This window comes from Variovorax sp. 05T418, assembly GCF_056396385.1.
Genome location: NZ_JBFTLJ010000024.1, coordinates 1 through 54447 on the forward strand (window position 1 = coordinate 1; position 54447 = coordinate 54447).

General features: G+C 68.6%; 54 protein-coding genes, 1 tRNA gene and 1 riboswitch (1 of these 56 only partly in view). Of the genes, 17 read left to right on the forward strand and 38 right to left on the reverse strand.

Annotated features, from left to right (window positions below; genetic code table 11):
• Window positions 1-179 precede the first annotated feature (179 nt).
• Window positions 180-476, forward strand: coding sequence for a hypothetical protein (locus AC1DMS_RS29680; protein WP_012747701.1), 297 nt, complete (start codon window positions 180-182; stop codon window positions 474-476).
• A gap of 269 nt (window positions 477-745) precedes the next feature.
• On the opposite strand, the gene AC1DMS_RS29685 is transcribed toward AC1DMS_RS29680, so the two are convergent.
• From AC1DMS_RS29685 to AC1DMS_RS29715, 7 genes are all read right to left on the reverse strand, one after another.
• On the reverse strand, window positions 746-1027 hold the full coding sequence (locus AC1DMS_RS29685) for a hypothetical protein (RefSeq protein WP_012747700.1): 282 nt from the start codon (window positions 1025-1027) through the stop codon (window positions 746-748).
• Between the two features lie 152 nt (window positions 1028-1179).
• Complete coding sequence (gene rimO / locus AC1DMS_RS29690; RefSeq protein WP_012747699.1) at window positions 1180-2586, reverse strand: 30S ribosomal protein S12 methylthiotransferase RimO; 1407 nt, start codon at window positions 2584-2586, stop codon at window positions 1180-1182.
• A 41-nt stretch (window positions 2587-2627) separates the two neighbouring features.
• Entirely contained in the window at window positions 2628-3188 is a 561-nt protein-coding gene (gene phaR / locus AC1DMS_RS29695) for a polyhydroxyalkanoate synthesis repressor PhaR (protein ID WP_018905029.1), read from the reverse strand.
• A gap of 72 nt (window positions 3189-3260) precedes the next feature.
• A complete protein-coding gene (locus AC1DMS_RS29700; protein WP_244883808.1) occupies window positions 3261-3629 on the reverse strand; it encodes a hypothetical protein in 369 nt (122 codons plus the stop codon).
• 170 nt (window positions 3630-3799) lie between these two features.
• Window positions 3800-3876, reverse strand: a tRNA-Val gene (locus AC1DMS_RS29705).
• 49 nt (window positions 3877-3925) lie between these two features.
• Window positions 3926-6070, reverse strand: coding sequence for a RelA/SpoT family protein (locus AC1DMS_RS29710; RefSeq protein ID WP_230537838.1), 2145 nt, complete (start codon window positions 6068-6070; stop codon window positions 3926-3928).
• A gap of 106 nt (window positions 6071-6176) precedes the next feature.
• Entirely contained in the window at window positions 6177-7136 is a 960-nt protein-coding gene (locus AC1DMS_RS29715; protein ID WP_012747695.1) for an alpha/beta fold hydrolase, read from the reverse strand.
• A gap of 68 nt (window positions 7137-7204) precedes the next feature.
• On the opposite strand from AC1DMS_RS29715, the gene AC1DMS_RS29720 reads away from it, so the two are divergent.
• Window positions 7205-7975: a 3-hydroxybutyrate dehydrogenase gene (locus AC1DMS_RS29720; protein ID WP_012747694.1), complete on the forward strand. Its 771-nt coding sequence runs from the start codon at window positions 7205-7207 to the stop codon at window positions 7973-7975.
• 9 nt (window positions 7976-7984) lie between these two features.
• Here the strand turns inward: AC1DMS_RS29720 and AC1DMS_RS29725 are convergent, their stop codons facing one another.
• Together AC1DMS_RS29725 and AC1DMS_RS29730 are read right to left on the reverse strand one after the other, a co-directional pair.
• Window positions 7985-8695, reverse strand: coding sequence for an SIMPL domain-containing protein (locus tag AC1DMS_RS29725; protein ID WP_012747693.1), 711 nt, complete (start codon window positions 8693-8695; stop codon window positions 7985-7987).
• A gap of 60 nt (window positions 8696-8755) precedes the next feature.
• A complete protein-coding gene (locus AC1DMS_RS29730) occupies window positions 8756-9055 on the reverse strand; it encodes a hypothetical protein (RefSeq protein WP_369664464.1) in 300 nt (99 codons plus the stop codon).
• Window positions 9056-9285: 230 nt separating this feature from the next.
• Between AC1DMS_RS29730 and ompR the strand changes: the two genes are divergently transcribed.
• Together ompR and AC1DMS_RS29740 are read left to right on the forward strand one after the other, a co-directional pair.
• Entirely contained in the window at window positions 9286-10017 is a 732-nt protein-coding gene (gene ompR / locus AC1DMS_RS29735; RefSeq protein ID WP_012747691.1) for an osmolarity response regulator transcription factor OmpR, read from the forward strand.
• A gap of 76 nt (window positions 10018-10093) precedes the next feature.
• Entirely contained in the window at window positions 10094-11509 is a 1416-nt protein-coding gene (locus tag AC1DMS_RS29740; RefSeq protein ID WP_012747690.1) for a sensor histidine kinase, read from the forward strand.
• 5 nt (window positions 11510-11514) lie between these two features.
• On the opposite strand, the gene ispF is transcribed toward AC1DMS_RS29740, so the two are convergent.
• Together ispF and ispD are read right to left on the reverse strand one after the other, a co-directional pair.
• Window positions 11515-12009, reverse strand: a complete 495-nt coding sequence (gene ispF, locus AC1DMS_RS29745; RefSeq protein ID WP_012747689.1) for a 2-C-methyl-D-erythritol 2,4-cyclodiphosphate synthase — start codon at window positions 12007-12009, stop codon at window positions 11515-11517.
• Complete coding sequence (gene ispD / locus AC1DMS_RS29750) at window positions 12006-12719, reverse strand: 2-C-methyl-D-erythritol 4-phosphate cytidylyltransferase (RefSeq protein ID WP_026284068.1); 714 nt, start codon at window positions 12717-12719, stop codon at window positions 12006-12008. The genes ispF and ispD overlap by 4 nt, the downstream gene beginning before the upstream one ends.
• Before the next feature lie 115 nt (window positions 12720-12834).
• Between ispD and mfd the strand changes: the two genes are divergently transcribed.
• The 3 genes from mfd (at window position 12835) to AC1DMS_RS29765 (ending at window position 18393) form a co-directional block, all read left to right on the forward strand.
• Complete coding sequence (mfd, locus tag AC1DMS_RS29755) at window positions 12835-16332, forward strand: transcription-repair coupling factor (RefSeq protein WP_012747687.1); 3498 nt, start codon at window positions 12835-12837, stop codon at window positions 16330-16332.
• Window positions 16329-17042, forward strand: coding sequence for a phosphoserine phosphatase SerB (serB, locus tag AC1DMS_RS29760; protein WP_012747686.1), 714 nt, complete (start codon window positions 16329-16331; stop codon window positions 17040-17042). The genes mfd and serB overlap by 4 nt, the downstream gene beginning before the upstream one ends.
• Window positions 17043-17325: 283 nt before the next feature.
• The gene (locus AC1DMS_RS29765; RefSeq protein ID WP_012747684.1) at window positions 17326-18393 is read left to right on the forward strand and encodes an Ldh family oxidoreductase; all 1068 of its coding nucleotides are present in this window, start codon (window positions 17326-17328) and stop codon (window positions 18391-18393) included.
• A 9-nt stretch (window positions 18394-18402) separates the two neighbouring features.
• Here the strand turns inward: AC1DMS_RS29765 and AC1DMS_RS29770 are convergent, their stop codons facing one another.
• Entirely contained in the window at window positions 18403-18729 is a 327-nt protein-coding gene (locus AC1DMS_RS29770; protein ID WP_012747683.1) for a DUF6172 family protein, read from the reverse strand.
• Between the two features lie 63 nt (window positions 18730-18792).
• Here AC1DMS_RS29770 and AC1DMS_RS29775 point away from each other — a divergent pair, with 63 nt between their 5' ends.
• The gene (locus AC1DMS_RS29775; protein WP_012747682.1) at window positions 18793-19020 is read left to right on the forward strand and encodes a hypothetical protein; all 228 of its coding nucleotides are present in this window, start codon (window positions 18793-18795) and stop codon (window positions 19018-19020) included.
• A 10-nt stretch (window positions 19021-19030) separates the two neighbouring features.
• Here the strand turns inward: AC1DMS_RS29775 and AC1DMS_RS29780 are convergent, their stop codons facing one another.
• Window positions 19031-20218: an aminotransferase-like domain-containing protein gene (locus AC1DMS_RS29780; protein WP_012747681.1), complete on the reverse strand. Its 1188-nt coding sequence runs from the start codon at window positions 20216-20218 to the stop codon at window positions 19031-19033.
• Between the two features lie 106 nt (window positions 20219-20324).
• On the opposite strand from AC1DMS_RS29780, the gene nth reads away from it, so the two are divergent.
• Window positions 20325-20972 carry an endonuclease III gene (gene nth / locus AC1DMS_RS29785; protein ID WP_012747680.1) on the forward strand — a complete coding sequence of 216 codons (648 nt, stop codon included), beginning with the start codon at window positions 20325-20327 and terminating at the stop codon, window positions 20970-20972.
• 29 nt (window positions 20973-21001) lie between these two features.
• Here the strand turns inward: nth and AC1DMS_RS29790 are convergent, their stop codons facing one another.
• The 10 genes from AC1DMS_RS29790 to AC1DMS_RS29835 all read right to left on the reverse strand — a co-directional run bounded on the left by AC1DMS_RS29790 (window position 21002) and on the right by AC1DMS_RS29835 (window position 33917).
• A complete protein-coding gene (locus tag AC1DMS_RS29790; protein ID WP_012747679.1) occupies window positions 21002-21898 on the reverse strand; it encodes an SDR family NAD(P)-dependent oxidoreductase in 897 nt (298 codons plus the stop codon).
• A 48-nt stretch (window positions 21899-21946) separates the two neighbouring features.
• Window positions 21947-22831 carry a helix-turn-helix domain-containing protein gene (locus AC1DMS_RS29795; protein ID WP_307595357.1) on the reverse strand — a complete coding sequence of 295 codons (885 nt, stop codon included), beginning with the start codon at window positions 22829-22831 and terminating at the stop codon, window positions 21947-21949.
• Window positions 22832-22875: 44 nt separating this feature from the next.
• Window positions 22876-23427: a histidine phosphatase family protein gene (locus tag AC1DMS_RS29800; protein ID WP_012747677.1), complete on the reverse strand. Its 552-nt coding sequence runs from the start codon at window positions 23425-23427 to the stop codon at window positions 22876-22878.
• The gene (locus AC1DMS_RS29805) at window positions 23424-24218 is read right to left on the reverse strand and encodes an adenosylcobinamide-GDP ribazoletransferase (protein WP_012747676.1); all 795 of its coding nucleotides are present in this window, start codon (window positions 24216-24218) and stop codon (window positions 23424-23426) included. The genes AC1DMS_RS29800 and AC1DMS_RS29805 overlap by 4 nt, the downstream gene beginning before the upstream one ends.
• Window positions 24219-24222: 4 nt before the next feature.
• Complete coding sequence (cobT, locus tag AC1DMS_RS29810) at window positions 24223-25272, reverse strand: nicotinate-nucleotide--dimethylbenzimidazole phosphoribosyltransferase (RefSeq protein WP_369664462.1); 1050 nt, start codon at window positions 25270-25272, stop codon at window positions 24223-24225.
• Window positions 25269-26708 carry a cobyric acid synthase gene (locus tag AC1DMS_RS29815; RefSeq protein WP_012747674.1) on the reverse strand — a complete coding sequence of 480 codons (1440 nt, stop codon included), beginning with the start codon at window positions 26706-26708 and terminating at the stop codon, window positions 25269-25271. The genes cobT and AC1DMS_RS29815 overlap by 4 nt, the downstream gene beginning before the upstream one ends.
• A gap of 87 nt (window positions 26709-26795) precedes the next feature.
• Complete coding sequence (locus AC1DMS_RS29820) at window positions 26796-28283, reverse strand: efflux transporter outer membrane subunit (protein ID WP_012747673.1); 1488 nt, start codon at window positions 28281-28283, stop codon at window positions 26796-26798.
• Window positions 28284-28316: 33 nt separating this feature from the next.
• Window positions 28317-31592, reverse strand: coding sequence for an efflux RND transporter permease subunit (locus AC1DMS_RS29825; RefSeq protein ID WP_012747672.1), 3276 nt, complete (start codon window positions 31590-31592; stop codon window positions 28317-28319).
• Window positions 31593-31632: 40 nt separating this feature from the next.
• The gene (locus AC1DMS_RS29830) at window positions 31633-32883 is read right to left on the reverse strand and encodes an efflux RND transporter periplasmic adaptor subunit (RefSeq protein ID WP_012747671.1); all 1251 of its coding nucleotides are present in this window, start codon (window positions 32881-32883) and stop codon (window positions 31633-31635) included.
• A gap of 152 nt (window positions 32884-33035) precedes the next feature.
• Window positions 33036-33917, reverse strand: coding sequence for an alpha/beta hydrolase (locus AC1DMS_RS29835; protein ID WP_012747670.1), 882 nt, complete (start codon window positions 33915-33917; stop codon window positions 33036-33038).
• A gap of 183 nt (window positions 33918-34100) precedes the next feature.
• Here AC1DMS_RS29835 and AC1DMS_RS29840 point away from each other — a divergent pair, with 183 nt between their 5' ends.
• Entirely contained in the window at window positions 34101-35015 is a 915-nt protein-coding gene (locus AC1DMS_RS29840) for a LysR family transcriptional regulator (RefSeq protein WP_012747669.1), read from the forward strand.
• A 17-nt stretch (window positions 35016-35032) separates the two neighbouring features.
• Here AC1DMS_RS29840 and AC1DMS_RS29845 read toward each other — a convergent pair whose 3' ends face one another.
• The 13 genes from AC1DMS_RS29845 to AC1DMS_RS29905 are packed head-to-tail and all read right to left on the reverse strand — an operon-like array spanning window position 35033 to window position 46503.
• Window positions 35033-35509 carry an OsmC family protein gene (locus tag AC1DMS_RS29845; RefSeq protein ID WP_012747668.1) on the reverse strand — a complete coding sequence of 159 codons (477 nt, stop codon included), beginning with the start codon at window positions 35507-35509 and terminating at the stop codon, window positions 35033-35035.
• Between the two features lie 41 nt (window positions 35510-35550).
• Window positions 35551-36282, reverse strand: a complete 732-nt coding sequence (locus AC1DMS_RS29850; RefSeq protein WP_012747667.1) for an LrgB family protein — start codon at window positions 36280-36282, stop codon at window positions 35551-35553.
• Window positions 36279-36632 carry a CidA/LrgA family protein gene (locus AC1DMS_RS29855; RefSeq protein WP_012747666.1) on the reverse strand — a complete coding sequence of 118 codons (354 nt, stop codon included), beginning with the start codon at window positions 36630-36632 and terminating at the stop codon, window positions 36279-36281. The genes AC1DMS_RS29850 and AC1DMS_RS29855 overlap by 4 nt, the downstream gene beginning before the upstream one ends.
• A gap of 16 nt (window positions 36633-36648) precedes the next feature.
• On the reverse strand, window positions 36649-37674 hold the full coding sequence (locus AC1DMS_RS29860) for an aminotransferase class I/II-fold pyridoxal phosphate-dependent enzyme (RefSeq protein ID WP_012747665.1): 1026 nt from the start codon (window positions 37672-37674) through the stop codon (window positions 36649-36651).
• The gene (gene cbiB / locus AC1DMS_RS29865; protein WP_436287696.1) at window positions 37671-38642 is read right to left on the reverse strand and encodes an adenosylcobinamide-phosphate synthase CbiB; all 972 of its coding nucleotides are present in this window, start codon (window positions 38640-38642) and stop codon (window positions 37671-37673) included. Before cbiB ends, AC1DMS_RS29860 begins: the two co-directional genes overlap by 4 nt.
• 8 nt (window positions 38643-38650) lie before the next feature.
• Window positions 38651-39328: a 5,6-dimethylbenzimidazole synthase gene (bluB, locus tag AC1DMS_RS29870; RefSeq protein ID WP_012747663.1), complete on the reverse strand. Its 678-nt coding sequence runs from the start codon at window positions 39326-39328 to the stop codon at window positions 38651-38653.
• Window positions 39329-39333: 5 nt separating this feature from the next.
• The gene (cobO, locus tag AC1DMS_RS29875; RefSeq protein WP_012747662.1) at window positions 39334-39903 is read right to left on the reverse strand and encodes a cob(I)yrinic acid a,c-diamide adenosyltransferase; all 570 of its coding nucleotides are present in this window, start codon (window positions 39901-39903) and stop codon (window positions 39334-39336) included.
• Between the two features lie 29 nt (window positions 39904-39932).
• On the reverse strand, window positions 39933-40715 hold the full coding sequence (locus AC1DMS_RS29880) for an ABC transporter ATP-binding protein (RefSeq protein ID WP_012747661.1): 783 nt from the start codon (window positions 40713-40715) through the stop codon (window positions 39933-39935).
• Entirely contained in the window at window positions 40712-41722 is a 1011-nt protein-coding gene (locus tag AC1DMS_RS29885) for a FecCD family ABC transporter permease (protein WP_012747660.1), read from the reverse strand. The genes AC1DMS_RS29880 and AC1DMS_RS29885 overlap by 4 nt, the downstream gene beginning before the upstream one ends.
• A gap of 15 nt (window positions 41723-41737) precedes the next feature.
• Window positions 41738-42607: an ABC transporter substrate-binding protein gene (locus tag AC1DMS_RS29890; RefSeq protein ID WP_012747659.1), complete on the reverse strand. Its 870-nt coding sequence runs from the start codon at window positions 42605-42607 to the stop codon at window positions 41738-41740.
• On the reverse strand, window positions 42604-43179 hold the full coding sequence (locus AC1DMS_RS29895) for a bifunctional adenosylcobinamide kinase/adenosylcobinamide-phosphate guanylyltransferase (RefSeq protein WP_012747658.1): 576 nt from the start codon (window positions 43177-43179) through the stop codon (window positions 42604-42606). Before AC1DMS_RS29895 ends, AC1DMS_RS29890 begins: the two co-directional genes overlap by 4 nt.
• A complete protein-coding gene (locus AC1DMS_RS29900) occupies window positions 43169-44578 on the reverse strand; it encodes a cobyrinic acid a,c-diamide synthase CobB (protein WP_012747657.1) in 1410 nt (469 codons plus the stop codon). Before AC1DMS_RS29900 ends, AC1DMS_RS29895 begins: the two co-directional genes overlap by 11 nt.
• Entirely contained in the window at window positions 44563-46503 is a 1941-nt protein-coding gene (locus AC1DMS_RS29905) for a TonB-dependent receptor domain-containing protein (RefSeq protein ID WP_041945512.1), read from the reverse strand. The genes AC1DMS_RS29900 and AC1DMS_RS29905 overlap by 16 nt, the downstream gene beginning before the upstream one ends.
• 99 nt (window positions 46504-46602) lie before the next feature.
• Window positions 46603-46849: riboswitch (cobalamin riboswitch) on the reverse strand.
• A 71-nt stretch (window positions 46850-46920) separates the two neighbouring features.
• On the opposite strand from AC1DMS_RS29905, the gene AC1DMS_RS29910 reads away from it, so the two are divergent.
• From AC1DMS_RS29910 to AC1DMS_RS29925, 4 genes are all read left to right on the forward strand, one after another.
• Complete coding sequence (locus AC1DMS_RS29910) at window positions 46921-47145, forward strand: hypothetical protein (protein WP_012747655.1); 225 nt, start codon at window positions 46921-46923, stop codon at window positions 47143-47145.
• On the forward strand, window positions 47142-47474 hold the full coding sequence (locus AC1DMS_RS29915; protein WP_012747654.1) for a cell division protein ZapA: 333 nt from the start codon (window positions 47142-47144) through the stop codon (window positions 47472-47474). Before AC1DMS_RS29910 ends, AC1DMS_RS29915 begins: the two co-directional genes overlap by 4 nt.
• Window positions 47475-47756: 282 nt before the next feature.
• Window positions 47757-48578, forward strand: a complete 822-nt coding sequence (locus tag AC1DMS_RS29920; protein ID WP_012747653.1) for a sulfite exporter TauE/SafE family protein — start codon at window positions 47757-47759, stop codon at window positions 48576-48578.
• A gap of 80 nt (window positions 48579-48658) precedes the next feature.
• The gene (locus tag AC1DMS_RS29925) at window positions 48659-49084 is read left to right on the forward strand and encodes a universal stress protein (RefSeq protein ID WP_012747652.1); all 426 of its coding nucleotides are present in this window, start codon (window positions 48659-48661) and stop codon (window positions 49082-49084) included.
• 22 nt (window positions 49085-49106) lie between these two features.
• Here AC1DMS_RS29925 and AC1DMS_RS29930 read toward each other — a convergent pair whose 3' ends face one another.
• A complete protein-coding gene (locus tag AC1DMS_RS29930) occupies window positions 49107-50069 on the reverse strand; it encodes an AraC-like ligand-binding domain-containing protein (protein ID WP_012747651.1) in 963 nt (320 codons plus the stop codon).
• Between the two features lie 171 nt (window positions 50070-50240).
• Between AC1DMS_RS29930 and AC1DMS_RS29935 the strand changes: the two genes are divergently transcribed.
• The 3 genes from AC1DMS_RS29935 (at window position 50241) to AC1DMS_RS29945 (ending at window position 54140) form a co-directional block, all read left to right on the forward strand.
• Window positions 50241-51293, forward strand: a complete 1053-nt coding sequence (locus AC1DMS_RS29935; RefSeq protein ID WP_012747650.1) for a carbon-nitrogen hydrolase family protein — start codon at window positions 50241-50243, stop codon at window positions 51291-51293.
• Between the two features lie 17 nt (window positions 51294-51310).
• Entirely contained in the window at window positions 51311-52372 is a 1062-nt protein-coding gene (locus tag AC1DMS_RS29940; RefSeq protein ID WP_012747649.1) for a phenylacetaldoxime dehydratase family protein, read from the forward strand.
• A gap of 64 nt (window positions 52373-52436) precedes the next feature.
• On the forward strand, window positions 52437-54140 hold the full coding sequence (locus AC1DMS_RS29945; RefSeq protein ID WP_012747648.1) for a serine hydrolase: 1704 nt from the start codon (window positions 52437-52439) through the stop codon (window positions 54138-54140).
• Here AC1DMS_RS29945 and AC1DMS_RS29950 read toward each other — a convergent pair.
• Window positions 54137-54447 carry the 3' end of a malonate--CoA ligase gene (locus AC1DMS_RS29950; protein WP_012747647.1) on the reverse strand. The gene runs 1225 nt beyond the window's last position, so 311 of the gene's 1536 nt are visible here — the last part of the coding sequence; its start codon lies beyond the right edge, outside the window; its stop codon occupies window positions 54137-54139. The genes AC1DMS_RS29945 and AC1DMS_RS29950 overlap by 4 nt on opposite strands.

Below are 54447 nucleotides of genomic sequence, written 5' to 3' on the forward strand. Positions count from 1 at the left end.
CGACTCTTGCAGCAGGCCGTGGTCACCCCACCGGTGACCTATCAGCAGGTGATTCAGGCGGGTGCAAAACAGCGCCGAAAAGGATAGGATAACTGTATATTCATCCAGTCACTCAGACCTTCTGGAGCTAAGAGGATACCCCTTATATTTGTACAGTCTTTTCACAAAGGATAACCGCCATGTCGAGATCCGAACCCATCACCTCCCCTGCTCGCAACCATGCGCTGGCCGAAGCACTGGCATGGATTTCAAAGTTCGCACATGCATGGAAGGCCATCGAGCCGGCACCTCATTCGCTGAGCATCGATGGATTCATCATCTGGGGCCCTGTGCTCTATGAGAAACACCGCAACGAGGACCCCGTGGAACTCGCGGCACGGCTGTACGGCCAGTCGGGCGAGTATTCCAGGTACCTGTATCCAGGCCATCCGCCCAAGAGCAAGGATGCACTGCCGACTTTCGGCTCCGACGTGTAGCAAAAGTCACACTTTCACGTCAAAAACGATTCAAAAGGTAACTTGAATGCGTACACAAGGTTACGTTTGATTTGAAAATATCAAATTTAGCGGAGACCATTGTGATCACAGCATTCACCTTGTTAGTCGGCATGTTCCTCGGGGCGTTGTTCATGAGCCTCCTGGTCGTTTCTCGCTCGGATGACTGAGAAGAAGAACGGCCGGGCCCTTGCAGCCCTGTCCATGCCCATCGAAAAGCCCGCTCGCAGCGGGCTTTTCCTTTTCTTGAACTACGTCAGCAGGTTCGACTTGGGCCTGCGATTGCTCTCGATCGAATAGATCGCCGGCTTGTCCTGCTCGGTCTTCGTAGCCGCCGCCTCGCTGCTGGGAGCTGGTAGCGGATAGACCTCGCCGGAAAGGCGCTTCACACGCTCCGCATACATCTTGGCCAGGGCCGCGTGATGCTCCGCTGCAGCCTGGTGCTCGAGACGCGCCATCTGGGCTTCGTGAAGCAGCGTGGCAGCCCTTTTGAGATGAAGGCTGGATCCGGATTGAAAGAGCTGGAAGAACATGGGACCTCCTGGAGAACACAAGCCGCCACGTTCAAATGCCCGGGTGCATGCGTCTGTAGGCGTACAACTTTTTCGCCTGTCGCTCAGTCCGTGGTTCGCAAGTCGGCGATCGCCGCCTTGCTCTCTCTTGCTCTCGCCAGGATGGCGACGGTTCAGATCGGCAGCGCGATCAGGTCGTGGCCCTCGGCGCCCACGATGCGGGCCCGCGTGAATTCACCCACCTTGAGCGTCTTGCTGATCTTCTCGGGCGGCAGCAGGCGCACGGTGCCGTCGATCTCGGGGGCGTCGGCGTAGGTGCGGCCCACGCCGCCCTTGCGCCCCATGCCGGGTGCCGAGTCCACCAGCACCTGCATGGTTGCACCGATGCGCTGGCGCAGCTTGGCGATCGACACCGCTTCGGCCACTTCCATGAAGCGGGCGCGGCGCGCTTCACGCTCCGCCGGCGGCAGCATGCCGGGGATGTCGTTGGCGGTGGCGCCTGCCACAGGGCTGTAGGCGAAGCATCCGGCGCGGTCGATCTGCGCCTCGCGGATGAAGTCGAGCAAGTGCTCGAACTCCTGCTCGGTTTCGCCAGGGAAGCCCGCGATGAAGGTGCTGCGGATCACCAGCTCGGGGCAGACCTCGCGCCACCGCGCCAGGCGCTCCAGGTTCTTCTCGCCGCTGGCCGGCCGCTTCATGCGCTTGAGCACGTCGGGGTGGCTGTGCTGCAGCGGCACATCGAGGTAAGGCAGCACCTGGCCGCTGGCCATCAGCGGAATGATCTCGTCCACGCTCGGATACGGATACACATAGTGGAGCCGGACCCAGGCGCCATAAGGCTCGGCAATTTCGCCCAGCGTGCGCACCAGTTCGAGCATGCGCGTCTTGACCGGCTTGCCGTCCCAGAAGCCGGTGCGGTACTTGACGTCCACGCCATAGGCCGAGGTGTCCTGGCTGATCACCAGCAGTTCCTTCACGCCGCCTTCGAACAGGGCCTTGGCCTCGCCGAGCACGTCGCCGACCGGCCGCGACACCAGGTCGCCGCGCATCGAGGGAATGATGCAGAAGGTGCAGCGGTGGTTGCAGCCTTCGCTGATCTTCAGATAGGCATAGTGCCGCGGCGTGAGCTTGAGGCCCGCGATGCCGAAGGTGTTGGGCACCAGGTCGACGAACGGGTCGTGCGGCTTCGGCAGGTTGGCGTGGACCGCGTCCATCACTTCCTGCGTGGCATGCGGACCGGTCACGGCCAGCACGCTCGGATGCATTTGCCGCACCAGGTTGCCGCCCTGGTCGCCGGTCTTGGCGCCCAGGCAGCCCGTGACGATCACGCGGCCGTTTTCCGCCAGCGCCTCGCCGATGGTGTCCAGGCTTTCCTTCACGGCATCGTCGATGAAGCCGCAGGTGTTGACGATCACCAGGTCGGCGCCCTCGAAGGTCTTGGCCGTTTGGTAGCCCTCGGCGCTCAGCTGGGTCAGGATCAGTTCGGAATCGGTCAGGGCCTTGGGGCAGCCCAGGCTCACAAAGCCGACTTTGGGGGCGGCCGTCGTGGCGGCACGTTCGGGGGAGGCAACTTCGCTCATATATGCCCCTATTGTCCCAGCTATCGGCCGCGGACGGGATTTCAGGGGCGTTTGATGCCGAATGCGCCCAGGACCTGCTCGGTATTTTTCTGCATCTGCTCCTGCATCTGCAGGAACACGTTCTTGGACTGCTCGACGTAGTTGCCCATGAGTCCCTGGAGCATGGGCGACTGCATGGTCATGAAGCGCGACCACATCTCGGGCGTGAGGCCTTCGGCCTTTTCGGTGAGCTGGGCCTGTACCTCGGTCATGGCCTGGATGTTCTTCTCGAGATAGGGACCCATGTAGCCCTGCATCGCCTGACCGTAGAAGCGGATGATGTTGGCCAGCACCTGCTCGGTGAACATGGGCGCACCGCCCGCCTCTTCCTCGAGGATGATCTGCAGCAGGATGCTGCGCGTGAGGTCGTCGCCGGTCTTGGCATCGCGCACCACGAACTGGGCATTCTGTATGACCAGCTGCTTCACCTCGGTGAGCGTGATGTACGTGGATGTCTCGGTGTCGTAGAGCCTTCGGTTGGGGTACTTCTTGATTACACGTTGCACCGGCTTGACCCCGGACTTCTTGCTCTGCACTGCGGACTCCTTCACATGGATGCCCATGTCATCCGATGATTCTAGGTAGCGGTTTTGCTGCATCGCGACAAGGTTTACCCTGACCGTGCCTGCGCCGCTTCAACCGAGCGTTGTCGCGTACTCGGCGCTGCAGGCGCTGCAGGTGGCGGTCTCGGGGCGTTCTTCGGTGGCTTCCCTGAAACGCAGCGGACTCTTGTGGCCATAGACCACCCAGCAGCGCGGACAGTGCTCCTGGCCTGCCGTGGGCAAGTAGGCGCGCGAGCGCTGCTCGGCGCGCTCCTGCGTCACGGGCGTGCCCTGCCGGATGGCGCGGGCTATTTCGCGTGCCGCCATGGTGTCGGTGCGGCCGCTTGCGTGGTCGTTGATGCCATAGACCGCGCGCGCAAATTCGATGGGAGCCTGCCTGAGCAATGCGGCCAGGCGCATGTCGGCATGAGCCCGATCAACCAGCGTTGATCGCGTATTCATCAGATCGCTTGTCAAGAAATTTGAAAAAGGTTTGCAGAGCGGCCAAGGTAGCACAACAACATGGCCATGGTCTTTGTCTGCTTCACCGCTAGGACGATTGGATCACCGGGGAACCCGGTGAAAGCTCTGTTCGACAGACCCGGTGGTTGGCCGGAAGTCGAAACAGAAATTGGTAGGCGCGATTGGACTCGAACCAACGACCCCCACCATGTCAAGGTGGTGCTCTAACCAGCTGAGCTACGCGCCTAAGGATGTGTCCGAGAAGCAGCTATTGTAGCAGGAGAAAACGCGCTTTTTCAGCGCCGACGTGCAGATCGCACACCGGCAACCGCCGTCACCACGCCCAGCACCTGCGTGAGCCGCGCCGCATCGGAGATTTCCACGGTGAAGGTCATCCATGCCGTGCCCTTGACCGATTGGGTCTGCACGCCGATCACGTTCATCTTCTCGCGTGCGAACACATCGGAGATGTCGCGCAGCAGGCCCTGGCGGTCGGCCGCCTCGACGGACACGTCGACTGCATAGACCGGCGCTTCGCCGCCCTTCGCGGCGCCCCATTCGACATCGATCACGCGCTCGCTGTCGCGCGAGGCCATCATGCGGAAGTTGCTGCAGTCGACGCGGTGCACGCTCACGCCGTGGCCGCGCGTCACGAAGCCGCGGATGGCATCGGGCGGCGCGGGCTTGCAGCACTTGGCGAGCTGCGTCATCAGCGAAGACACGCCCACCACCAGCACACCGCCCTTGCCGGACTTCTCGCTCGCGCGCGGCTTCTTGATCTGCACGCCGTCGTCGGGGTTGGGCGCGGGCTCGGGCGGACGCAGCAGCACCTCGATGTTGCGCAGCGAGAACTCGTCCTTGCCGACCACTTCGAACAAGTGGTCCGCCGACTTGAAGCCCAGCTGAGAAGCCAGGTCCTCGAGGCGCGTGGAGGTCTTGCCTTCGCGCTGCAGCAGCTTCTCGACCGCCTCGCGCCCGCGCGCCACGGTTTCGTGCGTGATCTGCGCGTTGAACCATGCGCGCACCTTGGCGCGCGCGCGGTGGCTTGCAAGGTAGCCGAGCTCGGCATTGAGCCAGTCGCGCGAAGGCCCGCCCTCCTTGGCCGCGATGATCTCCACCGTCTGGCCGTTCGACAGCGGCGTGTTGAGCGGCACCATGGCCCCATCGACGCGCGCTCCGCGGCAGCGGTGGCCCAGCGTGGTGTGCACGGTGTAGGCAAAGTCGACCGGCGTTGCGCCCTGCGGCAGTTCGACGATGGCCGCGTCGGGCGTGAGCACGTAGATGCGGTCGTCGAAAAGCCCCTGGCCCTGCGAGCCGCCCGAAAGGTCGCGCTCCCATGCCAGCAGTTGCCGCAGCACGGCGATCTTCGCGTCGTATTCGCCGCTCGCCCACACGCCCGCATAGCCCTTGTGCCCGGCCTCCTTGTAGGCCCAGTGCGCCGCCACGCCGTGCTCGGCATGGTCGTGCATTTCTTCGGTGCGGATCTGGATCTCGATCGGCTTGCCGGGCTTGCCGTCGACCATCTCGCGCACCACTGTGTGCAGCGACTGGTAGCCGTTGGGCTTGGGCCGCGCGATGTAGTCGTCGAACTCTTCGTCGATCGGCAGGAAGTGCGAGTGCACCCAGGCCAGCGCCGCGTAGCAGTCCTTCACGTCGGGCACCACCACGCGCAGCGCGAGGATGTCGAACACCTGCGCAAAGTCGAGCGACTTGCCGCGCATCTTCTTGACGATGCTGTAGATGTTCTTGGGCCGCCCCTGCACCGTGGCGCGCACGCCCTCGGCCTGCAGCTCGCGTTCGAGCTGTGAGCGCAGCTGCTCGACGTGGCCTTCGCGCTCGACACGCTTCTCGTCGAGCAGGCGCGCAATCAGCTTGTAGGTCTCGGGCTCCAGGAAGCGGAACGAGAGGTCTTCGATCTCCCACTTCACCTGCCAGATGCCGAGCCGGTTGGCGAGCGGCGCGAACACCTGCAGCGACTCGCGCGCCACGCTTTCGGGCGCCGGCTGCTTGCTGGCGGCGGCGTGCCGCAGGGTCTGCAGCCGCGATGCGAGGCGCAGCATGACCACGCGCAGGTCGCGCGAGAACGCGAGCAGCATCTTGCGCACGTTCTCGGTCTGCGCACCCGCTGCGCCTTCGGCCAGGTGATGGCCCTGCGAAGCCGAGCGGGCCTGCTCCTGCACGCGCACCAGCTTGGTGGTTTCGACCGCCAGCGCCGCGAAGTTGTCGCCGAACACCTTGGCGATCACCTCCTGCGGGCGGTTGAGGTGCTGGCAGGCGTAGACCAGGTAGCTCGCAGCCTGCATGGCCTCGGAGCCACCCATCTTGGCGACGATGGCGGCGACGGCATCGGCATGCGCCAGCGTGTTCTCGCCGGTGTCGAGCTTTTCGTCGGCGATCAGCGGCTCGGCGAAAGCGCGTGCACGGGCGAGCATGTTCTCCATGACCGGCGTGCGGTCGGCCGTGGCAGCGGACAAGGGATAGTCCACCACCGCCGTATCGGAGGCGTGCGCCGTTTGAAGACTCGAAGACTCGCGCTTCACGTTGGCCTCAATCGAACAGGAAGTTGGTGACGGCGCCCACCTGCACGGGGTCGACGAAGGTGGGCGCATGGCCCACGCCTTCGAACTCGACCAGCGCCGCGCGCGGACCGCGCTGCGTCATGGCCAGGGCCGTTTCGCGCGAGAGCAGGTCCGACTGCGCGCCGCGCGTCACGAGCGTGCGCGCATCGATGGCGTCGTAGAGGCTCCACATCACGGCACCGCCCTGGACCGCAGCCTCGGGCGTGATGGCGCGCAGCGCAACGGCAATGGCCGGGTCGTAGTGAAGCAGCCAGGGACCGGCTGCGTCGCCATGGGATTCGCTGGCCTCCACCTTGCCGGCGCCATCGGGCGTGCGCTGCGACGCAGGCACCACCATGTGCTGCGACAGCGAAAGCCACTGGTCCGGTGTATGGGGGCCGAAGCTGGTCGAGATCGTCCACATGGCATCGGCCGCCGATTGCACGCTGTCGTAGCGGCCGCCCTGCCCCACGTAGGCGCCAATGCGCTGCAGCGCGGCGGCCTCGATCGTCGGGCCCACGTCGTTCACGACGAAGCGGCGGATCGGCCGGGCCAGCGGCAGCTGCTTGTGCCCCGCCAGCACGAAGCCGATCAGCCCGCCCATGCTGGTGCCCAGGTAGTCGAGCGTGTTGATCGGTCGTTCGCGGTGCAGCTGCGCAACCAGCGCCAGCATGTCGGCCGCATAGACCGGCACCTGGTAGAGGGCCGGGTCGCGCAGCCAGTCGCTCTGGCCGCGCCCCGCCACGTCGGGGCAGACCACGCGCACGTCGCCGGCGGCGCGTGCCACGAGGGCCTCGGCGAGCACGTCGAAGTCGCGTCCCTGCCGCGTGAGGCCGTGCACGCAGACCACCACGCGCGCACTGCGCGCGTCGCCCCATTGCCAGTAGGCCATGCGGTGACCGCCCTGGGCGTCATCGCACGCCACGTAATGAAGCGTCGGTTCTGTCATGAAAACGAAGTCGTCCTGGTGCGGATAATGGTCTCGTCGCATCCTAATTCATCCGGAGATTGATCTTCATGCTCAAACGCAAAACCGCGCTTGTCACGGGGTCCACCAGCGGCATTGGCTTGGCCATTGCCAAGTCGCTTGCACAACAAGGCGCAAACATCGTGCTCAACGGTTTCGGCGACGCCGAAACCCCCAAGTCCCAGATCGAGGCGCTCGGCGTGCGCGCCGAATACCACGGCGCCGACATGAGCCAGCCCGCTCAGATCGAGGACATGATGAAGTTCGCCGCGTCCAGATTCGGGCGCGTCGACATCCTCGTGAACAACGCCGGCATCCAGCACGTGGCAAAGGTCGAGGACTTCCCGCCGGAACGCTGGGACGCCATCATCGCCATCAACCTCACGAGCGCATTCCACACGACCCGGCTCGCCATACCCGCGATGCGCGAGGCCAACTGGGGCCGCATCATCAACGTGGCATCGGCCCACGGCCTGGTGGCCTCGGCGCAGAAGTCGGCCTACGTGGCGGCCAAGCACGGCATCGTGGGCTTCACCAAGTCGGTGGCGCTCGAAACCGCAACCACCGGCATCACGAGCAATGCAATCTGCCCAGGCTGGGTGCTGACGCAGCTGGTGCAAAAGCAGATCGACGACCGCGCGGCGCGCGAAGGCATCTCGGCCACGCAGGCGCAGAACGAGCTGCTCGGGGAAAAGCAGCCTTCGCTGCAGTTCACCACGGTCGAGCAGCTCGGCGGCCTGGCGGTGTTCCTGTGCTCGCCGGCCGCCGACCAGGTGCGCGGCGTCGCCTGGCAGATGGACGGCGGCTGGACCGCTCAATAAGAGAAGAAGCTATTTGAGCTGCACCGATCCCGAGACGTTGACGACCACGCTGGCCTTGCCGGCTTCCACCGGCACCGGCGCATCGGCCGCAAAGGACTTGGCCGCCGCCGCCATGACGCGCGGCCGGATCGGGCCGCTGTCGTTCGCGTTCACCGAGACTTCGCGCAGCGTGTAGCCGCCGAAGCCGAAGCCCTTGGCCAGTTCGGTGGCCTTCTGCTTGAAGTTCTCGATGGCGATGGTCTGGGCCTCGGTCTCGCTCTTGGCGCGCTGCTCGCGGCTGAGCGCGAAGCCCACGTTGCCGACGTTCAGCGTGGTGATGCGGCCTGCGGTCTGCGTGATGCGCGCGAAGTCGCGGCCCTCGAGCACCATTTCGGCGGAGCCCTGCCAGCCGTTGATCTTGCCTTCGCGGGTGTAGCGCGGCGACAGGCTGAAATTGCCGGTGCGCACGTCGAGCTGGCCGCGCTGGGCGTTTTTCTTGGCCTCGGCCAGGGCCGCGTCCACCGCGGCCTTGAGCTGCGACTGGACCGTGGCGGCATCGGCTGCGTCGCGCGTGGTGGTGAGCGTCATGCTGAGCATGTCCTGCTGCACTTCCACTGTGCCGGAGGCCGTGAGCTGCAGCACGTTCTGCGGCGGCGGGACCATGTTCTGGGCCATGGCGGTGCCGGCGGTGCCAGCCGCAGCCAGTGCGGCAAAGGCGGCGATCAAACTGATTTTTTTCAAGACGAGCTAACTCCCCTGGGTTGGTATTCGAGAACGCGAGAGCACACAGCCCTCGCCGCTTCAGCGGCGCTGGCTGCGGGGCAAGGTCAGGGCGCGCGCGGCCGACATCGGCTCCGGCACCATTCGCTCGGCCGGCTGCGATTCTGCCGAATTCAGCACGTGGGGTGTGCCGGGCGGCGTCCATTGCCTTCGCACCTGCTGGCGCAGTTCGAAGAGTTCGGCCGCCGTGAGGCGCCTGCCGGCCACGGCCTCCTCCCGCCGGATTTCGTCGCGCTGCGCGGCACGGTGGGCCGCTACCGCCTCGCGTACCTCGCTGCGGCGCGAATCACCGACCCTGAGAAACTCGCCGGCGTTTGCCAAGGCAGGGCCGCAGCTGCAAGCAACTAGGATCGGCAGGACGGGAAGAAGGGTTCTCATTGAACAAAAGTCATAGCACTGGGCGGACTTTGCCACCGCCGGGCGAACGTCGGATGACTAGACAGCGAGCGACCGCAAGTTTTGTAACTTAGTGTCAAACCATAAGTAAAACCGGCTCAACGGGGGCTCAACGCCTTCAGAATCGGCGCTGTTACAAATTCAACGTTGTAGAAATGACTCAAGTTCCCGCCCGCACTGACAAGATCGTGATCGTCGACGACGACGCCCGCATCCGCGACCTGCTTCGCCGCTACCTGACCCAGGAAGGTTTCGAAGTGATCGTGGCCGAGGACGGCAAGGCGCTCAACCGCATCCTGTTGCGCGACACGGTCGACCTGATCGTGCTCGACCTGATGATGCCCGGCGAAGACGGCCTGTCGGTCTGCCGCCGCCTGCGTGCCGCCAACGACCGCACGCCGATCATCATGCTCACCGCCAAGGGCGAGGACGTCGACCGCATCGTCGGCCTCGAGGTCGGCGCGGACGACTACCTGGGCAAGCCGTTCAACCCCCGCGAACTGCTGGCGCGCGTGCATGCGGTGCTGCGCCGCCGTCCGCCACTCGAAGCGCCCGGCGCCCCTTCCACCGAGAACGAGACCGTCACCTTCGGGCCCTTTGCCTTCGACCTGGGTTCGCGCACGCTCAAGAAGGACGGCGAGGAACTCTCCCTGACCACCGGCGAATTCGCGATGCTGAAGGCGCTGGTGCGCCATCCACGCCAGCCGCTGTCGCGCGAGAAGCTGGCCCAACTGGCCCGCGGCCGCGAGTTCGAGCCCTTCGACCGCAGCCTCGACGTGCAGATCTCGCGCCTGCGCAAGCTGGTCGAGGCCGATGCGGCGGCGCCCCGCTACATCCAGACCGTGTGGGGCGTGGGCTACGTGTTCGTGCCGGACGGCACGGCCTGAACGACACCCTGAGGTGGCCATCGGCCTGCAATCCGCCAGACCCAGCCCAGCCCAGGAGGACGGCGCGCAGGTCACCATGCCAAGCCCCCTGGAGGGCAGCGGCCAGCGTGACCGGCGACCGGGCCTGAAGCTCGGCTTCAGCCTTTTCTGGCGCACATTCTTCCTGCTCGCGCTGCTGCTGATCGGCTGTACGGTCGCCTGGCTGCAGACCTTCCGCTCGCTCGAATACGAGCCGCGCGCCATCCAGACGGCACACCAGATCGCCTCGCTCGTGAACCTCACGCGCGCGGCGCTGGTGTATTCGGATGCGATCACGCGGGTGTCGCTGATCAAGACGCTGGCCGACCAGGAGGGCGTGCGCATCCTGCCGCGCGAGCCCAACGACCGCTTCCAGCCCTACACCAGCGGCGCGCTCGACCAGCGCGTGACCGAGGAGCTGATCGACCAGCTCGGCGAAGGCACCACGGTGGCCAGCCGCGTCAACGACGAGCCGGGCCTGTGGATCGGCTTCACCATCGAGAGCGACACCTACTGGCTGCTGCTCGACCCGACCCGCTTCAGCCGCGTGGGCGGACGCACCTGGCTGGTCTGGCTCAGCACCGCCATGGCGCTGTCGCTGGCCGGCGCGGCGCTGATCACGCGGCTCATCAACCTGCCGCTCAAGCAGCTGTCGCGCGCCACCATGCAGGTGCGCGAAGGCGAATACGAGGCGCACCGGCTCGACGAGAGCGCCCGCACCAACGAGATCCGCGCGGTCAACATCGGCTTCAACCGCATGGCCGACCAGCTCGCCAAGATCGAGCAGGACCGCGCCATCATGCTGGCCGGCATCTCGCACGACCTGCGCACGCCGCTCGCGCGGCTGCGGCTCGAAACCGAGATGAGCGTGTCCGACGAGGACGCGCGCGACCACATGGCGGCCGACATCGCCCAGCTCGACGCCATCATCGACAAGTTCCTCGACTACGCGCGCCCCGACCATGTCGACCCCAAGCCCGTGCTGCTGCGCGACGTGGTCGATGCCTGCACCTACGCCGTGCAGGACTACGAAGAAATGAACATCCGCGTCGACGTGCCGCCCGACCTGCGCGTGCTGGGCGACGAGGTCGAGCTCACGCGCGTGATCTCCAACCTGGTGGAGAACGCGCGGCGCTACGGCAAGACACCCTCCACCGGCATTGCCGACGTGGTGATCCAGGCGCAATCGAACAACGACGCGGTGCTGATCAAGGTGCGCGACCACGGCGCGGGCGTCGAGCCCGCCCTGCTCTCGCAGCTGACCAAGCCCTTCTTCCGCGGCGACGTGGCGCGCACCTCCGCGGCCGGCGCCGGGCTCGGCCTGTCGATCGTGGCAAAGAACATCGAGCGCATGGGCGGCACCTTTGCGCTCACCAGCACGCCCGGGCGCGGCCTGGCGGCGCACATCCGCATGCCGCGCGCCATGCCCGAGCCGAGGCCGGCGGCGGAAGCGCAGCAGGGCCGGCGGGCCTGAGTCGATCAGCCCTGGCGGTGCAGCAGCACCACCGCGCGCGCTTCCATCGCGCGGCCTTCGCCGACCGGGCCGAGCTTTTCGGCCGTCTTGGCCTTCACGTTGACCTGCTCGGGCGCGAGGCCCAGCACCTGGGCGATGCGCCGGCACATGGCCGGGATGTGCGGCGCCAGCTTGGGCGCCTGCGCAATCACCGTGCTGTCGACGTTGCCGATCTCCCAGCCCGCAGCGCGCACGCGGCGTGCCGCTTCGCCGAGCAGCACGGCCGAATCGGCGCCGCGAAACTGCGCGTCGGTGTCGGGAAAATGCCGGCCGATGTCGCCCAGGCCCGCCGCACCGAACAAGGCGTCGGTGATGGCATGCAGCAGCACGTCGGCATCCGAATGCCCCAGCAGGCCGGTGGTGTGCGGAACCTCCACGCCGCCGAGAATCAGCTTGCGTCCCGCCACCAGCTGGTGAACGTCCCAGCCCTCGCCCACGCGGAGGTTGAACGCGGCCGTCATGCGATGGCCTTTCGGCGGCCGAGCAGCACCGCCTCGGCCAGGGCGAAGTCCTCGGGAAAGGTCACCTTGAAGTTCTGCGCGCTGCCCGGCACCAGCAAGGGCGACAGGCCGATGGCCTCGATGGCGCCGGCCTCGTCGGTCACCGCGTCGCCCGCCCGCTCCAGCGCATCGAGCAGCATGCCGATGCGGAACATCTGCGGCGTCTGGGCCAGCCACTTGTCGGCCCGCGAAAGAGTCTGGGAGACGCGGCTGTCGGCCGAGGAGGCCTTCAGCGTGTCGGCCAGCCGCTGCGCCAGCAGCCCGCCGACGGCGTCGTGCTCGCAGGCCGCGATCAGCGCCTCGATCTGGCTCGAGGTGACGAGGCAGCGCGCCGCATCGTGCACCAGCACCCAGTCATGCGCCCCGGCACCCTTCTGGCGCAGCGCCGCGAGACCGTTGCGCACCGTGGCGGCGCGCGTGACGCCCCCCACGCGCAGCAGGAATTCGTTGTCGGCCGGAAAGCGCGGCAGCGCCGTCTGCACCTCGCGGTCGTCCGGCGACACCACCACCGCCAGCCCGGCAAAGCGCCCCGCCAGCGCGCGGAACGCAGCCACCGTGTGGGCCACCATCGACGATCCCGCCAGCCGCTGGTATTGCTTGGGCTGGGCGCCACCTGCACGGTGGCCGAAGCCGGCGCAGGGAATCAGCACGAAAAATCGGGAAGAAGACATGGGGTGCGGCACGGCCGGCGGCCGGCAAGCGGATAAAGGGCCGCCATTCTAGAATCGACCGTCTCATACACCCCTCGCCCTCAGCGCGGGGTGTTCTGCATTTTCTAAGCGTTCCATGGACCTCCCCCACCTCACGGCGGGCAAGCGATTCACGCTGCCGCGTCCTCCTTTGTCGGCCGATGCGCTGCTGCTGGCGCAGCTGGGCATGCGCGAGAAGGCCGCGGGCCGCGCCACCGCGATGTTCACGGCCGACGCCAACGACGCGCAGCGGCTGATCGACGAGATCGCCTTCTTCGCGCCCGAGCTGCGCTGCGCCCTGTTCCCCGACTGGGAAACGCTGCCCTACGACAGCTTTTCCCCGCACCAGGACCTGATCAGCGAGCGCCTGGCCACGCTCTGGCGCATCAGCCAGAAAGAGGCCGACGTGGTGCTGGTGCCCGCCACCACCGCGCTCTACCGGCTCGCGCCGCCGGCCTTCCTGGCCGGCTACACCTTCCACTTCAAGGCCAAGCAGAAGCTCGAGGAATCCAAGCTCAAGGCCCAGCTCACGCTGGCCGGCTACAGCCACGTGACACAGGTGGTGAGCCCGGGCGAATACGCGGTGCGCGGCGGCCTGATCGACCTCTTTCCGATGGGCTCGCTGGTGCCGTTTCGCGTCGACCTGTTCGACGACGAGATCGACTCGATCCGCACCTTCGACCCCGACACCCAGCGCAGCCTCTATCCGGTGCCCGAGGTGCGGCTGCTGCCCGGCCGCGAGTTCCCGATGGACGACGACGCCCGCGCGCGCTTCCGCAGCCGCTGGCGCGAACTGCTCGAAGGCGACCCGACCAAGAGCCGCATCTACAAGGACATGGGCAACGGCGTGGCCACCGCCGGCATCGAGTACTACCTGCCGCTGTTCTTCGACGAGACGGCCACGGTGTTCGACTACCTGGGTGCGGACGCCACCGTGGTGCTGCACGGCGACCTGGAGCCCGCGTTCCAGCATTTCTGGCAGGACACGAGCGAGCGCTACCGCCTGGTGCGCGGCGACCCCGAACGCCCGGCGCTGCCGCCCGAGGCGCTGTTCCTGAGTGCCGAGCAGTTCTACCAGCGCGCCAAGCCGCATGCGCAGCTCGCGATCCGCGGAAACGCGGGCGGCGGAGACATTGCTGCCGAGACGCCCTACGCCGAGTTCGACAGGCTGCCGCCCTTTGCCGTGGTGCGCGGCGCGGAGGACCCGCTGGTCGGCCTCAAGGCCCATATCAAGGCCACGCCGCACCGCGTGCTGCTGATCGCCGAAAGCGAAGGCCGGCGCGAAAGCCTGCTCGACTTCCTGCGCGCCAGCGGCGTGAGCCCGCCGGCCTTCGATTCGCTGGCCGAGTTCGAAGCCTCGGCCGACGAGAAGATCGGCATCGCCACCGCCGCGCTCGCCTCGGGCTTTGCCTGGCGCGAGCAGGGCATCGACTTCGTCACCGAGACCGAGCTCTTCGCCACCGCGCCCACCACGCGCCGGCGCAACAAGAAGCAGGAACAGGTCAGCGACGTCGAGGCGCTGATCAAGGACCTGTCCGAGCTCAACGTGGGCGACCCGGTGGTCCACACCGCGCACGGCATCGGACGCTACCGCGGCCTGATCCACATGGACCTGGGCCAGGGCACCGATGCCGAAGGCAAGCCGCTCTTGCAGGAAATGCTGCACCTGGAGTACGCCGACAAGGCGACGCTCTACGTGCCGGTCTCGCAGCTGCACCAGATCAGCCGCTACACCGGCGTCAGCGCCGACGAGGCGCCGCTGCACAAGCTGGGCTCCGGCCAGTGGGAAAAGGCCAAGCGCAAGGCCGCCGAGCAGGTGCGCGACTCGGCCGCCGAGCTGCTCAACATCTACGCCCGCCGCGCCGCGCGGCAGGGCCATGCCTTCCGCTACTCGGCCGCCGACTACGAAGTGTTCGCCAACGACTTCGGCTTCCAGGAAACCGCCGACCAGAAGGCCGCGATCCACGCCGTGGTGCAGGACATGATCTCGCCCCAGCCGATGGACCGCCTGGTCTGCGGCGACGTGGGCTTCGGCAAGACCGAGGTGGCGCTGCGCGCCGCCTTCATCGCGATCACCGGCGGCAAGCAGGTGGCCTTCCTCGCGCCTACCACGCTCCTGGCCGAGCAGCACTACCAGACGCTGGTCGACCGCTTCGCCAAGTGGCCGGTCAAGGTGGCCGAGATGAGCCGCTTCCGCTCGGCCAAGGAGATCACCGCGGCGGCCAAGGGCCTGGCCGAAGGCACGGTCGACATCGTGGTCGGCACGCACAAGCTGCTCTCGCAGTCGGTCAAGTTCAAGAACCTGGGCCTGCTCATCATCGACGAGGAGCACCGCTTCGGCGTGCGCCACAAGGAGGCGATGAAGGCCATGCGCGCCGAGGTCGACGTGCTCACGCTCACCGCCACGCCGATTCCGCGCACGCTGGGCATGGCGCTCGAGGGCTTGCGCGACCTGAGCGTGATCGCGACCGCGCCGCAGCGGCGCCTCGCCATCAAGACCTTCGTGCGCAACGAGGGCACGGGCGTGATCCGCGAAGCCGTGCTGCGCGAACTGAAGCGCGGCGGGCAGGTGTACTTCCTGCACAACGAGGTCGAGACCATCGAGAACCGGCGCCAAAAGCTCGAGGAGATATTGCCCGAGGCCCGCATCGCCGTGGCCCACGGCCAGATGCCCGAGCGCGAGCTCGAGCGCGTGATGCGCGACTTCGTGGCGCAGCGCTACAACCTCCTGCTGTGCTCGACCATCATCGAGACCGGCATCGACGTGCCGACCGCCAACACCATCGTGATGAGCCGCGCCGACAAGTTCGGCCTCGCGCAGCTGCACCAGCTGCGCGGCCGTGTCGGGCGCTCGCACCACCAGGCCTATGCCTACCTGATGGTGCCGGACACCGAGGGCCTGACCAAGCAGGCGGCGCAGCGGCTCGACGCCATCCAGCAGATGGAAGAACTGGGTTCGGGCTTCTATCTTGCGATGCACGACCTGGAGATCCGCGGCACGGGCGAAGTGCTGGGCGAGAACCAGAGCGGCAACATGATGGAGATCGGCTTCCAGCTCTACAACGAGATGCTGAGCGAGGCGGTGCGCGCGCTCAAGGCCGGGCAGGAGCCCGACCTGCTCGCGCCGCTGTCGGTCACCACCGAGATCAATTTGCACGCCCCCGCCCTCTTGCCCGACGACTACTGCGGCGACGTGCACCTGCGCCTGTCGTTCTACAAGAAGCTGGCCACCGCGAAGACGCCCGAGCAGATCGACACCTTGCTCGAAGAAATCGTCGACCGCTTCGGCAAGCTGCCGCCGCAGGCGCAGACGCTGATCGACACGCACCGGCTGCGCGTGCTCGCACGGCCGTACGGCGTGGTGAAGGTGGATGCGGCGCCGGGCGTGATCCACATCACGTTCAAGAAGGATCCGCCGGTCGACTCGATGGCCATCATCCACCTGATCCAGAAGAACAAGCACATCAAGCTCGCGGGCAACGAGAAGCTGCGCATCGAGCGCGAGCTGAAGGAGCCCAAGGAGCGTGCGCAAATGGTGCGCGACGTGCTGCGCAGCCTCGGACAACCGATCGTCAAGGAACCCGCCCCCGCATGAGCGCAATCACAGAAATCTCCCCCGGCCTCGTCATCCAGCGCATGAAGCCGCCGCTGAAGCTGGCCGACTTCAAGCTGATCGCGTTCGACATGGACTCGACGCTGATCAACATCGAATGCATCGACGAAATCGCCGACGCGGTCGGCAAGAAAGCCGAGGTGGCCGCGATCACCGAAGCCACGATGCGCGGCGAGATCAAGGACTTCAAGGAAAGCCTGCGGCGGCGCGTGGCGCTGCTCAAGGGCGTGCCGGTCGAGGCGCTGCAGCAGGTCTACGACGAGCGGCTGAAGCTCAATCCGGGCGCGGCGGAACTGGTGGCGGCCTGCAAGGCGGCCGGGCTCAAGGTGCTGCTGGTGTCGGGCGGCTTCACCTTCTTTGCGAACCGCGTGAAGGACCGCCTGGGCATTGACTTCGCACGCTCCAACCTGCTCGACGAGGCCGATGGCAAGCTCACCGGCCAGGTGGTGCAGCAAAGCTGGGGCGACATCTGCGACGGCGCCGAGAAGCGCCGCACGCTGCTCGAGGTTGCATCCCTGCTGGGCATTTCTCCGCAGGAAGCCATTGCCGTGGGCGATGGCGCGAACGACCTGCCGATGATGGGCGAAGCCGGCCTCTCCGTGGCCTACCACGCCAAGCCGAAGGTGCGCGAGCAGGCCATGGTGGCGATCAACGAAGGCGGGCTTGAGCGGCTGTTGGAGCTTCTGGAGTGACTCTTTGCCTCGCGTTGTGCTTGACGTGATTTGTTCAGGGCGCTGGTTGATCAGCGGCACACCGGCAGCGTGCCCTGGTGCACAGGGCATCGGGTGCTCCCCGCAGCGAAATCAAGGAGGAGGCCGAAGGCCGGGGGACATTCGCGGAGGGGAGTACCCGGTGGCCTGTGCACGCGCCCTGAACAAGAGCGCCCTGAACAACAGCGCCCTGAAACAAAACCACCCGAACCAGCACACAAATCACAAGCACCCCTCGCAGCAATCAGCTTGATGGAGACATGACATGACCGACACCACCGCCCCCCTCTACCGCGCCGAGGCGCTCAAGGATTACGCCGGCGCCCTGCTGCAGAAGGCCGGCCTCGCCGCTCCGATGACCGACAGCGTCGCCCGCACCCTCGTCGAAGGCGACCTGCTGGGCCACGACACGCACGGTCTCGCGCTGCTGGCCGGCTACGTGAAGGAACTCGAGTCCGGCGGCATGACGCGGGAAGGCGCGCCCGAGGTGCTGTCGGACCGCCCGGCCGCCGTGCTCTGGGACGGCAAGCGCCTGCCCGGCCCCTGGCTCATGGACCAGGGCATGGACCTGCTGGTTCCGCGCGCCCGCGAACTCGGCACCGCCTCGCTCGTGATCCGCCGCAGCCACCACATCGCCTGCCTCGCCGTCTACATGCTGCGCGCGCTCGAGGAAGACATGCTGATGCTGCTCGCCTGCTCCGACCCCAACACCGCCAGCGTCGCGCCCTTCGGCGGCACGCAGGCGGTGTTCACGCCGAATCCGCTGGCCATGGGCTTTCCGCTCTCGCAAGGCGGCGTGATGGTCGACATCTCGGCCTCCATCACCACCAACGGCATGAGCAACCGCAAGCGCGCCGCCGGCGAAACCTTTGCGGAGGAATGGCTGATCGACGCCGCCGGCAAGCCGTCGAACAACCCGCAGGTGCTGTTCGACCAGCCGCCCGGCACGCTGCTGCCCGTGGGCGGATTGAGCCATGGGCACAAGGGCTACGGCATGGCGCTGCTGGTCGAGACGCTGACCGCCGGCCTCGCGGGCCATGGCCGCGCCGACCCGCCCGAAGGCTGGGGCGCGACGGTGCACGTCACGCTGCACGATCTGCATGCCTTTGGCGGCAAGGAAGCTTTCCTGCGCCAGATGGACCATGTGGCTGCGCAGTGCCGCAACAACAGGCCGATCGATCCGGCAAGGCCCGTGCGGATGCCAGGCGAAGGCGGCTTGAAGCGCCGCGATGCGCAGTCGAAGAACGGGGTGCGCCTGCACCCGTCGATCGCGCGGTCGCTGCAGGATGCGGAGCAGCGCCACGGCCTGCGCCTTGCGCAGGCGCTGCTCTGAGATAGCTGGCTAGATTTCTTCGGGCGGCTCTTCTTGCGCCGGCTCCCCGGCTGCGCGCGGCTTGCGCTTGCCGGGCTTGGCGACGACCTCGACGTAGAACTGCTTGCCGCCTTCCTTGGCGATGCCGTCGATCAGGCCCGTGATGGCCGACAGGTGCACGGCCTCGGCGGTTTCTTCGGAGGTGCCGAACCTGCAGTCGAAGTCCCAGAAGTCTGCGCCTTCGGGCAGGACGCGGCGCCGCTCGCGCTTGATGTACTTGCGGATCTCGTGCTTGATGGCTTCGAGGAGTCGGTCGGGGTGCTTGCCCTCGACCTGAAGCTGAAAGGTTTTTCTCATGGTCGATCCTAACCCGCGGCCTGTGTACAGTCGGCGGTGGTTCAAACGAAAGCAGGTGAAGACATGGCGCGCGCAAACGACTGGGCAAGCAAGGTGATGGCATTGGTCAACGGCGGCAACGCATCGGCGGCCATCGCGCAGATCAAGGTCGCACCCTCGGTCAAGGACCTGAAGGCGCTGCAGACCATCATGACGCTATCGAAAATGAAAGGCCGCTATCCGAACGTGGATGCGGCCATTGCGGACAACCTCGCGCTGCTGGCGGCGCCGCGCCTGCACCGCTCGCCCTGAGTCGGGAGGCCTACAGGGCCTGGCCCAGGCGCTTCACGCCCTCTTCGATCTTGGCCACGTCGGCCGTCGCAAAGCTCAGGCGCAGCGTTGCGACATCGGGCTTCTCCGCAAAGAACGGCGCTCCGGGCACGAAGGCCACGAGCTTCTCGATGGCCCGCTTGGCCAATTCGTTGGCATCGGCCAGCTTGCCGTTGGCGCCCGTGAGGCGGGCCCAGAAGAACAGGCCGCCCTGCGGCTGCGTGAAGCTCACCGCATCGCCCAGTTCGCGCTCGAGCGCCGCGCCCATGGCCTGCGCGCGCTGCCCGTAGACCTCGCGCACATGCGCCAGCGTGGCCGGCATGCGGCCGCTCTTGAGGTACTGCGCGGCCGTGGCCTGCGAGAAGGTGCTGGTGTGCGCATCGCTGAACTGCTTGCACATCGTGGCCTTGGCGAGCAGTTCGGCCGGCGCGATCATCCAGCCGATGCGCAGGCCCGGGCTCAGCACCTTGCTCAGGCTGCCGCAGTGCGCGAGCAGCTCGCGGCTGCCCGGCACGTCCTTGGCCAAAGCCAGGATCGAAGGCGGCGGCGCTTCGCCGAAGTAGAGGTCGCCGTAGGGGTCGTCCTCGACGATCAGCGTCTGGTACTTGACCGCCAGCTCGAGCACCTTCTTGCGGCGCTCCAGACTCAGCATGGCGCCGCTCGGGTTGCCGAAGGTGGGAATCAGGTAGACGAACTTGGGCTTGTGCTCGGCGATGAGCTTTTCGAGCTCGTCGGTCTTCACGCCGTTGGCGTCGATGGGCGCGCTGATGAGCTGCGCGCCGTAGAGGCGGAAGCACTGGATGGTGGCCAGGAAGGTCGGGCCCTCGACGATCACCTTGTCGCCGGGCGAGATCATGGTCTTGCCGAGCAGGTCGAGCGCCTGCTGGCTGCCGGTGGTGACGATCAGGCCGCTCGGGTCCACGTCGACGCCCTTGGTCTTCATGAAGGCAGAAAGCTGCGTGCGCAGCGGCTCGTAGCCTTCGGTGGCGCCGTACTGCAGCGCGCCGCCGGGCTCCTCGGTCAGCGCCTTCTGGCTCGCCTCCTTCAGGCCCTCCACGTCGAACATGGCGCTGTCGGGGAAGCCGCCCGCAAAGCTGATGATGCCGGGCTTGCCCAGCAGCTTGAAGAGTTCGCGGATGGCGGAGGTTTCGACGTTGTCGAGGCGGGAAGCGAATTGCATGGGAAGTCTCACTTTCTGGGTCGCTATTGTGGCGAAAGTGCGGCGGCGTGCGCCGCGGTCGGCTTTGGGCCGCGGGCGATATATTGGGCGCCTTGCCCGGAACCCCATGAAAAAAGACAACATCCCCCTCTTCTTCGCCACCCTGCAGGCGGCCAACCCCACCCCCGAAACCGAGCTCGAATACGCCACGCCATTCGAACTGCTGGCCGCCGTGCTGCTCTCGGCGCAGGCGACCGACGTGGGCGTGAACAAGGCCACGCGCAAGCTGTTTCCGGTGGCGAACACGCCGCAGGCGATCCTCAGGCTGGGCGTGGAGGGCCTGGAGGACTACATCAAGACCATCGGGCTGTACCGCAGCAAGGCCAAGCACCTGATCGAGACCTGCCGCATCCTGGTGGAAAAGCACGGCGGCGAAGTGCCCCGTACGCGCGCCGAGCTCGAGGCGCTGCCGGGCGTCGGCCGCAAGACCGCCAACGTGGTGCTCAACGTGGCGTTCGGCGAAGCGACGATCGCGGTCGACACGCACATCTTCCGCGTCAGCAACCGCACCGGGCTCGCGCCGGGCAAGACGCCGCTCGAAGTGGAGCTCAAGCTGGAGAAACGCGTGCCGTTCGAATTCCGGCTGCATGCGCACCACTGGCTCATCCTGCATGGGCGCTACATCTGCGTGGCACGCACGCCGAAGTGCTGGGAATGCGCGGTGGCACCCTTTTGCGACTACAAGCCGAAGACGCCGCGGCCCAAGTCGGCCTGAGGCCGTACTGAGCCCGGCCTGTTCCCCAGCTACAGCTCGAATGCCTCGACCTGCCGGCCGTCGATGTCGGTGAAGCCGTATTCGCGCGCCAGGTCGGCCACGCGATGCACGCCGCCGCTTTTCTCGAGCACCCGCGCATCGCCCGCGAGCGCAGCCACCGCGCGGCCGAGATAGCGCGGCGACTCGGTCCGCGCCAAGGCCGGGTGCTCGCGCCAATGCGCCTCGTCGGTCTTGTGGGCCGCCAGCACGAACTCGGTGCGCATCCAGCCCGGCGACACGGCCAGCGAAGCGACGCCGTCCGGACGAAGCTCCTGCGCCATGCCGAAGGCCAGCCGGGTCATGGCCGATTTGGCGAGGTCGTAGAACAGGTTCCCGCGCAGGTAGTTGCCGCGGTCCCAGAAGGTGGTGGTCACGATCAGCCCGCTCTTTTGCGCCACCATCAGCGGCGCGGCGAAGCGGCTGGCCAGCAGGTGATTGCGCACGCCGCGGTCGAACATCGAGTCCCAGTTGGAAAGCGGATGCTCCCAGAACGGCGCCTCGAAGACGCCGGTGAAAGTTTCGTGGCCGCCCCAGGCGTTGTTGACCAGCAGGTCCACGCGGCCTTGCTCGCGCTGCACCTGCGCAAAGAGCTGCTTCACCTCGTCTTCCTGCGTGTGGTCGCAGCGCACCGCGATGCCGCGTCCGCCCAGCCGTGTGACCTCGTCGGCGGTTTCGTCGATGCTGCCCGGCAGGGCTTCGAGCTCCGAGAGCGCGAGCAGCTGGCCATAGGTATTTGCCGGCTGCCCGCGCGTGCTTCGCCCGGTGACGTACACGGTGGCGCCCGCGGCGCCCAGTTCCAGCGCAATGCCGCGGCCGGCGCCGCGGCTCGCTCCGGTCACCACGGCCACGCGGCCCTTCAGTTGTCGCTCCCTGCATTCAGCTGGCATCGTCCTGTCCTTTCGTTGCGAGTGAGAGACGACGACGGTAAGGCCGCGTCAATCCGCCGTCTTGGAAGAACCCGAAATCGCGCGACCCAGAAACTCCGTCGGCGTGAGGCCGCAAAGCGCCTGGAACTCGTTGATGAGGTGCGATTGGTCATAGAAGCCGCCATCCAGCGCAAGGCTGGCCCAGGCGGGCTCGCGCTGCAGGCGCAAGGCGCGCACGCAGGCATGCAGCCGCGCGAGCCGGCTCCAGGCCCGCGGCGACAGGCCCACCTGCTGCCGAAAGACCTGTTGCAGCCGCCGCTCGCCAAGCCCGACGGCCTGCGCCACCTCGCGCAGCGGACGCCGTCCGCCCGACGTGGCGATGAGTTGCGCCGCGCGCATGGCCGCCACGTGGACGGCGCCGTCGCCATCGGCCAGCCGGCGCTGCAGGGCCGCGCACAGCACCGACACGCGCGACGCGTCGTCCGGCTGCAGCGCGATGCGCTCCAGCAGTTCGGCACCACGGCCGCGCCACAGTTCGTCCAGGTGCACGGCAGTGCCTGCGATCTCGCTGGCCGGCCTTCCGAGCAGCGCCGCGGCCGCGCCGGGGCGCAGGGTCACCGACAGCCCTTCCATCTTCCGGCAGAGGCGCACGAGGGCCGGCGCCGCCGACGCGCCGATGGCCTCGACCGCATGTCCGGCGCTCTCGCCCGCCGAGGGCGCATCGCCCAGGTTGAAGACCAGCCGCACCGCCCCATCGGGCAGCACGCGCTCCAGCACCTCGCGGCCCTCGGGCAGCGTTTCCCTGTAGAGAAGAATGTGCGCAACGTGCATCCGCAGCGGCTCGGCGACCGAAAAGGCGCGCAGCGTGTCCGCGGGCATGCCGGCCTCCGGCCCGTGCAAGGGGTCGTCGTCGAGGCGCAGGTACAAGCGTTCGTTCTTGGGCAGTGTCGGCATCGCGTTGGCGGACCGTGGCGCGCGGCAGCGGGTGCCGCCGTGCATCAGCTGCATTCGATCAGCTGGCACGCCCCATAGTCAATGGGCGCCGACGGCCACTGCGCGGCATCGTCGACGCGCCGCACGCCGCGATGCAGCAGCTCCACCGCCCGCATCACGCCCGCATGCGTGACCCACACCGCGTCCTGCCCCGACGCGCGCCATTCATCGAAGGCCGTGCCGATGCGCTGCATGAAGCGGGCCGTGCTTTCGCCATGCCCACCCGGGCACCCTTCGGCGAAATTGCAGGTCCACGCCTCGAACTCGGCGCGGGCAATCGACGACCAGGGCCGGCCTTCCCAGGCGCCGAAATCCATCTCGGCGAGGCGCGGATCGGCGCGCGTGGCAAGGTCCGGACGCAGCCTGCCGATGGTCTGCGCGAGTTCGGCGCAGCGCCGCAGGGGCGAGTGCGCCAGCGCCAGGTCCGCGGGCAGGCGCGAAGCCACCGCATGCGCCACCGCCAGCGTCGCCTCGGCCGGCACGCCCACATCCGTGCGGCCGTAGCAAAGGCCCGGCGCGGCGTCTGTCTGCGCATGGCGCACCAGCCACAGCTTCATGCCTGCCACGCCAGCGCCAGGTAGATGGCGAGCTCGCACAGCTGCTGCGTCGCGCCGAGCCCGTCGCCGGTGAATCCCTGCAGCCGGCGCCGGAACATGCGCGCCATGACCAGCGCCGCCAGGGCGCATGCCACCGCCATGGCGATCGTTCGTGCGGGGCCCTGCGTCGCCAGCATCAGCAGGGCAGCGGGCACCGACCAGAGCACGCCGACCAGCAAGGCACCGCCGCCGATCGCATCGGCCAAGGGCTTGGCCTTGCTCGCGCCGCTGTCGCCCACGTAGGGCAGCCAGCGGATCAGGAACAGCGGCGCCAGGCGCGACAGCACATGCGCGCCGACGATGGCACCGGCCACCGCCTGCGCGCCCTGCCCCGCCATCGACGCGAGCAGCGCGGCCTTGAGGCCGAGCGCCAGCACCAGCGCAATGGCGCCGAAGGCACCGATGCGCGAGTCCTTCATGATCTCGAGCGCGCGGCTGCGGTCGGCCGATCCGCCCAGGCCGTCGGCCACGTCGGCGAGCCCGTCTTCATGAAAGGCGCCGGTCAGCAGCACCGTTGCCGCCATGCTCAGCAGCGCCGCGGCCAGCGCGCCGGCCACGCCGGGCAAACCCTGCAGCGCGAGCACGAAAACAGCTGCGCCCACGCCACCCACGAGCCAGCCCACGCCCGGAAAATGCGCCGCGCTTGCGCGCAGCATCTGCGGGCTGAAGCCGATCCATTCGGCGAGCCGGCCGGTCACCGGTACGCGCGTGAAGAACTGCAGCGCCAGCAGGTAGTGGCGGACACCGTTCATGGGTTCAACTGTCCTTGCGCGACACGCCGGCGGCTTCGAAGCTGGCCATCTCGCGCAGGATGCGGCAAGCCGATTCGAGCAGCGGCCAGGCCAGCGCACCGCCCGAGCCTTCGCCAAGGCGCAGGTCCAGGTTCAGCAAGGGCTCCAGGCCGAGGTGCTTCAGCAGCAGCGCATGCCCGGGTTCCGCCGAGCTGTGCGCGGCCACGCAGCGCTGCGCCACATGCGGCTGCAGCGCCTGCGCCACCAGCACCGCGGCGCTCGCGATGAAGCCATCGATCACGATCACGCGCCGCTCCTGCGCCGCCTGCAGCACCGCGCCGACCAGCGTGGCAATCTCGAAGCCGCCGAACGCCGCGAGTGCATCGAGCGGCTCGCTCGCAGCCGCATGCAGCGCCAGCACGTCGCGCAGCACCTCCCGCTTGCGCGCGAGCCCCGCGGCGTCGAGGCCGGTGCCGGAGCCGGTGCAGCCATCGATGTCCAGCCCCGCGAGGCGCGCCAGCAGCAGCGCTGCGGCCGAGCTGTTGCCGATGCCCATTTCGCCGAGCAGCAAGGCATTGCCCGGCAGCGCGCGCACCACCTCGCGCCCGTTGGCGATGGCTTGCGCGCATTGCTCCGCGGTCATGGCGGGCCCGGCCGACGCATCGGCGGTACCGGCGGCGATCCGGCGCGAGACCAGCCCGGGGCGGGCCTGGAAGTCGCGCCGCACGCCGCAGTCGACCACGGTGAGCGCGAGGCCGTGCTGGCGCGCCAGCACGCTGACGGCCGCGCCGCCGGCCAGGAAGTTCTCGACCATTTGCCAGGTCACGTCGCTCGGAAAGGCCGAGACGCCGCGCGCCGCCAGGCCATGGTCGGCCGCGCACACCAGCATCTGCGGTGCTTCGAGCACCGGCGTTTCACTGCCCAGGACGAGGCCGATCCGCAAGGCCAGGCTCTCGAGCCGGCCGAGCGCGCCGAGCGGCTTGGTCTTGTTGTCGAGCGCGCTTTGCAGGCGCGCCGCAAGAGCGCCGTCATGAATGTCGGAGATGGAAGGAATGGTCTGGTTGCTGTCGGTCATGCGATCAGGCCCTGCAGTACGCCGGCCTCGAAGTGGTTGTCGATGAAATCGGCCAGGCCGTCGAAGGTGGCGTCGAGCGTGGGTGCCGCGGCACCGAAGAGTGCGTGGAGCGCGGCCGCGTCCTCGAACAGGCCGTGCAGATAGAGGCCCAGCACGTTGCCGCGCGCGTTCTGCCAGGCCAGGCCCTCGGGCATCACGGCATGGCCGTCCTGCGCCATCTGGGGGTGGATGGCGGTTTGGCCGTGATGGATTTCGTAGCCCGCCACCGGCACGTTCGAGAGCGACGCCCATGCGCCGCCCAGTTGGCCGAAGACGGCCGCCCGGTGGCGCACGGTCTTTTCGCGCTCGAACACCGTCACCAGCGGCAGCAGGCCCAGGCCGGGCGCATTGCCGTCGATGCCGTGCGGATCGACCAGCGCCTCGCCCAGCATCTGCAGGCCGCCGCAGACGCCCAGCACGGCGCCGCCGCGGGCCGCGTGCGCCGCGATGGCGCGGTCCAGCCCCTGCGCGCGCAGCCACGCGAGATCGCCGCTGGTGTGCTTGGAGCCGGGCAGCACGATCCAGTCGGCGCCGGCCAGCTCCGCCGGCGTGCGCGCCCAGGCCAGGCGGACGCCGGGCACGTTCTTGAGCGGCTGGAATTCGTCGAGGTTGCTGATGCGCGGGTAGGCCACGACCGCAACGGTGCGGGTCACCGCACCGCTCGCATGGCTTCGGTCATCGAACACGCCGTCTTCTTCCGGCAGGCCGTGCTCCCGCCACATCGGCAGCGTGGCGACGGTGGCGATGCCGGTCAGCGCCTGCAGCTGCTGCGGCGCCGGCGCCAGGAGCGAAGCATCTCCGCGGAACTTGTTGAGCACGAAGCCGCGCAGCAGCGCGCGGTCGCTTTCGGGCATCAATGCCCAGGTGCCGTACAGATGCGCGAAGGCGCCACCACGGTCGATGTCGGTCACCAGCAGGCAGCGCGCATCCGCATGGCGGGCCACGCGCAGGTTGACGATGTCGCTGGCCATCAGGTTGATCTCGGCCGGCGAGCCGGCGCCTTCGATCACGACCACGTCGTTCTCGGCACGCAGCGCGTCGAGCGCCTGCGCGATCTGCGGCCACACGCGCTCGCTGCGTCCGCGCCAGGGCATGGCCGTGAGCTCCGCGCTCACCTGCCCCATCAGCACCACCTGGCTGTGGGTGTCGCGCTCGGGCTTGAGCAGCAGCGGGTTCATGCGCACGTCGGGCACGGCACGCGCGGCCAGTGCCTGGAAATACTGCGCGCTGCCGATCTCGCCGCCGCCCACCACGCGGGCGTTGTTGCTCATGTTCTGCGCCTTGAAGGGCGCCACCTTGAGGCCCTGGCGCGCGTACCAGCGGCACAGCGCGGCGGTCAGCCAGCTCTTGCCGGCGCCACTGGTCGTGCCGAGAACCATCACGCATCGGGTTGTCATGCGGCTATTGTCCGTTGTCGCCGCAGCCCTCTTGCGGCAGCCGCGAAGAGGCAAAGAAAAAGGGGCTTGCGCCCCTTGGTTTTTCTTTCAGCGCGCCGCGGTCTGTACCGCGGCTGCCCCGTCCTGGGGCGGCGCCTTTGCGGTGGCCGCCGGCACCTCCCAGCCGCCGCCGATGGCGCGGATCAGCCCCACGGCCGCCTGGTACTGCGCCGACTTCACCTGCAGCGCCTGGCGCCGGTTGCGCAATTCGCTGCGGCGGGCGTCGAGCAGGTCGAGCTGGCTGATGTAGCCGTTGCGGTAGCGCGTGTCCGACAGGCTGGTCGCGCGCTGCGCCGAGGTGACGGCCTGCGCCTGCACCGCCGACTGCTCCTGCAGGATGCGGATCGCGGACAGCTGGTCTTCGACCTCCTGGAACGCCACCAGCACCTGGTTGCGGTAGTTCGCGAGCGCGCCGTCGAGCTGGGCATTGGCACCCTGCACGCCGGCTTCGCGGCGGCCGCCGTCGAAGATCGGCAGCGAGAGCAGCGCACCCACGCCCCACGAGCGGGCCGACCACTTGAACAGGTCGCCGATCTCGGGCGATGCATAGCCGGCCGCGCCGGTCAGCGAGATGTCCGGGAACCACGCCGCCTGCGCCACGCCCACGCGGGCCTGCGCCGCGAGCACCGCGTTCTGCGCGGCCGAGACGTCGGGGCGGCGCGTGAGCACCGTGGCCGGCACGCCGGGCGGCACGGACGGCAGCGCGGTGGCCCAGTCGTCGGTGCGCAGGCCGAAGCTCGAGGCCGAGTCGCCCACCAGCACCGCGAGCGCATGCTCGACCTGGGCGCGCTGCCGGTCGAGCGCGAGCGCGTCCGACTCGGTGGACGAGACCTCGGTCTGCACGCGCGCCACGTCGAGCTCGGCGATGTCGCCGGCCTGCTGGCGGCGCTGCGAGAGGCGCAGCGTGTCGCGGTAGGCCTCGACCTGCTCGCGCACCAGCGCGCGCTCGGCGTCGAGCGCACGCAGCTGCAGGTAGGTCTGGGCCACTTCGGCCTGCACCGCGAGGCGCGTGCTCTGCAGCAGGGCCTCGCGGCTCTGCGCATCGAGCTTGGCCGCATTGCTCGCGCCCGAGAGGCGGCCGAACAGGTCGACCTCGTACGAGAAGGTGGCGCCGATGTTGGTCATGGTGGCCGGCCGGGTGCTGGCCGTGGCCTTGTCGAGGCCGGCGCCGCGGTTGGCGCCCGCGCCCAGGCCGATCTGCGGCATGCGGTCGGCATTGGCGCTGCGCGCCAGCGCGCGGGCCTCGGCCAGCCGCGCCGCCGCGGCCTGGATGTTGTTGTTGCTGACGTCGGCCTTCTCGACCAGCGCATTGAGCACCGGGTCGTTGAACGCCAGCCACCAGGCGCCGCGCGCCTGCGCTTCGGAGGGCACGGCACGCGTCCAGCCCGCGGGCGGGGCGGCGCCCTGCTCCTTGAACTCGGCAGTGGTCTGGATCTCGGGCACGCCCGAGGGCACGCTCGCGCAGCCGGCCAGCGCCAGGGCTGCGACCAGCGGCAGCAAGGCAGTGCGGGCCCAGGGTTGAAATGCGAATTTCATGATGATGAACTTTCTTCTTGATCGACCAGGCGATCAGTCATGCGAAGGACGCGGCGAGGCCGGCACCGGGTGCAGCCCGCCGCCGCCCGAACCACCGTGCGACGAGGGTGCCGCAGCGACCGGATGGCCCGCCGAGACAAACTCCTCGCCATGCGGCACTTCGCCATGCAGCTTGAGCGCGCGGTTGCCCGCCAGGCGGCGCAGCAGCACATAGAACACCGGCGTCAGGAACAGGCCGAAGGCCGTCACGCCGATCATCCCGGCGAACACCGCCACGCCCATGGCCTTGCGCATCTCCGAGCCCGCGCCGGTCGACAGCACGAGGGGCAGCACACCCATCACGAAGGCCAGCGAGGTCATGAGGATCGGGCGCAGGCGCAGGCGGCTGGCTTCGATCGCCGCTTGTATGGGCGTTCTGCCGGCAAACTCGAGCTCGCGCGCAAACTCCACGATCAAAATCGCGTTCTTCGCACTCAGCCCCACCAGCACGATCAAGCCGATCTGCGTGAAGACGTTGTTGTCACCCCCCGATATCCATACGCCGGTCATCGCGGCCAGGATGCCCATGGGCACGATCAGGATGATGGCGATCGGCAGCGTCAGGCTCTCGTACTGCGCGGCCAGCACCAGGAACACCAGCAGGATGGCCAGCGGGAACACCAGGAAGGCGGAGTTGCCGGCCAGGATTTCCTGGTAGGTCAGCTCGGTCCACTCGAAGCTCACGCCCTTGGGCAGCGTCTCGGCCGCGATCTTGGTGATCGCGTCCTGCGCCTGGCCCGACGAATAGCCGGGGGCCGGGCCGCCGTTGATGTCGGCCGCCAGGTAGCCGTTGTAGCGCATGGCGCGTTCCGGCCCGAAGGTCGAATTGACCTTCATCAGCGCCGACAGCGGCACCATCTCGCCCGTGGTCGAGCGCACCTTCAGCATGCCCACGTCTTCGGCGCGGGCGCGGTACGGCGCATCGGCCTGCACGCGCACGCTGTAGGTGCGGCCGAACTTGTTGAAGTCGTTCGCATACAGGCTGCCGAGGTAGATCTGCATGGTGTCGAAGATGTCCGTCACCGGCACGCCGAGCTGGCGCGCCTTGGTGCGGTCGATGTCCGCATACAGCTGCGGCACGTTGACCTGCCAGCTCGTGAACATGCCCGTGAGCTCCGGCGCGGCATAGGCCTTGGCCATGAAGGCCTTCACCGCCGCGTCCATCTGGTCGTAGCCGACCGAGGCGCGGTCTTCGATCTGCAGCTTGAAGCCGCCCGTGGTGCCCAGGCCCGCCACCGGCGGCGGCGGGAACATCACGATGAAGGCGTCCTGGATGCTGGCGAAGGCGCCGTTGAGCTGCCCGGCCACCGCACCGCCGCTCTGGTCGGCGCGCTTGCGCTGGTCGAAGGGCTTGAGCGTGGCAAACACGATGCCCGAGTTCGAGCTGTTGGTGAAGCCGTTGATCGACAGGCCCGGGAAGGCGATGGCGTCTTCCACGTTCGGGTTCTTCTTCATGATCTCGCCCATGCGCTGGATCACTTCGTCGGTGCGGTCGAGCGTGGCGCCGTCGGGCAGTTGGGCAAAGCCGATCAGGTACTGCTTGTCCTGCGCCGGCACGAAGCCGCTGGGCACGGCCTTGAACAGGCCGAAGGTCACGCCGATCAGCGCGAGGTAGATCACCAGCATCAGCGTCTTGCGCGAGATCACGCCCTTGACGCCGCCGCTGTAGGCTTCCGCGCCACGGCTGAAGAGCTTGTTGAAGCCGCGGAACAGCCAGCCGAAGGCCTTGTCCATGCCGCGCGTCAATGCGTCCTTGGGCTGGTCATGGCCGCGCAGCAGCAAGGCGGCGAGCGCGGGCGACAGCGTGAGCGAGTTGATCGCCGAGATCACCGTCGAGATCGCAATCGTCACCGCGAACTGGCGGTAGAACTGCCCCGTGAGGCCGCTGATGAAGGCCAGCGGCACGAACACGGCCACCAGCACCAGCGCGATAGCGATGATGGGGCCGGACACTTCGCGCATCGCACGGTAGGTGGCTTCACGCGGCGTGAGCCCCGCCTCGATGTTGCGCTCGACGTTCTCCACCACCACGATGGCGTCGTCCACCACGATGCCGATCGCCAGCACCAGCCCGAACAGGCTCAGCGCATTGATCGAGAAGCCCAGGACATGCAGCACCGCGAAGGTGCCGATCACCGACACCGGCACGGCCAAAAGCGGAATGATCGACGCGCGCCAGGTCTGCAGGAACAGGATCACGACCAGCACCACCAGCAGGATGGCTTCGAGCAGCGTGTGGATCACCGATTCGATCGATGCGCGCACGAACTGCGTCGGGTCGTAGGCGATGCGGTACTCCAGCCCTTCGGGCATGTTCTTGTTGAGCTCGGCCATCGTCTTGCGCACGTTCGACGAAATATCGAGCGCGTTGGAGCCCGGTGCCTGGAACACGCCCATGCCGACGGCCGGGTCGTTGTTCAGGAGCGAACGCAGCGAGTAGTCGGCGGCGCCCATCTCGAGGCGGCCGATGTCGCGCAGGCGCGTCACGGCGCCGTCGGTGCCGCTCTTGACGATGATGTCGCCAAACTCTTCCTCGCTCTGCAGGCGCCCTTGCGCATTGATCGAGAGCTGCATGTCCACGCCCGACAGGCCCGGCGAAGCGCCGACCACGCCGGCCGCGGCCTGCACGTTCTGGCCGCGGATGGCAGCCACCACGTCGCTCGCCGAGAGGCCGCGCTGCGCGACCTTCTGCGGGTCGAGCCAGACGCGCATCGAGTAGTCGCCGCCGCCGAAGATCTGCACCTGGCCCACGCCTTCGATGCGCGCGAGCGGGTCTTTCACGTTCAACACAGCGTAGTTGCGCAGGTAGTTGATGTCGTAGCGGTTGTTCGGCGAGACGAGGTGGACCACCATCGTCAGGTCGGGCGCGCTCTTGACGGTCGTGATGCCGAGGCGGCGCACTTCCTCCGGCAGGCGCGGCTCGGCTTGCGAGACGCGGTTCTGCACCAGCTGCTGCGCCTTGTCCGGGTCGGTACCGAGGCGGAAGGTGACGGTGAGCGTCAGCACGCCGTCGGTGGTGGCCTGGCTGCCCATGTAGAGCATGCCCTCGACGCCGTTGATCTGCTCTTCGAGCGGCGTGGCCACGGTTTCGGCGATCACCTTCGGGTTGGCGCCCGGGTACTGGGCGCGCACCACCACCGAGGGCGGCGCAACTTCCGGGTACTCCGAGATCGGCAGCCCGCGCAGCGCGATCAGGCCGGCTATCAGGATCAATAGCGACAGCACGCCGGCAAAGATCGGCCGGTCGATGAAGAATTTAGAGAGATTCATGTTGTTTCTCCGGCGAGCGCAAATGCGCTCCCCACCGAGTTCAGGACTTCGCGGCTTCCGCGACGCGTTCCGGTTGTTGTTGCTTGGTGTCGGCCTTGGCGTCCATCGTCACGGTCTGCGGCACCACCAGCGCACCGGGGCGGATGTGCTGCAGGCCGTTGACCACCACGCGGTCGCCGGCCTTCAGGCCCTTGCTCACCACGCGCAGCCCGTTGATCGATGCGCCGAGCGTGACTTCGCGGTACGTGGCCTTGTTGTCCTCGCCCACCACCATCACGAACTTCTTGTTCTGGTCGGTGCCGATGGCGCGCTCGCTCACCAGCAGGGCCGAGTCGCTGCGCGCCTGGCCCATGCGGATGCGGGCGAACTGGCCCGGAATGAGGGCGCCGTCCTTGTTGTCGAACGAGGCCCGCACACGCACTGTGCCGCTGCGCGCATCGACCTGGTTGTCGATCAGCTGCAGCTTGCCGGTGAAGGGCGTGCCTTCGAGGCCGGCGGTGCCCATCTGCACGGGAATGCTCTCGATCTGGCCGCGGGCGCTGGCGCCGCTCGGCAGGTCCTTCAGGGCCCGCGTGATCACCTGCTCGTCGGCATCGAAGCTCGCGTAGATCGGGCTCACCGACACCAGCGTGGTCAGCACCGGCGCGCCGGGGCCGGCGGCCACCAGGTTGCCCATCGTCACTTCGAGCTTGCCGATGCGGCCCGCCACCGGCGCCCGCACCTGGGTGTAGCCCAGGTTCAGCCGCGCCGACTGCAGCGACGCTTGCGCGGCGCGCAGGTTGGCTTCGGCTTCACGGGCGGCGTTCACGCGCTCGTCGTATTCGCGCTGGGCGATGGCCTGCTGGTCCCACAGGCGCTTGGCGCGCTCCTGCTCGCTGCGGCTGAAGGCCTGGCGGGCCTGGGCCGAGGCCACCTGCGCTTCGGCGCGCTCCACCTCGGCCGCGTACGGCGCGGGGTCGATGGTGATCAGCAGGTCGCCCTGCTTCACCAGCGCGCCTTCGCGGAAGTGCACCGACTGCACGGCTCCCGCCACGCGGGAGCGCACGTCGACGCGCTGCACCGCCTCGAGCCGGCCCGAGAACTCGTCCCAGGCATTGATCTCGCTCGAAGCCACGGTGGCCACCGAGACCGGCGTGCCCTGCTGCGCCGCGGCCGGTGCCGTGGCCTCCGCCTTGAAGCTGTGCATGCCGAGCACCGCGGCGGCCACCGCCAGCAGTGCGGTGAGGCCGGTCACTGCGGGCCACAGGCCCTTGCGGGCGGCGGAAGAAAGGTTTTGCTTGTTGTTCGACATGATGGTTCGTCCTTCTCGATGACTTCTTGGGATGCAACAGGCCATCCCGGCGCTTTTGGCGCCAGGAGGCGGAACTCGAAAATGACCGGGGTTACCGGTGGGCCGAGGGGCGGCGTCGCGTCGTCAGCAGAGGGCTGCCGCGACCGGCCCGCCTAGCTGGGCTTGGGTGCTACCGGGGGCGGCGTGGTGGCACTGAAAAATTCGCGGAAGTGCTGCTGCACGCTGGCTTCGCAGGCCTTGCAGCCCGAGGGCTCGGGGTCGTACAGCGCCCTGGGCCAGTTGGCGGCGCCGGGCAGCACGCTGCTGGTGACGTCGATGCCGGCCGCGCGCAGGCGCCCGGCAAAGGTCATTGCCTCGTCGCGCATGGCGTCGTCGGGGCCCACCAGCACCAGGGCCGGCGCCAGGGACGACAGCCGCAGCGACCCGCTCGGCACCGCATACGGGTGCATCGCGTTCGACGGGCAGCTCAGGTACTTTTCCCAGCCCGTGGCCCAGCGGCATTCGGCCGAGTCGTTGGTGGCCTTGCGCAGCGACGCGGTGCCCGCGCACGGGTCGAGCATGGGCGACAGCAGGATCTGCCCGGCCAGCGGCGGATGCGCCCGGTCGCGGGCGATCAGCGCCACCCCGGCGGCCAGGTTGCCGCCGGCCTCTTCGCCGGCCAGGTACACCTGGGCGCCCTTGCCGCCGAGCTTCACGCGCTGCTTGTAGAGCCATTCGAGCGCGGCATAGCCCACTTCGATGGGCTCGGGGAAAGGCGACTCGGGCGCCAGCGGATAGTCCACCGACACCACCACCGCGCCCGCGCCGGCCAGCAGCCGGGCCACGTTGCGCCCGTTGTCCAGGTTGCCGCAGATGAAGGTGCCGCCATGGAAGTGCAGCACCAGCGGCACCGTCTCGCCGCGCGGGCGCTGTCCGTAGACCCGGGCGCCCACGGGCTCGCGGCCGGGCAGCTCGATCGACAGATCGGCTTCCACGCCTTGCGCCGCGGCGAGAGCAGCGGCTTCGGCAGAGCGGGACGATGGGCGCGGTGACATGGGGGCAACCTCAGGAGGATTGGCGATAGTCGAAATATAAGGCGGCCAGTGTGGCGTTAAACAGGCAAGCTGCCCCTACTCTGTTTCCAAACAGCTAACAATCCAGGAAACGCCGGGGATTGTCACCTTGTGTGAGAATCCGCGTCCTCCCGGCAATGGCCGGGCTCCCAGGAACAGTCATCAATGGATCAAATCCAGGCAATGCGGATCTTTGTCCGCGTGGTGGAAGCGGGCACGTTCACCCGGGCGGCGGACTCGCTCGCCCTGCCCAAGGGGACGGTCACCAAGCAGATCCAGGCGCTGGAATCGCGCCTGCGGGTGAAGCTGCTCAACCGCACCACGCGGCGAGTGACCGTGACGCCGGACGGCGCGGCCTACTACGAACGCGCCGCGCGCCTCTTGAACGACTTCGACGACATCGAAGCCAGCATGACCAATGCGCAGGCCAACCCGACGGGGCGGCTGCGCATCGACGTCGGCACCTCGGTGGCGCGGCAGATCATCCTGCCCGCGCTGGCCACCTTCTGCGACCGCTACCCCGAGATCCAGGTCGACCTGGGCGTGAGCGACCGCACGGTCGACCTCATCAGCGACAACGTCGACTGCGTGATCCGCGCCGGCGAACTGAGCGACCAGTCGCTGGTGGCCCGGCGCATCGGCACGCTGCACTTCGTGACCGTGGCATCGCCCGCCTACGTCAAGCGCTACGGCATTCCGCAGCATCCGAACGACATCGAGAAGCGCCACCACGTGGTGAGCTATTTTTCGGGCACCACGCGGCGCATCTATCCGCACGAGTTCAGGAAGGGCGACGAATACATCGAGCTCAACGGGCCCTACCGCGTGTCGGTCAACGAGAGCAACGCCCACATGGCGGCGGTGCTCGGCGGCTTCGGTATTTCGCAGTGCATCACCTTCATGGCCGAGCCGCTGCTCGCAAGCGGCGAGCTGATCGAGGTGCTGCCCGACTGGCAGCGCGAGCCGCTTCCGATCCACGTGGTCTATCCGCCCAACCGCCACCTGAGCGCGAAGGTGCGGGCCTTCGTGGACTGGGCGGCGGAGCTGTTCGCGAAGAACCCGCGGCTGCAGCGGCGCTGAACTGCGCCTGACGCGCCTCAACCGGCCGGAGCGAACACCGGCTCGCAGCGCACCTCGGTCTTCACCGAGTTGGCGATGAAGCACTCTTCGTGCGCGCGGTGGTGCATGTGCTCGACCTGCTCGCGCGTGGGCAGGTTCTCGCCCGAGAACGTGACCTCGGGACGCAGCGTGACCACGTTCATCGCGAGCTTGCCCTCGGCGTTCTTTTCCATGACGCCGCTCGCCGCATCGAAGTAGCGGTCGACAATGAACTTGCGCTTCACCGCCATGGTGAGGAACCACAGCATGTGGCAGCTCGAGAGCGACGCGACAAAGGCCTCTTCAGGATCGACCGCCGCCGCACCGGAAAACGGCAGCGGCACCACGTGCGGCGACGAGGAGCCCGGCACTTCCGCGCCGCCATCGAAGCGCAGCGAATGCCTTCTGCTGTAGCTGTTGCCGAGGAAGTCCTGCTCGCCTCGCTGCCAGAGGATTCCTGCGGTGTACTGGGCCATGCCTTGCTCTCCAGAGCCAAAAGAGGAGGCGCCATTCTGCGTCAGAAGAAGCCGGCGAGCCTGATCAAAAGCGGCACCAGCAGCGCCGTCGCGATGCCATTCAGCCCCAGCGCCAGCGCGGAGAAGGCGCCTGCCGTTTCGTTCACCTGGATGGCCCGCGCGGTGCCGATGCCGTGCGCCGCCATGCCCACGGCAAAGCCGCGCACCGCGGGCTCCTTGATGCGCAGCAGGTTCAGGAGACCCGTGGCCATGATCGCGCCCGAGATGCCCGCCACGGCGGCCGCCACCGCGGCCAGCGACGGCAGCCCGCCGATCTTCTCGGCCACGCCCATCGCGATCGGCATGGTGGCCGACTTGGGCGCGAGCGACATCAGCAGCTCGTGCGATCCGCCCAGCGCCCAGGCAATGCCGATGGCCGACACGATGGCCGCCGCCGAGCCCACCAGCAGCGCCACGCCGATCGGCAGCCAGAGGCGCCGCAGCCGACCGAGCTGGCCATACAGCGGCACGGCCAGTGCCACGGTGGCCGGCCCGATCAGGAAGTGCACGAACTTGGCGCCTTCGAAATATGTGTCGTAGGGCGTGCGCGTGGCGAGCAGCACGCCCACGATGACAACCACCGACACCAGCACCGGATTGACCGCCGGGTTGGCGCCGCTGCGCCGGTGCAGCCACAGCGCGCCCAGGTAGGCCAGCAGCGTGAGCGACAGCCACAGCAGCGGCGACTGCGCCAGGAAGACCCAGATCTCGGACAGCTTGGCGGGCGGGGTCATTCGGCATCCTTGCCGGTGATGCGGATCATCCAGCGCAAGGTGAGCGCGGTCACGGCCATGGTGAAGGCCGCGCCCACGATGCCCGCCGCAAGGAACGGAAGCCATTCGCGCCCCACCCGTTCGAAATGCAGCATGACGCCGGTCACCGCGGGAATGAACAGCAGCATGAGGTTGCGCAGCAGATGGCCCGAGGTCTCGTTCAGCGCCTCGGGCACGCCGCCGCGCACGAGCAGCACGATGAACAGCAGCAGCATGCCGATCAGCGGGCCGGGAATCGGCAAGCCCAGCCACTGCACGAGCAGTTCGCCGGCCAGTTGGCAAAGAAAGAGCGTGGTGATGGCGTAGAGCATGCGGATGTCCTGGCTTTCAAGGTTCGGCCGAAGCCGCGGCGCGCGTCCAGGCTTCTTTCAGCGCCTGCTGGCTCTGCGGCGGCAGCACGCCGAGCCGCACATGGCCCGGCAGGCCGAATGATGCACAGTCTCGCAGCTTGATGCCTTCGGCGCGCAGCCGGGCGGCCCGCTGCGGATAAGGCGCATCGGTGCGCGCGCAAAAGAAGTTGGCCTCGCTCGGCAGGCACTGCCATCCCATCGATTCGCAAAGGGCGCGCTGCTGCGCCTTCCATTCGCGCAGGGTGCGCAGGCTTCGGGCAAGCCAGGCTTGGGCGGGCTCGCCGATCCAGGTTTCGAGCAGCGCCACGCCATGCGCGCCCACCGGCCACGAGGGGGCCAGCCGCTCGAGGCGCTGCTTCAGCAATGCGGCGGCATCGCCTTCGGGCGCAATGGCATAGGCGGCGCGGATGCCGGTCAGGCCCATGGCCTTGTTGGGCGTCCACAGCTGCCAGACACGGTTGCGCTGCGCCGCGTCGAGCGATGCCGCGCCTTCGAGGCGCAGCGCTTCGTAGGCCAGGTCGAGCACGCAGGGGCCGCCGGCCGCGGCGTGCAGCGCGAGATTGGCCTCGGCCTGGCCCAGCGGGCTCGACGGCTCGCAGCACCAGCGCAGCGCTGCTCCGTCATGCGGCGCTGGCGGCCGCAGCACCTGCAAACCCCAGGCCGATGCCGCGCGCTCGTAGTCGCCATAGCTGTGCGCCGGCAGCACCACCTGCCGGCCGCCGCCCTGCGCAAAAGCGGCGCTGATGCGGTGGATGAATTCGCTGGCACTGGCCGCGATCACGATGCGTTCGGCGGCCACGCCGTGAAAGCCTGCCAATGCGCGGCGCAGCGCCGTGTAGCCCGGGTCCGGGTAGTGCGCCGCATCGGCTGCACGCAGTGCGGTAAGCACAGCGGGGCATGAGCCCGTGGCATTGCCGTTGGTCGAGAAATCGTGCCAGGCGGTGCCGATGGCGTCGGGCCCGCCATGCAACAGGCCGGTGGATGTCGTGTGTTCCGGTGTCATGCCCAGTCGGTTGCCGCGAAGAAGATGGCCAATGATGCACAAGCGGCCGTGGCCAGCACCGCCCTGCCGCCCCATCGCGCGGCCTGCTGCGTATCGGCCGCATCGGCGGGCCGTCCTTCGGCATTCAAGGCATAGACGCCGGGCTTGGCAAGCCGCACGCCGAGCAGCAGTGCCATCGCCGCCATCGGCCAGCCGCTGTTGGGCGACGGCGTGCGGCGCGCCTCGCCTGCCACGCCGCGCGGCCAGCGCCATGCCGCAAGCGCAAGCAGCAGCGCCGTGAGCCGCGCCGGCAGCCACGAGAGCAGGTCGTCAGCGCGCGCGGCCCACTTGCCGAACCAGCTCCACTCGCGGCCATTGCGTTCGCCGCGGTAGCCCCACATCGCATCGGCCGTGTTGGCGAAGCGGTAGACCGCCGCGCCCGGCAAGCCCAGTAGCACGAACCAGAACAGCGGCGCCACGAGCGAATCGTTAAGGTTCTCGGCCAATGATTCGATGGCGCTTTCGCGCACCTCGCGCTCGCTGAGCGCGCAGACATCGCGGCTGACGAGCCGGCCCAGCTGCGCGCGCCCCGCATCGAGCGAAACGCCCAGCGCCGCCTCGACCGCGAGCACTTCGTCGTGCAGCATGCGCCACGCGAAAAGCGGTTTCAGCGCAAAGGCCATCGCCACCGCCAGCGCCCATGCGGGCAGCCATTGCACCATCGCAGCCTGCACGCCGGCGGCGACCACCCCCACGCACATCGCGCCCACGCACCACGCCAGCGCCCCGATCAAGAAGAGCGGCAGGTCGCGCGGCTTCGCCTTGGCCGCCGGCGGTGCGATGCGCGAGCCGATCCAGCCGAGGTACTGCCCCATCCACACCACCGGATGCCAGCACGCAGCGGGCTCGCCCAGCCAGCAGTCGATGGCAAGCGCAAGCCACAGCGCGGCAACGACGGCCAGGGCGTGTTCGAGGGGAAAGGGGGGCATGGGAGCCGTCATTCTCGCGAAGACGGGGTGGGAAACAGGTCCGACGGCTGGCCCCAGCGTTCGTCGAACACCAGCGCCGACAAGGGCTCGCGCCGGGCCCAGCGTTCGCGTTGCAGCATCGGCTCTTCGTAGAAATCGTGCACCGGGCCCAGGCACAGCAGCGCGATCGGCTCCGCCCCCTCGGGCAGGCCCAGCAGGGCCGACACCTCGGCGGGATCGAACAGCGAGACCCAGCCCATGCCCAGCCCTTCGGCACGCGCCGCAAGCCAGAGGTTCTGGATGGCGCAGGACGCCGAGGCCAGGTCCATCTGCGGCAAGGTGCGTCGGCCGAACACATGCCGCTCACGGCCGTCGGCCAGCGACACGGCCAGCAGTTCGGCCGCATCGAGCACGCCCTGCACCTTGAGCCGCATGAACGCGTCTTCGCGCTCGCCGAGGGCGCGGGCCGTCAGCACGCGTTCGCGCTCGATCACATCGTGCAGACGCTGACGCAAGGCACCGTCGCGAACGCGAATGAACCGCCACGGCTGCATGAATCCGACACTGGGCGCGTGGTGCGCCCCTTCCAGCAGCCGGCGCAGCAACTCGGGCGCCACCTGCCCCCCTGCGAAGTGACGCATGTCCCGCCGCTCATGGATGGCGCGGTACACCGCCCTCACCTCGTCGGCCGCGAAGGCTTGCGACATCGAAATCAGTCCTCGATGCCGCGCTGCGCCGGAATGCCGGCCTTGAATGCGTGCTTGACCATGGCCATCTCGGTCACGGTGTCGGCCAGCTCGACGATTTCGGGCGGGCAGCGCCGGCCCGTGAGCACCACGTGCACGTGCTTGGGCCGCGTGCGCAGCGTTTCGAGCACGCCCTCGAGCGGCAGCCAGCCGTAGATCAGCGGATAGGTGATCTCGTCGAGCACCACCAGGAAGAACTCGCCCGAAAGAATGGCCGCCCTGGCTTTCTCCCAGCCATCGCGCGCGAGCTGGGCCGAGTGTTCGAGGTCCTGGCTCTTCCAGCTGAAGCCGTCGCCCAGCCCCTCGATCGGAATGCCGATCTGCTCGAACATGCGGTGCTCGCCGAAGCGCGCCGAAGGCACCTTCATGAACTGGTAGATCTTCACCGCCTTGCCGCGGCCGTGCGCGCGCAGCGCGAGGCCGAAGGCCGCGGTGCTCTTGCCCTTGCCGTCGCCGGTGTTGACGATGACGATGCCGCGGCGTTCGCCTTCGGCCTTGTCGTACGGCTTCTCGCTGGGGGGAGTTTCGATTTGCATGAGACGGGCTCCGTGTTGATGGGGGGCGGTCAGTTCGGCAGCGCGATCCACTGCTCGGCCACGCGGTGCACGCGGATGCGGTGGTCGAACACCTGTTCGAGCGCGGCGTGGGTGGCCGGGTCGCTGCTGCCGCCGCGGTGCACCACGCGGCCGTGGTTCATTACCACCAGCTCGTCGGCGGCCAGCGCCATCGGCAGTTCGTGCAGCACGCTGACCACGGTGCGGCCTTCGGCCACCAGGGCGCGCGTGGTCTGCATCCAGTCGGCCTGGTGCGGCGGGTCGAGGTTGGCGAGCGGCTCGTCCATCAGCAGCAGCTCGGCCTCGACCGCAAGCGCGCGCGCCAGCAGCACGCGCTGGCGCTCGCCGCCCGAGAGCTGTCCGAGCGGCCGTTCGCGCCAGTCCCACGCTTGGGTGCTGCGCAAGGCACGCTCCACCGCCGCGCGGTCGGCCGGGCTCGGCGCCGCGAGCCAGCGCTGGTGCGGCAGGCGGCCGAGCATGGCGATGTCGTAGACCATCAGGTCGTCGGCACTGCCCTCGCCCGCCGCGCCGCTCTGGCCCAGCCACGACAGGCGCTGCGCGCGAAGGCGGCCCGGCACCCTGGCCGACGGTTCGCCAAAAAGAAAGACTTCGCCGCGGTGCGCGAGCAGGCCCGCGAGCGCCTTGAGCAGGGTCGACTTGCCCGCCCCGTTCGGCCCGACCACGCTGGTCCAGCGCGCCGCGCCGAGCTTCAGGTCGATGCCGTGCAGCACCTCGGTGTTGCCGAGCGTGGCGCCCAGGCCGCGGGCTTCGAGTGCGGGGATCTCCTGGCTCATGCCACCCCGCCCCGCGCGCTGCGCCTGTGCATCAGCCACAGCAGGTAGCTGCCGCCGAGCACCGCCGTGAGCACGCCCACGGGCAGTTCCTGCGGCGCGATGAGCCAGCGCGCCAGCAGGTCGGCCGCCATCAGCAGCAGGCCGCCCATCGCGGCCGACAGCACGATCAACCCGGCATGCGTGGTCTTGACCACCGAGCGCACGAGGTGCGGCGCGGCCAGGCCGACGAAGGCGATGAGCCCGGTCTGCGCCACCGCTGCGCCGGTGCCCAGCGCGAGCACCACCACCAGCGTGGCGCGCATCGCGCCCAGCGGCAGGCCGAGGCTGCGGGCCGTCGCTTCGCCGAGCGCAAGGCCGTCGAGCACCGGCGCGAGCGCCCAGCCCAGCAGCAGGCACACCGCACCGACCGCGGCCATCACCGCGCATGCGCTCCAGCCGACCAGGCCTGTGCTGCCGAGGATGAAGCCCTGGATGGCCTGCAGGATGTCGGCCGAGGCGATGGTGATCAGGTCCTTGGCGGCGCCGAGCACCACGCCGACGATCACGCCCGCGAGCAGCAGCCGCAGCGTCTGCTGCACGCCGCGCGCGAGCACCAGCGTGAGCATCACCGCGAGCACCGCGCCCACGAAGGCCGCGCCCGTGAGCCCCAGGCGCATCGCCCATTGCGTGCTGGCGGCCGAGCCGCCGAACAGCAGCAGCGCCACCGCCACGCCGAGCGAAGCCCCCGAGGCGCTGCCCAGCAGATAAGGATCGGCCAGCGGATTGCGGAACAGCCCCTGCGCCACCGAGCCCGCGAGCCCGAGCAGTGCGCCCGCGAGCCACGCGCCCAGCGTGCGCGGCAGCCGGATGTCCCAGACGATGCGCAGCGCCACCGGATCGCGCCATGCCGCGCGCAGGCTTTCGAAGCCGGTACTGCCGATGCCCAGGCCGAGCACCGCCAGCGCGCCGCCCAGCACCAGCAAGGCGATGCCGAAGAGCCAGACGCGGCGCTGATGGCGGGTGTGCATGAAGTCCACCCGCGCTCAGCCGGCCTTCTCGGCGATGCAGCGCGCCATCAGCCGTGCGGCTTCGTCCATGCGCGGGCCGGGACGCACGAGCACGTCCGACTGCGCGGCGTCGAAGCGGCAGATGCGCCCCTCGCGCACCGCGCGGATGCCGCCCCAGCCCGGGCGCTGCTCCATGCCCGCCGCGCTGCGCACGCTGACCATGATGAGATCGGGATTGGCGCGCACCACGTATTCGGGGTTGAGCTTGGGAAAGGGCCCGAGCGAAGCCGGCACGATGTTCTTCATGCCCAGGCGCGCGAGCGTCTCGCCGATGAAAGACGACTCGCCGGCCGCATAGGGCGCGCTGTTGACCTCGAAGTAGACGCGCTGGCCCCTCGCCCCGGCCGGCAGCGACTGCGCGGCGGCCGACACGCCCGCATCGATCGCGCGCCAGATGTTCGGCGCCTCGCGGGTGCCGAGCACCTGGTCGAGCTTGTCGAGCACGCGCCGCACGTCGGCATGGCTCTTGGGTTCGAGCACCAGCACCTTGAGGCCCAGCGCCTCGAGCCGCTGCGTCACGCGCGAGGACTTGGCGAGCAGCACCGCATCGGGCCGCAGCGCCACGATGGCTTCGACGTTCGGGTCGAGCCCGCCGCCCAGCTGCGGCAAGGCGCGCACCGCGTCGGGCGAATTGGAATAGTTGTCGACGCCCACCAGCCGCGAACACGCACCCAGCGCGCAGACGCCTTCGGTCAGCGACGGCAGCAGCGTGACGATGCGCTGCGGCGGCTGCGGCAGGCTCACCGTCACGCCGCGCTCGTCGACCACGTCGATGGCATGCGCGGCCAGCGCGAAGAGGCCGAGGCCAAGCGCCGCGGACAAGCACCGAATCCAGCGGGCGGTCATGCGGGTGCCTTCAGGGTCAGCGGCAAGCCGGCCGCCATCAGCGTGACGCGGTCGCAGGCGGCCGCCACGTCCTGGTTCATGCGGCCCAGCGCATCGACGAAGGCGCGCGTTTCGCGGCCGAGCGGAATCACGCCCAGCCCGATCTCGTTGCCGACCAGCACCACCGGCCCGCGCGCTTCGCGCAGCGCCATCAGCAGCATCGCGGCATGCGCCGCCGGCGTGCGCGTGACCGGCTGCGCGGTCTCGCAGCGCAGCGGCATCAGCAGGTTGGTGAGCCAGAGCGTGAGGCAGTCGACCACCACCAGCGTGTCGGGCGAACTCTGCGTGACGATGGCGCGCGCCAGTTCGACGGGTTCTTCCACGGTTCGCATGGCGGGCACGCGGCGGGCGCGGTCGGCCTGGTGGCGCACGATGCGCTCCTGCATCTCTTCGTCATGCGCCTGGGCGGTGGCAATCAGCACGGCGCGCCGCATGGCGGGCGCCTCGGCCAGCCAGTCGGCGGCGCGCTGCTCGGCGCGGCGCGACTTGCCGCTCTTCTGGCCGCCGAGGATGAATTCATGTTCAACGCGCATGCGCATCGGCCTCCGGGGTTTCGTGTTCGAGCTCGATCGGCATCGCGCCGAACAGCCTGGCCGTGGCTTCGGGGCTGGACGCGAACCACGCATGAAAATAGCTCGCCCGCACCGGGCCGTGCACATAGAAGGCCTCTCCCGCGCGGGCGTCCGCGCCGGGCCTGCCGGTGAAGGCCGCCGGCACCAGCGGCGTTTCGCAGCTCGAATAGTGAAAGGTGTGGCCGCGCAGCGTGTGGGCACCCAGTGTGAGCTGCTGCGGCCCGAGGCCGGACAGCCGCTTGTGCATCGCGACCCGGCCCGGCAGCAGCCCCCAGAGCGCGTGCGATGCGCCATCGGCCGTTTCCAGTTGCTCGAACAGCGACATCATGCCGCCGCACTCGGCCCATACCGGCTTGCCCGCGGCGGCGTGCGCGGCCAGCGACGCGCGCAGGGATTCGCTGGCGGACAGCGCCTTCGCATGCAGCTCGGGGTAGCCGCCGGGCAGCCAGAGCGCATCGCATGCGGGCAACGCATCGCCGGCGAGCGGAGAGAAGAACACGACCCGCGCGCCCAGCGCCGCAAGCACGTCGAGGTTGGCCGGATAGATGAAGGCAAAGGCCGCATCGCGCGCGACCGCGATGGTGCGCCCCTGCAGCAGCGGATCGATGCGCGCCGGCGGCTCGGCCGCGGCAGCCTCGAAGCGCACCTGCGGCCAATCGGAAAGCGGCCGCTTGCCCAGGGGCGTGGCGGCCATCGCGTCGGCCGCCGCATCGAGCCGCGCCGTCGCGTCGCCGAGTTCATGCGCAGCGACCAGCCCCAGGTGCCGCTCGGGCAGTTCGAAACCGGCGCCGCGCGGCAGGCTGCCGAGCCACTGCGCCGGTTCGCGCAAGGCCTCCTTCAGCATGCCGGCATGCCGCTCGCCGGCCACGCGGTTGGCCAGCACGCCGGCCCAGGGCAGCGCGGGACGGAAGTTCTGCAGGCCGTAGGCCAGCGCGCCGAAGGTGCCGGCCATGGCCTGCGCATCGATCACGGCCAGCACCGGCAGGCCGAAGCGCTCGGCCAGGTCCGCCGCGCTGGGGCTGCCGTCGAACAGGCCCATGACGCCCTCGACGATCAGCAGGTCGGCCTCGGCCGCGGCCGCATGCAGCCGCCGGCGGCAGTCGGCCTCGCCGGTCATCCAGAGGTCGAGCGAATGCACCGGCGCGCCGCTGGCAAGCGCCAGCCAGTACGGGTCGAGAAAGTCGGGCCCGCACTTGAAGACCCGCACGCGCCGGCCCTGGCGCGCGTGCAGGCGCGCCAGCGCGGCCGCGACGGTGGTCTTGCCCTGCCCCGAAGCCGGTGCCGCCACTAGCACGGCGGCGCAGCTGTGCGCGGCGATCGGTTCGCCGTTGTTGCGGGGCTGGCTTATTGCGGTGTCCACTTCAGGCCGATGTATGCGTTGCGGCCGCCGGTGGCGTAGCCGCGTGCAAGCGTGTAGTCCTTGTCGCCCACATTGTCGACGCGGGCCACCAGGCCGATGTCGCGCGTGATCTGCGTGCTGGCCACCAGGTTCAGCACGGTGTAGCCGCCCAGCGTGCGGGTGTTGGCCGCGTCGTCGAAGCGCTTGCTCGACGATTGCAGCTCGGCGCCCAGCGTCCAGCCGGCAATGCGCCAGTCGGCGCCCAGCGTGCCGTGGCGGCGCGCGCGGCGGGCCAGCAGGTGGTCGGTGTCGAGGTCGCGCGGGTCCTGGAAGTCGAGCGATGCGCGCAGGCTCACGTCACCGATGCGGTGCCCGCCCGACAGCGTCACGCCCTGGTAGCGGGCGCGCGCGGTGCTGGCATAGCAGCCGAAGCCGGAGCGGCAGTTGGTGGCCGAACCGTCGAACACGATCAGGTTCTCGACGCGGTTCTGGTAGACGACGATGCCCGCATGCGTGCCGCCGTCGGTGTACTGCAGGCCGAGTTCGACGTTGCGGCTCGACTCGGGCTTGAGGCTGGCCACGCCGTATTCGCTGAAGCGCTGGTAGAGCGTGGGCGCGCGGAAGGCGGTGCCGGCCGAGACGGTGGCGCGCAGGCGCGGCGTGATCGCGTAGCCGTAGGCGGCGCTGCCGGTGGCCTTGCCGCCGAATTCGCTGTCGTCGTCATGGCGCACATGCAGCTGGAGCGAATGCGCGCCCTGCACGAAGCCATAGCCGAGCGAGACCGCGTCCTGCGAGCGCTTGCTCGAGAGCAGGCCGCTGCTGATGGTGGGCGCATTCTCGAGCGCGTCTTCGCGGCGCTCGAGCGTGGCCGTCACCAGGTGCGGGCCGAAGCGGAATTCGTTCTGGAACAGGTAGCCGCGCAGATTGGTTTCGGTGCGGTAGAACGAAGGCTGGGTCTTGTAGACCGACTGCGAATCGGTGACCTGCACGCGCGTGCTGTAGATGTCGTTCCACTTGGCCGACCACGAGAGCCCGGCCGTGCGCAGCGTGTTGTTCGAGATGTCGTTCCGGAAGAGGATCGGCGGCTTGGTCCTGAAGCTCACCGGCGGGTCGTAGCCGGCTTCCATGTCGCTGTACAGCAGCGTGGCTTCCAGCCGCTGGTTCGGCGTGAGCTGGTAGCCCAGGCGCAGGTTGCCGGAATTGCTGCGGTAGCCGTCGCGGTCGGGGCTGGTGAAGCCGTCCTTGGAGGGCGTGCGCTTGTCCATCGGCAGCACGTTGAAGCCCCGGCTTTCCTCGTGCGCCGCGCCCAGCGAATAGTCGAAGGCGCCCGACTTGCCGCTCACGCCCGCCTCCGCCTTGCGCAGGCCGTGGCTGCCGAAGCCGATGCCCGCGTAAGGCGCCACGCCTTCTTCGCCGCGCCTGGTGAAGAGCTGGATCACGCCGCCCACGGCATCGGAGCCGTACACCGCGGCGGCCGGGCCGCGCAGCACTTCGATGCGGTCGATCTGCGAGAGCGGAATGCTTTCCCAGCCGGCACCGCCGGTCGATTGCGAATCGACGCGCACGCCGTCGACGTAGACGGCCGTGAAGCGGGTCTCGGCGCCGCGGATGTACAGGCTGGTGGTGTTGCCCACGCTGCCGTTGCGCGTGATCTCGATGCCGGGCAGGCGCGCCAGCACGTCGGCCACGCCGACCGCGCCGCTGCGCTCGATGGTCTGGCGGTCGACCACGGACACGTCGCCCACGAGGTCCGACAGCGGCTGCGGCGTGCGGTTGGCGGTGACCACGGTTTCGCCGAGTGCCGGCGCATCCTGCTGGGCATGCGCGACGGCCGGCAGTTGAAGCAGCGCCATGCCGCCGAAAGCAGAGGCCAGCGCGAGCGGCAGGCAGGCAAGGCGGCGGCGCGCAGGCGCACGGCCGAGGGAAAGGAAACCACAGGAAGTCATGAATGGAGCGAACGAACGTCTATGCCCGTCGCCGGCTTCCCCGCCGGCGCTTGGGCGCAATGGCTGCCTTGCGCGCCGAATCGAAAATCGATCGCGCATGCGGCAGCCGCCTTGTTGGCCGGTATCCGGGCTGGCAGTGCGACCCCACCGCCTTCCCAGGCGCCTGTTTCAGGGCACCCAGTGGCTTGATGGATGAGGTTGACGCTTGCGGCGTCGACTGCTTGACCGTTGCGGGGGCAGCGCAGGCGGCTTCGGCCCTGTTCCGTTTCCGGGGGCGTTCACTCCTGCTTCCCGTTGAACCGCGGCGTGTGAACCACGCCGCAGGCACCAACGCGCAGGATTTTAGGGCCTCGGCCAGCGCAGTAAGCCAAAAGTTGCGCCGCCTGCCGTCCGCCGGGGAAACTACAATCGCCAACCATGCCCGCCTCCAGCCCCATCGACCAGATCGCCGAGCGTGTGGAACGCCTGCTCGTGCGTCATGAAGAGGTGCAGCGCACCAATGCGCTGCTGCAGGAGCAGGTCGAAGCGCTCACGCGCGAGCGCGACGCGTTGAAGTCGCGGCTGGCCGCGGCCCGCACGCGCCTCGATGCGCTGCTCGAGCGGCTGCCGGCCGAACCACCTTCCCAAGATTCCCCCGCATGAAGCAGATTGAAGTTCAGATCATGGGCCAGAGCTATCTGCTCGGCTGCCCCGAAGGCGGCGAGGCGCAGCTGCGCGAAGCCGTCGAGCGCGTGGACGCGGCCATGTGCAAGATCCGCGATGCGGGCAAGGTGAAGGCGCGCGACCGCATCGCGGTGCTCGCTTCGCTGAACCTGGCTTTCGACCTGGCGGCCCAGCAGGCGGCCGCCGCGGCCGCGCCGCCTCCCCTGGCCGCGGCCTCCTCGGCAGAGGGCGGCGACGCCGATGCCAAGGCCGCCCAGCTCATTCAGAAACTCGATCAAGCCCTCGCGGGCGATGACCATTTACTCTGAGCGGAAGCACCCGGCCCGTCCGGGGCGTAAAATCCGAACTGTCTGCGGTGCGCGTCGGGCTTAATATTTCCTTGTTCCAATGCTCTCCGGAGCCGGGCTTGGTACATCGCTTGACGGGTGTGATCATCTCGCGTCAGATGAACCCGAAGTCTTGCTGCCCTCGCCCACCTGAACCCTGGTTCAGGATGCGGGTTCGGCGCCCACTTGCAGACACCTTTTTCCGTTCATACGGCCCCTGCATGCGCTGCACGGGGCCGTTGCTTTTTTTCAAGGCTCCGCTGCGTGACTTCCCTGCTCGACCCCCTCCTGATCGCCGAATTGGCCGCGCTCGGCCTGGGCACCGGTTTCCTGGCGGGCCTGCTGGGCATCGGCGGCGGGATGCTCATGGTGCCGTTCATCACGATCATCATGGGGCACCGCGGGGTGGCCTCCGATCTTGCCGTGAAGATGGCGATCGCCACCTCGATGGCCACGATCATCTTCACCTCGGTGTCCAGCGTGCGCGCCCATCACAAGCGCGGCGCGGTGCGCTGGGACATCGTGCGGCGCCTGGCGCCCGGCATCGTCATCGGCAGCCTGCTGGGCAGCCTGGGCGTGTTCGCGCTGCTCAAGGGCACGGTGCTGGCCATCGTCTTTGCGCTGTTCGTGGGCTTCTCGGCCACGCAGATGTTCCTCGACCGCAAGCCCAAGCCCACGCGCCAGATGCCGGGCACCGCGGGGCAGCTGTCGGCGGGCGGCGCCATCGGCTTCATCTCGGGCCTGGTCGGCGCGGGCGGCGGCTTTGTCAGCGTGCCGTTCATGACCTGGTGCAACATCTCCATCCACAACGCCGTGGCCACCAGCGCCGCGCTCGGCTTTCCGATTGCGGTGGCCAACGTGCTGGGCTACGTGGTGAGCGGGCAGTCGGTGCAGGGCCTTCCGGCCGGCTCGTTCGGCTACATCTGGCTGCCCGCGCTGGTGGTCATTGCGCTGTGCAGCGTGCTCACTGCGCCGCTCGGCGCGAAGGCGGCGCACAACCTGCCGGTGAAGAAGCTCAAGCGCGTATTTGCGAGCATCCTGTACCTGCTGGCGGCCTACATGCTCTGGAAGGGCCTGCAGGGCTGAGCCGCCGGGCGCGTTGAAAGCCCCTCGGGTCCCGGGTGGGATCCGTTGCGAGGCGGCAGGCCCGGCCGTATAACGGGCGCATGAAAATCCTCATTGCTGTCGACGGCAGCGCCTACACGCAGAAGGCGCTCAATTACCTGCTGGCCAACCGCGCGATGTTCGTGGATGGCCATGAGCTGGTCATCGTGCATGTCAGCACCGGCATCTCGGGGCACGTGGCGCGCCACCTCAGCAAGGAGGTCATCGCCGACTACTACGCCGAGGAGAACGCCAAGGTGCTCGAACCCGTGGCGGCATTGCTTGCGCAGAACGGCGTGAGCAACTACACGATCGACAAGCGCCATGGCCATGCGGCCGAGGAAATCCTCAAGTCGGCGGCCGCGGCGCATGCGCAGCTGATCGTGCTCGGCACCCATGGCCACGGCATCTTCGGCCGCGCGCTGATGGGCTCGGTGGCCACCAAGGTGATCTCCGAGACCGACACCTCGGTGCTGCTGGTGCAGTAGCCGGGTTTTTCTCTTCCCCTTTTTATTGCACGCGCTGCTGCCGCCATTCGCGCGGCGAGCAGCCGAAGCGTTCGCGGAACGCGCGGCTGAAATGCGCCGCGTCGTTGAAGCCGCGGCCGTAGGCAATCTCGGCCACGGGCCGGCCGGCCAGGCGCGCCTCGAGCAGGTCGCGGCTGCAGGCTTCGAGCCGGCGCTCCCAGATGTACTGCGAAGGCGTGAGCGGCTCGCTCTTGAAGACGCGGTGGATGTGGCTCGCCGAGACGCCCAGCTGCGCCGCGAGGCTTCCCACCGACAGCGAAGGATCCGCCAACTGCTCGTCGATGCGCCGCTTCACGCGGGCCAGGTGGTAGGCCGTGAGACTGCTCAGGCCCGGTGAGCGCGCCGCGGGCAGCGTCTGCAGCCCGGCCACGAGAATGCTCTGCACGCCGTTGGCCACCGCCAGGGCCGACGCCGGCTGCAAGGTGTCGATGTCCTCGCGCAGCGTGCGGATCATGCCCAGCAGCAGGTGCCCCGCGCCCTCGCGCCCCGACACGGTGGTGGCCGTCAGCGCTTCGGTGTGGTGCAGCTCGCTGCGCAGGCGCTCGCCCGGCAGCTTGAGCACGATCTGCTCGAAGCTGTCGTCGAACAGCAGCTGGTAGGGCCGCGTGCTGTCGTACAGCGCGAAGTCGCCCGCCGCCAGCACGGCGTCGCGCCCATCCTGCCGCACCACGCCCTGGCCGCGCGCCTGGATGCTGACCAGAAAGCAGTCGTCGCCCGAGCGCGAGATGTGGCCCGGCGTGCGCATCACCTTCTGCGGTCCTGACCTGACCACCGACACGTCCAGGCTCGGCAGCGTGTGCTGGCGGATGCTGCCTTCGAAATTGCCGCTATCGCCTTCGCGCACCGGATCGCATCCGAGCTGCACGTAGACGTTGCAGATCATGTCGGTCCAGTAGGCGAGCCGCTGGCCGCGCGGAACGGCATCGGTGCTGAGCAACGGGGTCATCGGGGTTCCTTCGGAAGTCGGCCTGCAACGCTGGAACAAGAACGCCGCAAGTTCGGGTCAAGGCGTTTCGCGGCGGCGAATCTACGCTTGAAGCAACCCGCATGCCACCGCGCAAACCCGGTGCGAGGTGTGCGAAGTTGTTTCTTTCAACCCGTTTCCGGAGACCCCGCCATGCCCGCCACCGTTCACCCCAAGCTCCGCGTTGCCGCCGTGCAGGCAGCGCCCGTGTTCCTCGATCTCGACGGCACCATCGACAAGACCATCGACCTCATGGCCCAGGCCGCCGGCCAGGGCGTGAAGCTCATCGCCTTTCCCGAGACCTGGGTGCCCGGCTACCCGTGGTGGATCTGGCTCGACTCGCCGGCCTGGGGCATGCAGTTCGTGCAGCGCTACCACGACAACGCACTGGTCGTGGGCTCGGCCGAATTCGACCGCGTCCGGGAGGCCGCGCGCAAGCACAACATCTGGGTTTCGCTCGGCTACAGCGAAAAGGCCGCCGGCAGCCTCTACATTGCGCAGGCGCTGATCGACGACCAGGGCCGCACGGTGCAGACGCGCCGCAAGCTCAAGCCCACGCATGTGGAGCGCACCGTGTTCGGCGAGGGCGACGGCTCGGACCTGGCCGTGGTCGAAACGCCCATCGGCAACATCGGATCGCTCTCGTGCTGGGAGCATCTTCAGCCGCTCAGCAAGTACGCGATGTATGCGCAGAACGAGCAGATCCACTGCGGCGCCTGGCCGAGCTTTTCGCTCTATCGCGGCGCGGCCTATGCGCTCGGCCCCGAACTCAACAACGCCGCGAGCCAGGTGTACGCGGCCGAGGGCCAGTGCTTCGTGATTGCGCCGTGCGCCACGGTTTCGCAGTCCATGAGCGAGCTGATGTGCACCGACGCCGGCAAGCAGCAGATGCTGCGCGTGGGCGGCGGCTTTGCGCGCATCTATGCGCCCGACGGTTCGCCGCTGGGCACGCCGCTGGCCGAAGACCAGGAGGGGCTGGTGATTGCGGACATCGACCTGGGGATGATCGCGCTCTCCAAGGCGGCCGCCGACCCGAGCGGCCACTACTCGCGGCCCGACGTCACGCAGTTGCTGTTGAACAAGACGCGCCGCGAACCCGTGGTGCTGCAGCGTGCGCCCGAGGTCGAGCGCGGTGCCTTCGAGGCCATCGTCGCCGCACCCGAGCCGGCACCGGCGGCCGCGCGCCAGCAGCCGCTGGCGGCCTGAAGCACCGGAGCCACGCCATGGAATCCGCCATTGCCGAGCACCTGAAGTGCCCCCGCACGCGCCATCGCCGCGTGGAGGACGACTACGCGCCGCCCTACCCCGCCTGGTCGGCGCGCGCGCCGGGCGCGGTCAGGCAGGTCGTGATGGGCTACTTCGGCGTGCAGTCGCGCGGCGCCGGGATGCAGGGCCGCGCGTGTGCGGCGCTGATGAAGATCGCCGCCGGCTTTGCGCTGCCCGACGGGCCCGGCCACCACGACTTCGCGCACCATGTCGACGCCGCCGGCTGCGACAACATGGTCGCCATCGCCTACTGGAACGACCCTGCGGCCCATGCGCGCTGGTGCACGGCGCCCGAGGTCGATGCCTGGTGGCGCTCCGACGAGCGGCTGGCGGACGGCCTCGGCTACTTCCGCGAAATCGTTGCGCCGCGCGCCGAGCACTTCGAGACCATGTTCAACACGCCCGACCGCCTCGAAGGCGTGGGCGTGGTGATGGGCGGCGTGAGCGGCGAACTGCAGGAGCACGGCTACTGGGGTTCGATGCGCGACCGCATTCCGCTGTCACAGACCGACGCCATGGCGCCCTCGGGCACGCGCGCCGTCATTGCCGGCGCGCCGGCACCCGGCCAGCGCGTGCGCATCGCAGGCCACGAGAACATCGCCATGATCCGCTCCGGCCAGGAGTGGGCCGACACCACGGGACAGGAACGCGCGCTCTATCTCGGCGAGATGGAACCCGTGCTGCGCGAAGGCATGGACTTCCTGCGCGACCAGGGGCTTCACATCGGCTGCTACAGCAACCGCTACATGCAGCACCTCGATGCCAAGGGGGCGCCGCTGGAGAAATCCTTCGGCCTGAGCTTCTGGCACTCGCTCGCCGACATGGAGCGCTGGGCCGAGTCGCATCCCACGCACGTCGCGATCTTCGGCAGCTTCATGCGCTACGTGCAGGCACTGAACTTCCAGCTGCAGCTGCGCGTGTACCACGAGGTGTCGGTGCTGAAGGCCGACGAACAGAGCTACGAATACATCAACTGCCATGCGGGCAGCGGGCTCATGAACGGGCTGGGCGAGGTGTAGCGGGCCCCTCGCTCCGGGGATGCCGTAGGATGCGCGGCCCTACACAAAGGCAAGGACCCCGACCATGTGGAGCGATCTCGACAGTCTCGTCGAAGCCTCGATGCAGGAATGGAAGGTACCGGGACTCGCGCTGGCCGTCATCCAGGATGGCGAGATCGCCGTGCTCAAGGGCTATGGCGTGCGCGACACCGACACGGGCCTGCCCGTGACCATCGACACGCAATTCCTGCTGTGCTCGATCACCAAGTCGTTCACCGCGGCCGGTCTCGGCCTGCTGGTGGACGAACGCAAGCTCGACTGGGACCGGCCGGTGCGCGAGGTGATTCCCGAATTCCGCCTGCACGATCCGGTGGCGACCGAGCGGCTGACCGTGCGCGACCTGCTGTGCCACCACAGCGGGCTGCCGCGGCATGACTGGATCCACATGCCCGGCGACCTGAGCAACGCGCAGATGCTGGCCGCCCTCAGGCACCTGGCGCCGAACAAGGACCTGCGCGACGCCTTCCAGTACTCGAACCTCGGCTACCTGGCCGCCGGCATGGTCACCGAGCGCATCAGCGGCCGGAGCTACCAGGACTTCACCACCGAGCGCCTGATGAAGCCGCTGGGCTTCAGCCACTTCGGCTTCTCCATCGAGGCCCTCGCGGCCGCCGAAGACGCCGCCCGTCCGCATGCGATGGATGGCGACGAGCGCTACCGCACGCCGCTGTCGCCGATCCGCGCGACGCCGGCCGGCGGCATCAACGCCTCGGTGGCCGATCTTGCGAAATGGGCGCGCTTTCTCCTCGATGGCAAGGCGCATGGGCAGCAACTGCTTTCGACCCAGGCGCTGCGCGAAATGACGATCCCGCGCGTGCACATGGGGCGCTCCCCCTACGCCGAGATCGGCGACTCGCACTACGGCCTCGGCCTCTTCTGCGAGCAGTACCGCGGCGAGCGCATCGTCGCGCACTCGGGCTCGTGGACCGGCTGGAGCACGCTCATGACGATGCAGCCCGAGCGCCGTGCAGGCGTCGTGGTGCTGACGAACCGCACGCCGGGGAGCGTGCACGCGATCCTCACCTATGCGGTGCTCGACCGCATCTGCGGCCGCGAGACGGTCGACTGGTTCGGGCGCCTGGCACCCAAGCGCAGGCAGGCCATCGAACAGCAGGCGCTCGACAGGAAGGTGAGCGCGGAAGTCCGCAGGAGCGGAACCCAGCCGAGCCATCCGCTCGACGAGCATGTCGGCGACTACGAGCATCCGGCCTACGGGCGCCTGCGCATCGACCGGGAGGCGGACGGGCTCGCATGGCGCTGGCGCGGTGTCGAGGAGAAGCTCGAGCACCGCCACTACGACGTGTTCATCACCCCCGACCGCCCGACGGTGCTGCACCCCAGCAACCGGACGCTCACCTTCCGCTACGACCGGCAAGGCCGCATCGACCGCATCGAGATACCGTTCGAGGAGATGGTGGACGACATCGTGTTCCATCGCGTCGCAGCCGGCGACGTGCTGGACCCGGGCTTTCGGCAGCTGTGCGCCGGCGACTACCTGCACAGCGGCCGCGTGATCGAGATCAGGCTCGATGCGCGCGGCGAGCTCGCCATGACGATCCCTGGCCAGCCGACCTATCGCTTGCTGCCGGCCGATGGACGCAGCTTCCGCGTCGACACGCTCGATGGCTTCGGCGTGGAATTCCGCCGGCCTTGGCCCGACGCAGTAGACGCGATGATCTTCCACGAACCCCGCGTCACCGCGCTCGCCCCGAAGGTGGCAAAGCCCTAGCCGAACAACCCCTTGTGCTGCTCCCGCAGCAGCGCCTTCTGCACCTTGCCCATGGTGTTGCGCGGCAGCTCGGGCACGACGAAGCAGCGCTTGGGAATCTTGAAGTTCGCGAGCTTCGACTTGAGCTCCGCCACGATGGCATCGGGGTCGAGCGCCCCATTGCCCTTGGCAATGACGATGGCCACGCCCACCTCGCCGAAGTCGGGGTGGGGCACGCCGACCACCGCGCTTTCGGCCACGCCCGGCAGCTCGTTGATGTAGCCCTCGATCTCGGCGGGATAGACGTTGTAGCCGCCGCTGATGATCA

What these genes read in the sequence shown, in the direction of transcription:
- AC1DMS_RS29940 (WP_012747649.1), top strand. Translation starts at nt 51,311, where the DNA reads ATGGAATCCGCCATTGCCGAGCACCTGAAGTGCCCCCGCACGCGCCAT.
- ispF (WP_012747689.1), bottom strand. Translation starts at nt 12,009, where the DNA reads ATGACGGCCGCGTTCAACCTCCGCGTGGGCGAGGGCTGGGACGTTCAC.
- AC1DMS_RS29740 (WP_012747690.1), top strand. Translation starts at nt 10,094, where the DNA reads ATGCCAAGCCCCCTGGAGGGCAGCGGCCAGCGTGACCGGCGACCGGGC.
- AC1DMS_RS29815 (WP_012747674.1), bottom strand. Translation starts at nt 26,708, where the DNA reads ATGACAACCCGATGCGTGATGGTTCTCGGCACGACCAGTGGCGCCGGC.
- AC1DMS_RS29775 (WP_012747682.1), top strand. Translation starts at nt 18,793, where the DNA reads ATGGCGCGCGCAAACGACTGGGCAAGCAAGGTGATGGCATTGGTCAAC.
- AC1DMS_RS29820 (WP_012747673.1), bottom strand. Translation starts at nt 28,283, where the DNA reads ATGAAATTCGCATTTCAACCCTGGGCCCGCACTGCCTTGCTGCCGCTG.
- AC1DMS_RS29685 (WP_012747700.1), bottom strand. Translation starts at nt 1,027, where the DNA reads ATGTTCTTCCAGCTCTTTCAATCCGGATCCAGCCTTCATCTCAAAAGG.
- AC1DMS_RS29930 (WP_012747651.1), bottom strand. Translation starts at nt 50,069, where the DNA reads ATGACCCCGTTGCTCAGCACCGATGCCGTTCCGCGCGGCCAGCGGCTC.
- AC1DMS_RS29855 (WP_012747666.1), bottom strand. Translation starts at nt 36,632, where the DNA reads ATGCTCTACGCCATCACCACGCTCTTTCTTTGCCAACTGGCCGGCGAA.
- AC1DMS_RS29780 (WP_012747681.1), bottom strand. Translation starts at nt 20,218, where the DNA reads ATGCAATTCGCTTCCCGCCTCGACAACGTCGAAACCTCCGCCATCCGC.
- AC1DMS_RS29945 (WP_012747648.1), top strand. Translation starts at nt 52,437, where the DNA reads ATGTGGAGCGATCTCGACAGTCTCGTCGAAGCCTCGATGCAGGAATGG.
- serB (WP_012747686.1), top strand. Translation starts at nt 16,329, where the DNA reads ATGAGCGCAATCACAGAAATCTCCCCCGGCCTCGTCATCCAGCGCATG.
- cbiB (WP_436287696.1), bottom strand. Translation starts at nt 38,642, where the DNA reads ATGCCCCCCTTTCCCCTCGAACACGCCCTGGCCGTCGTTGCCGCGCTG.
- AC1DMS_RS29790 (WP_012747679.1), bottom strand. Translation starts at nt 21,898, where the DNA reads ATGCCAGCTGAATGCAGGGAGCGACAACTGAAGGGCCGCGTGGCCGTG.
- ompR (WP_012747691.1), top strand. Translation starts at nt 9,286, where the DNA reads ATGACTCAAGTTCCCGCCCGCACTGACAAGATCGTGATCGTCGACGAC.
- AC1DMS_RS29800 (WP_012747677.1), bottom strand. Translation starts at nt 23,427, where the DNA reads ATGAAGCTGTGGCTGGTGCGCCATGCGCAGACAGACGCCGCGCCGGGC.
- AC1DMS_RS29845 (WP_012747668.1), bottom strand. Translation starts at nt 35,509, where the DNA reads ATGGCCCAGTACACCGCAGGAATCCTCTGGCAGCGAGGCGAGCAGGAC.
- AC1DMS_RS29770 (WP_012747683.1), bottom strand. Translation starts at nt 18,729, where the DNA reads ATGAGAAAAACCTTTCAGCTTCAGGTCGAGGGCAAGCACCCCGACCGA.
- mfd (WP_012747687.1), top strand. Translation starts at nt 12,835, where the DNA reads ATGGACCTCCCCCACCTCACGGCGGGCAAGCGATTCACGCTGCCGCGT.
- AC1DMS_RS29850 (WP_012747667.1), bottom strand. Translation starts at nt 36,282, where the DNA reads ATGACCCCGCCCGCCAAGCTGTCCGAGATCTGGGTCTTCCTGGCGCAG.
- AC1DMS_RS29680 (WP_012747701.1), top strand. Translation starts at nt 180, where the DNA reads ATGTCGAGATCCGAACCCATCACCTCCCCTGCTCGCAACCATGCGCTG.
- bluB (WP_012747663.1), bottom strand. Translation starts at nt 39,328, where the DNA reads ATGTCGCAAGCCTTCGCGGCCGACGAGGTGAGGGCGGTGTACCGCGCC.
- AC1DMS_RS29765 (WP_012747684.1), top strand. Translation starts at nt 17,326, where the DNA reads ATGACCGACACCACCGCCCCCCTCTACCGCGCCGAGGCGCTCAAGGAT.
- AC1DMS_RS29890 (WP_012747659.1), bottom strand. Translation starts at nt 42,607, where the DNA reads ATGACCGCCCGCTGGATTCGGTGCTTGTCCGCGGCGCTTGGCCTCGGC.
- AC1DMS_RS29715 (WP_012747695.1), bottom strand. Translation starts at nt 7,136, where the DNA reads ATGACAGAACCGACGCTTCATTACGTGGCGTGCGATGACGCCCAGGGC.
- phaR (WP_018905029.1), bottom strand. Translation starts at nt 3,188, where the DNA reads ATGGGCATCCATGTGAAGGAGTCCGCAGTGCAGAGCAAGAAGTCCGGG.
- AC1DMS_RS29700 (WP_244883808.1), bottom strand. Translation starts at nt 3,629, where the DNA reads ATGAATACGCGATCAACGCTGGTTGATCGGGCTCATGCCGACATGCGC.
- AC1DMS_RS29885 (WP_012747660.1), bottom strand. Translation starts at nt 41,722, where the DNA reads ATGCACACCCGCCATCAGCGCCGCGTCTGGCTCTTCGGCATCGCCTTG.
- AC1DMS_RS29910 (WP_012747655.1), top strand. Translation starts at nt 46,921, where the DNA reads ATGCCCGCCTCCAGCCCCATCGACCAGATCGCCGAGCGTGTGGAACGC.
- AC1DMS_RS29905 (WP_041945512.1), bottom strand. Translation starts at nt 46,503, where the DNA reads ATGACTTCCTGTGGTTTCCTTTCCCTCGGCCGTGCGCCTGCGCGCCGC.
- AC1DMS_RS29835 (WP_012747670.1), bottom strand. Translation starts at nt 33,917, where the DNA reads ATGTCACCGCGCCCATCGTCCCGCTCTGCCGAAGCCGCTGCTCTCGCC.
- AC1DMS_RS29795 (WP_307595357.1), bottom strand. Translation starts at nt 22,831, where the DNA reads ATGCCGACACTGCCCAAGAACGAACGCTTGTACCTGCGCCTCGACGAC.
- cobO (WP_012747662.1), bottom strand. Translation starts at nt 39,903, where the DNA reads ATGCAAATCGAAACTCCCCCCAGCGAGAAGCCGTACGACAAGGCCGAA.
- AC1DMS_RS29915 (WP_012747654.1), top strand. Translation starts at nt 47,142, where the DNA reads ATGAAGCAGATTGAAGTTCAGATCATGGGCCAGAGCTATCTGCTCGGC.
- AC1DMS_RS29830 (WP_012747671.1), bottom strand. Translation starts at nt 32,883, where the DNA reads ATGTCGAACAACAAGCAAAACCTTTCTTCCGCCGCCCGCAAGGGCCTG.
- AC1DMS_RS29895 (WP_012747658.1), bottom strand. Translation starts at nt 43,179, where the DNA reads ATGCGCGTTGAACATGAATTCATCCTCGGCGGCCAGAAGAGCGGCAAG.
- AC1DMS_RS29860 (WP_012747665.1), bottom strand. Translation starts at nt 37,674, where the DNA reads ATGACACCGGAACACACGACATCCACCGGCCTGTTGCATGGCGGGCCC.
- nth (WP_012747680.1), top strand. Translation starts at nt 20,325, where the DNA reads ATGAAAAAAGACAACATCCCCCTCTTCTTCGCCACCCTGCAGGCGGCC.
- AC1DMS_RS29720 (WP_012747694.1), top strand. Translation starts at nt 7,205, where the DNA reads ATGCTCAAACGCAAAACCGCGCTTGTCACGGGGTCCACCAGCGGCATT.
- AC1DMS_RS29840 (WP_012747669.1), top strand. Translation starts at nt 34,101, where the DNA reads ATGGATCAAATCCAGGCAATGCGGATCTTTGTCCGCGTGGTGGAAGCG.
- cobT (WP_369664462.1), bottom strand. Translation starts at nt 25,272, where the DNA reads ATGACCGACAGCAACCAGACCATTCCTTCCATCTCCGACATTCATGAC.
- AC1DMS_RS29825 (WP_012747672.1), bottom strand. Translation starts at nt 31,592, where the DNA reads ATGAATCTCTCTAAATTCTTCATCGACCGGCCGATCTTTGCCGGCGTG.
- rimO (WP_012747699.1), bottom strand. Translation starts at nt 2,586, where the DNA reads ATGAGCGAAGTTGCCTCCCCCGAACGTGCCGCCACGACGGCCGCCCCC.
- AC1DMS_RS29880 (WP_012747661.1), bottom strand. Translation starts at nt 40,715, where the DNA reads ATGAGCCAGGAGATCCCCGCACTCGAAGCCCGCGGCCTGGGCGCCACG.
- AC1DMS_RS29935 (WP_012747650.1), top strand. Translation starts at nt 50,241, where the DNA reads ATGCCCGCCACCGTTCACCCCAAGCTCCGCGTTGCCGCCGTGCAGGCA.
- ispD (WP_026284068.1), bottom strand. Translation starts at nt 12,719, where the DNA reads ATGTCTTCTTCCCGATTTTTCGTGCTGATTCCCTGCGCCGGCTTCGGC.
- AC1DMS_RS29710 (WP_230537838.1), bottom strand. Translation starts at nt 6,070, where the DNA reads ATGGAGAACATGCTCGCCCGTGCACGCGCTTTCGCCGAGCCGCTGATC.
- AC1DMS_RS29925 (WP_012747652.1), top strand. Translation starts at nt 48,659, where the DNA reads ATGAAAATCCTCATTGCTGTCGACGGCAGCGCCTACACGCAGAAGGCG.
- AC1DMS_RS29805 (WP_012747676.1), bottom strand. Translation starts at nt 24,218, where the DNA reads ATGAACGGTGTCCGCCACTACCTGCTGGCGCTGCAGTTCTTCACGCGC.